Source organism: Sulfitobacter sp. SK025 (assembly GCF_003352105.1).
Taxonomy (GTDB): Bacteria; Pseudomonadota; Alphaproteobacteria; order Rhodobacterales; family Rhodobacteraceae; genus Sulfitobacter; species Sulfitobacter pontiacus.
Genome location: NZ_CP025808.1, coordinates 1279370 through 1336424 on the forward strand (window position 1 = coordinate 1279370; position 57055 = coordinate 1336424).

53 protein-coding genes (2 of these 53 cut by a window edge) are annotated in these 57055 nt (G+C 62.7%); 36 read left to right on the forward strand and 17 right to left on the reverse strand.

The window, feature by feature from the left end; translation table 11 throughout:
- The 5 genes in view from C1J04_RS06170 to C1J04_RS06190 are tightly spaced (at most 11 nt apart) and all read left to right on the forward strand, a layout consistent with a single transcriptional unit that may run on beyond the window.
- Positions 1–151, forward strand: partial view of an SDR family NAD(P)-dependent oxidoreductase gene (locus tag C1J04_RS06170; RefSeq protein WP_009826393.1) — the final stretch only. It extends 620 nt beyond the left edge of the window; 151 of the gene's 771 nt are visible here — the last part of the coding sequence; its start codon lies beyond the left edge, outside the window; the stop codon is at positions 149–151.
- 11 nt (positions 152–162) lie between these two features.
- A complete protein-coding gene (locus C1J04_RS06175) occupies positions 163–1077 on the forward strand; it encodes a 2-dehydro-3-deoxygalactonokinase (protein ID WP_009826394.1) in 915 nt (304 codons plus the stop codon).
- Complete coding sequence (locus tag C1J04_RS06180) at positions 1074–1682, forward strand: 2-dehydro-3-deoxy-6-phosphogalactonate aldolase (RefSeq protein WP_009826395.1); 609 nt, start codon at positions 1074–1076, stop codon at positions 1680–1682. The genes C1J04_RS06175 and C1J04_RS06180 overlap by 4 nt, the downstream gene beginning before the upstream one ends.
- The gene (locus C1J04_RS06185; protein ID WP_037954254.1) at positions 1679–2524 is read left to right on the forward strand and encodes an SMP-30/gluconolactonase/LRE family protein; all 846 of its coding nucleotides are present in this window, start codon (positions 1679–1681) and stop codon (positions 2522–2524) included. Before C1J04_RS06180 ends, C1J04_RS06185 begins: the two co-directional genes overlap by 4 nt.
- Positions 2525–2530: 6 nt before the next feature.
- Entirely contained in the window at positions 2531–4432 is a 1902-nt protein-coding gene (locus C1J04_RS06190) for a beta-galactosidase (protein ID WP_037954256.1), read from the forward strand.
- 64 nt (positions 4433–4496) lie between these two features.
- On the opposite strand, the gene C1J04_RS06195 is transcribed toward C1J04_RS06190, so the two are convergent.
- From C1J04_RS06195 to C1J04_RS06210, 4 genes are all read right to left on the reverse strand, one after another.
- Positions 4497–5273, reverse strand: coding sequence for a MetQ/NlpA family ABC transporter substrate-binding protein (locus C1J04_RS06195; protein WP_009826398.1), 777 nt, complete (start codon positions 5271–5273; stop codon positions 4497–4499).
- 49 nt (positions 5274–5322) lie between these two features.
- Positions 5323–5997 carry a methionine ABC transporter permease gene (locus C1J04_RS06200; RefSeq protein ID WP_009826399.1) on the reverse strand — a complete coding sequence of 225 codons (675 nt, stop codon included), beginning with the start codon at positions 5995–5997 and terminating at the stop codon, positions 5323–5325.
- The gene (locus tag C1J04_RS06205) at positions 5987–7042 is read right to left on the reverse strand and encodes a methionine ABC transporter ATP-binding protein (RefSeq protein ID WP_009826400.1); all 1056 of its coding nucleotides are present in this window, start codon (positions 7040–7042) and stop codon (positions 5987–5989) included. Before C1J04_RS06205 ends, C1J04_RS06200 begins: the two co-directional genes overlap by 11 nt.
- 118 nt (positions 7043–7160) lie before the next feature.
- On the reverse strand, positions 7161–10304 hold the full coding sequence (locus C1J04_RS06210) for a 4Fe-4S double cluster binding domain-containing protein (RefSeq protein ID WP_009826401.1): 3144 nt from the start codon (positions 10302–10304) through the stop codon (positions 7161–7163).
- 96 nt (positions 10305–10400) lie between these two features.
- Between C1J04_RS06210 and C1J04_RS06215 the strand changes: the two genes are divergently transcribed.
- A complete protein-coding gene (locus tag C1J04_RS06215) occupies positions 10401–10874 on the forward strand; it encodes a MarR family winged helix-turn-helix transcriptional regulator (RefSeq protein ID WP_009826402.1) in 474 nt (157 codons plus the stop codon).
- Positions 10875–10880: 6 nt separating this feature from the next.
- Here the strand turns inward: C1J04_RS06215 and C1J04_RS06220 are convergent, their stop codons facing one another.
- Positions 10881–11339, reverse strand: coding sequence for an Lrp/AsnC family transcriptional regulator (locus C1J04_RS06220; protein ID WP_009826403.1), 459 nt, complete (start codon positions 11337–11339; stop codon positions 10881–10883).
- Between the two features lie 114 nt (positions 11340–11453).
- Here C1J04_RS06220 and C1J04_RS06225 point away from each other — a divergent pair, with 114 nt between their 5' ends.
- Both C1J04_RS06225 and C1J04_RS06230 read left to right on the forward strand, forming a co-directional pair.
- Positions 11454–12374: a DMT family transporter gene (locus tag C1J04_RS06225; RefSeq protein WP_244268888.1), complete on the forward strand. Its 921-nt coding sequence runs from the start codon at positions 11454–11456 to the stop codon at positions 12372–12374.
- A 5-nt stretch (positions 12375–12379) separates the two neighbouring features.
- Complete coding sequence (locus C1J04_RS06230; protein ID WP_009826405.1) at positions 12380–13558, forward strand: amino acid aminotransferase; 1179 nt, start codon at positions 12380–12382, stop codon at positions 13556–13558.
- A gap of 35 nt (positions 13559–13593) precedes the next feature.
- Here C1J04_RS06230 and C1J04_RS06235 read toward each other — a convergent pair whose 3' ends face one another.
- From C1J04_RS06235 to C1J04_RS06255, 4 genes are all read right to left on the reverse strand, one after another.
- Positions 13594–14676 (reverse strand): SMP-30/gluconolactonase/LRE family protein, encoded by a 1083-nt coding sequence (locus tag C1J04_RS06235; RefSeq protein ID WP_009826406.1) that lies wholly within the window; start codon positions 14674–14676, stop codon positions 13594–13596.
- Positions 14677–14842: 166 nt separating this feature from the next.
- Positions 14843–16000 (reverse strand): saccharopine dehydrogenase family protein, encoded by a 1158-nt coding sequence (locus tag C1J04_RS06245; RefSeq protein WP_009826407.1) that lies wholly within the window; start codon positions 15998–16000, stop codon positions 14843–14845.
- A gap of 163 nt (positions 16001–16163) precedes the next feature.
- Positions 16164–17591, reverse strand: coding sequence for an alanine/glycine:cation symporter family protein (locus C1J04_RS06250; protein ID WP_009826408.1), 1428 nt, complete (start codon positions 17589–17591; stop codon positions 16164–16166).
- 161 nt (positions 17592–17752) lie between these two features.
- The gene (locus C1J04_RS06255; protein WP_037954259.1) at positions 17753–18703 is read right to left on the reverse strand and encodes an asparaginase; all 951 of its coding nucleotides are present in this window, start codon (positions 18701–18703) and stop codon (positions 17753–17755) included.
- Between the two features lie 205 nt (positions 18704–18908).
- Here C1J04_RS06255 and C1J04_RS06260 point away from each other — a divergent pair, with 205 nt between their 5' ends.
- Positions 18909–19985, forward strand: coding sequence for an alpha/beta hydrolase (locus C1J04_RS06260; protein WP_009826410.1), 1077 nt, complete (start codon positions 18909–18911; stop codon positions 19983–19985).
- Here the strand turns inward: C1J04_RS06260 and C1J04_RS06265 are convergent.
- The 4 genes from C1J04_RS06265 to C1J04_RS06280 all read right to left on the reverse strand — a co-directional run bounded on the left by C1J04_RS06265 (position 19969) and on the right by C1J04_RS06280 (position 22711).
- Positions 19969–20577, reverse strand: coding sequence for a poly-gamma-glutamate hydrolase family protein (locus tag C1J04_RS06265; protein ID WP_009826411.1), 609 nt, complete (start codon positions 20575–20577; stop codon positions 19969–19971). The genes C1J04_RS06260 and C1J04_RS06265 overlap by 17 nt on opposite strands.
- 3 nt (positions 20578–20580) lie before the next feature.
- A complete protein-coding gene (locus tag C1J04_RS06270) occupies positions 20581–21531 on the reverse strand; it encodes a class II glutamine amidotransferase (protein ID WP_009826412.1) in 951 nt (316 codons plus the stop codon).
- A 110-nt stretch (positions 21532–21641) separates the two neighbouring features.
- Positions 21642–21947, reverse strand: a complete 306-nt coding sequence (locus C1J04_RS06275; protein WP_009826413.1) for a DUF6525 family protein — start codon at positions 21945–21947, stop codon at positions 21642–21644.
- Between the two features lie 65 nt (positions 21948–22012).
- Positions 22013–22711 carry a ZinT family metal-binding protein gene (locus tag C1J04_RS06280; RefSeq protein WP_037954262.1) on the reverse strand — a complete coding sequence of 233 codons (699 nt, stop codon included), beginning with the start codon at positions 22709–22711 and terminating at the stop codon, positions 22013–22015.
- A 192-nt stretch (positions 22712–22903) separates the two neighbouring features.
- Between C1J04_RS06280 and C1J04_RS06285 the strand changes: the two genes are divergently transcribed.
- The 11 genes from C1J04_RS06285 to C1J04_RS06330 all read left to right on the forward strand — a co-directional run bounded on the left by C1J04_RS06285 (position 22904) and on the right by C1J04_RS06330 (position 32783).
- A complete protein-coding gene (locus C1J04_RS06285) occupies positions 22904–24034 on the forward strand; it encodes a TRAP transporter substrate-binding protein (protein ID WP_037954264.1) in 1131 nt (376 codons plus the stop codon).
- Positions 24035–24107: 73 nt separating this feature from the next.
- The gene (locus C1J04_RS06290) at positions 24108–24692 is read left to right on the forward strand and encodes a TRAP transporter small permease subunit (protein ID WP_005852157.1); all 585 of its coding nucleotides are present in this window, start codon (positions 24108–24110) and stop codon (positions 24690–24692) included.
- Positions 24689–26107, forward strand: coding sequence for a TRAP transporter large permease (locus tag C1J04_RS06295; RefSeq protein ID WP_009826416.1), 1419 nt, complete (start codon positions 24689–24691; stop codon positions 26105–26107). Before C1J04_RS06290 ends, C1J04_RS06295 begins: the two co-directional genes overlap by 4 nt.
- 4 nt (positions 26108–26111) lie before the next feature.
- Positions 26112–27458, forward strand: a complete 1347-nt coding sequence (locus C1J04_RS06300; RefSeq protein WP_009826417.1) for an amidase — start codon at positions 26112–26114, stop codon at positions 27456–27458.
- A 12-nt stretch (positions 27459–27470) separates the two neighbouring features.
- The gene (locus tag C1J04_RS19430; RefSeq protein ID WP_009826418.1) at positions 27471–27632 is read left to right on the forward strand and encodes a hypothetical protein; all 162 of its coding nucleotides are present in this window, start codon (positions 27471–27473) and stop codon (positions 27630–27632) included.
- Between the two features lie 3 nt (positions 27633–27635).
- A complete protein-coding gene (locus C1J04_RS06305) occupies positions 27636–28595 on the forward strand; it encodes a 2-hydroxyacid dehydrogenase (protein WP_009826419.1) in 960 nt (319 codons plus the stop codon).
- 107 nt (positions 28596–28702) lie between these two features.
- The gene (locus C1J04_RS06310) at positions 28703–29473 is read left to right on the forward strand and encodes a GntR family transcriptional regulator (protein WP_009826420.1); all 771 of its coding nucleotides are present in this window, start codon (positions 28703–28705) and stop codon (positions 29471–29473) included.
- On the forward strand, positions 29470–30300 hold the full coding sequence (locus C1J04_RS06315; protein WP_009826421.1) for a tryptophan 2,3-dioxygenase: 831 nt from the start codon (positions 29470–29472) through the stop codon (positions 30298–30300). Before C1J04_RS06310 ends, C1J04_RS06315 begins: the two co-directional genes overlap by 4 nt.
- An 11-nt stretch (positions 30301–30311) precedes the next feature.
- Positions 30312–31487, forward strand: coding sequence for a kynureninase (gene kynU, locus C1J04_RS06320; protein ID WP_009826422.1), 1176 nt, complete (start codon positions 30312–30314; stop codon positions 31485–31487).
- Positions 31488–31535: 48 nt separating this feature from the next.
- A complete protein-coding gene (gene fnrL / locus C1J04_RS06325) occupies positions 31536–32288 on the forward strand; it encodes a transcriptional regulator FnrL (RefSeq protein ID WP_009826423.1) in 753 nt (250 codons plus the stop codon).
- 87 nt (positions 32289–32375) lie between these two features.
- The gene (locus tag C1J04_RS06330) at positions 32376–32783 is read left to right on the forward strand and encodes a universal stress protein (protein WP_009826424.1); all 408 of its coding nucleotides are present in this window, start codon (positions 32376–32378) and stop codon (positions 32781–32783) included.
- Between the two features lie 20 nt (positions 32784–32803).
- On the opposite strand, the gene C1J04_RS06335 is transcribed toward C1J04_RS06330, so the two are convergent.
- Positions 32804–33688 (reverse strand): LysR family transcriptional regulator, encoded by an 885-nt coding sequence (locus C1J04_RS06335; protein ID WP_009826425.1) that lies wholly within the window; start codon positions 33686–33688, stop codon positions 32804–32806.
- 93 nt (positions 33689–33781) lie between these two features.
- Here C1J04_RS06335 and C1J04_RS06340 point away from each other — a divergent pair, with 93 nt between their 5' ends.
- The 3 genes from C1J04_RS06340 (at position 33782) to C1J04_RS06350 (ending at position 35665) form a co-directional block, all read left to right on the forward strand.
- Positions 33782–34279: a lactoylglutathione lyase family protein gene (locus tag C1J04_RS06340; RefSeq protein ID WP_037954266.1), complete on the forward strand. Its 498-nt coding sequence runs from the start codon at positions 33782–33784 to the stop codon at positions 34277–34279.
- A gap of 143 nt (positions 34280–34422) precedes the next feature.
- The gene (locus C1J04_RS06345) at positions 34423–34899 is read left to right on the forward strand and encodes a DUF305 domain-containing protein (protein WP_009826428.1); all 477 of its coding nucleotides are present in this window, start codon (positions 34423–34425) and stop codon (positions 34897–34899) included.
- 7 nt (positions 34900–34906) lie between these two features.
- Positions 34907–35665, forward strand: a complete 759-nt coding sequence (locus C1J04_RS06350; protein WP_037954267.1) for a glutaredoxin family protein — start codon at positions 34907–34909, stop codon at positions 35663–35665.
- A gap of 137 nt (positions 35666–35802) precedes the next feature.
- Here C1J04_RS06350 and C1J04_RS06355 read toward each other — a convergent pair whose 3' ends face one another.
- Entirely contained in the window at positions 35803–41628 is a 5826-nt protein-coding gene (locus C1J04_RS06355; protein ID WP_254655157.1) for a GEVED domain-containing protein, read from the reverse strand.
- 267 nt (positions 41629–41895) lie between these two features.
- Between C1J04_RS06355 and C1J04_RS06360 the strand changes: the two genes are divergently transcribed.
- The 11 genes from C1J04_RS06360 to C1J04_RS06410 all read left to right on the forward strand — a co-directional run bounded on the left by C1J04_RS06360 (position 41896) and on the right by C1J04_RS06410 (position 51882).
- Complete coding sequence (locus C1J04_RS06360) at positions 41896–42777, forward strand: hypothetical protein (protein WP_254655158.1); 882 nt, start codon at positions 41896–41898, stop codon at positions 42775–42777.
- Complete coding sequence (gene cbiB, locus C1J04_RS06365) at positions 42774–43715, forward strand: adenosylcobinamide-phosphate synthase CbiB (protein ID WP_009826432.1); 942 nt, start codon at positions 42774–42776, stop codon at positions 43713–43715. Before C1J04_RS06360 ends, cbiB begins: the two co-directional genes overlap by 4 nt.
- Positions 43716–43727: 12 nt before the next feature.
- Positions 43728–44705, forward strand: coding sequence for a threonine-phosphate decarboxylase CobD (gene cobD / locus C1J04_RS06370; protein WP_009826433.1), 978 nt, complete (start codon positions 43728–43730; stop codon positions 44703–44705).
- Positions 44702–45556, forward strand: coding sequence for an ABC transporter substrate-binding protein (locus C1J04_RS06375; RefSeq protein WP_254655159.1), 855 nt, complete (start codon positions 44702–44704; stop codon positions 45554–45556). Before cobD ends, C1J04_RS06375 begins: the two co-directional genes overlap by 4 nt.
- A 3-nt stretch (positions 45557–45559) precedes the next feature.
- On the forward strand, positions 45560–46183 hold the full coding sequence (cobO, locus tag C1J04_RS06380; RefSeq protein WP_009826435.1) for a cob(I)yrinic acid a,c-diamide adenosyltransferase: 624 nt from the start codon (positions 45560–45562) through the stop codon (positions 46181–46183).
- 54 nt (positions 46184–46237) lie between these two features.
- Complete coding sequence (gene cobU, locus C1J04_RS06385; protein ID WP_009826436.1) at positions 46238–46774, forward strand: bifunctional adenosylcobinamide kinase/adenosylcobinamide-phosphate guanylyltransferase; 537 nt, start codon at positions 46238–46240, stop codon at positions 46772–46774.
- Positions 46775–46824: 50 nt separating this feature from the next.
- Complete coding sequence (gene cobT, locus C1J04_RS06390; RefSeq protein WP_009826437.1) at positions 46825–47850, forward strand: nicotinate-nucleotide--dimethylbenzimidazole phosphoribosyltransferase; 1026 nt, start codon at positions 46825–46827, stop codon at positions 47848–47850.
- Positions 47850–48602, forward strand: a complete 753-nt coding sequence (locus C1J04_RS06395) for an adenosylcobinamide-GDP ribazoletransferase (protein ID WP_009826438.1) — start codon at positions 47850–47852, stop codon at positions 48600–48602. Before cobT ends, C1J04_RS06395 begins: the two co-directional genes overlap by 1 nt.
- 57 nt (positions 48603–48659) lie before the next feature.
- Positions 48660–50087 carry a DUF6880 family protein gene (locus C1J04_RS06400; RefSeq protein WP_009826439.1) on the forward strand — a complete coding sequence of 476 codons (1428 nt, stop codon included), beginning with the start codon at positions 48660–48662 and terminating at the stop codon, positions 50085–50087.
- Between the two features lie 67 nt (positions 50088–50154).
- On the forward strand, positions 50155–50628 hold the full coding sequence (locus tag C1J04_RS06405) for a CreA family protein (protein ID WP_005852196.1): 474 nt from the start codon (positions 50155–50157) through the stop codon (positions 50626–50628).
- A gap of 93 nt (positions 50629–50721) precedes the next feature.
- Complete coding sequence (locus C1J04_RS06410) at positions 50722–51882, forward strand: lytic murein transglycosylase (protein WP_037954268.1); 1161 nt, start codon at positions 50722–50724, stop codon at positions 51880–51882.
- 28 nt (positions 51883–51910) lie between these two features.
- On the opposite strand, the gene C1J04_RS06415 is transcribed toward C1J04_RS06410, so the two are convergent.
- On the reverse strand, positions 51911–52792 hold the full coding sequence (locus tag C1J04_RS06415; protein ID WP_009826441.1) for a hydrogen peroxide-inducible genes activator: 882 nt from the start codon (positions 52790–52792) through the stop codon (positions 51911–51913).
- 164 nt (positions 52793–52956) lie between these two features.
- Between C1J04_RS06415 and katG the strand changes: the two genes are divergently transcribed.
- Positions 52957–55173, forward strand: coding sequence for a catalase/peroxidase HPI (gene katG / locus C1J04_RS06420; RefSeq protein ID WP_009826442.1), 2217 nt, complete (start codon positions 52957–52959; stop codon positions 55171–55173).
- 80 nt (positions 55174–55253) lie between these two features.
- Here katG and C1J04_RS06425 read toward each other — a convergent pair whose 3' ends face one another.
- Positions 55254–56270 (reverse strand): glycosyltransferase family 2 protein, encoded by a 1017-nt coding sequence (locus C1J04_RS06425; RefSeq protein WP_009826443.1) that lies wholly within the window; start codon positions 56268–56270, stop codon positions 55254–55256.
- 166 nt (positions 56271–56436) lie between these two features.
- Between C1J04_RS06425 and C1J04_RS06430 the strand changes: the two genes are divergently transcribed.
- A protein-coding gene (locus C1J04_RS06430) for a hypothetical protein (RefSeq protein ID WP_254693855.1) crosses the window boundary here: on the forward strand, positions 56437–57055 show its 5' portion. Its footprint extends 236 nt past the window's final position; only the first 619 of its 855 coding nucleotides appear in the window; the start codon lies at positions 56437–56439; its stop codon lies beyond the right edge, outside the window.

Here is a 57055-nt window from a genome sequence, read left to right on the forward strand (position 1 = left end):
GCTGGCGGCGCATATTGACCGGCAATGCCTTAAGGATACGTTGAAGCCGCAAGACATCGTGGATGCGGTGCTGTTTTTATCCTCTGCCTCCAGCCGCATGATGACGGGGCAGTTGATGGCCGTCGATGGCGGCGTTGTGGTCACCGGATAGGAAGGGATACCGTGCAACACTACGCTGAATGGATCGCTGTCGATTGGGGCACGTCAAACCTGCGGGTCTGGATGATGGGGGCCGATGGCAAGCCTTTTGCCTCTGACAGGTCTGACAAGGGGATGGCGGGGCTGACGCAGGACGGGTTCGAACCTGCCTTGCTTTCGTTGATAGACCCCTACCTAGATCCGGACCATGTGACCCCTGTGATCTGCGCGGGTATGGTGGGCGCCCGCGAAGGCTGGCGCGAGGCCGCCTACGTCGCCACGCCCTGCGCGCCCCCGGATGCGCGGGCGGCAGTTGCGGTACAATCCCATGACCCGCGGATCGCGGTCCACATCTTGCCCGGCGTGAAACAGATGGCTGCTCCTGACGTGATGCGCGGCGAGGAAACCCAGATCGCAGGGGTGCTGCACAGTCAGCCGGCGTTTGACGGCATCCTCTGTCTGCCCGGCACCCACACCAAATGGGTCCATATCAGTGCGGGCGAGATCGTGAGCTTCCAGACCTGCATGACCGGCGAGATCTTCGCGCTGCTGGCCAACCAATCGGTCCTGCGCCATTCGGTCACCACGGCAGAGTGGGACGAGGACAGCTTTATCGACGGAGTCAAGCAGGCGATGGACAGCCCGCAAAGCTTCGCCTCCAGACTGTTCGGTTTGCGTGCAGCGGGGCTGTTGCAGGGCACATCTGCAGGAGCGGCGCGGGCGCGTCTGTCAGGGCTGCTTGTGGGGCTAGAGCTGGCCGGCACGCGCCCCTATTGGCTGGGCCGCCATGTCGCCATTCTGGGCGCAGACAGCGTCGCCGCGCATTACCGGTGCGCATTGGCCGCACAGAGTGTGCAGGCCGAAACACTGGATAACACGGGCCTGACGCTGGCGGGCCTGACCTCTGCCTATCGTTCATTGAAAGGGGCCCTTGTATGAGCCGCAATATCATCGCTATTCTGCGTGGCATCCAGCCGCATGAGGCCGCCGACATCTGCGCCGCCTTGATCGACGCAGGCATCACCCGCGTCGAGGTGCCGCTGAACTCGCCAGAACCGCTGAAATCCATCGAGACGATGGCCCAAACCTATGGGGCTGACGCGTTGATCGGCGCGGGCACGGTGTTGGACGTTGAAAACGTTGCAGCGGTGGCGGCTGTGGGAGGGCGGATGATTGTCTCTCCGAATGCGGATGCTGCTGTTATCACGGCAAGCAAGGCGGCGGGCATGATGTCCTATCCCGGTGTGATGACGCCCACGGAATGTTTTGCCGCGCTTAAGGCGGGGGCCGATGGGCTCAAGCTGTTTCCGTCGTTCCTGCTGGGGGTTGAAGGGCTCAAGGCGATCAGGGCGGTGCTTCCGGCGCAGACCGAAACCTATGCGGTTGGCGGCGTCGGCCCGTCGAATTTCGCGGAATGGCTTGCGGCAGGGGTGACGGGCTTTGGCCTTGGGTCCAGCCTGTATAAACCGGGGCAAAGCGCGGCTGATGTGGCACAAAGCGCGCGCGCGGCGGTAAGCGCTTATGACAAGGCGGCTCTCTCTTGAGCGCCACACTCTTTGATGCGCGGACGTGCGCGTTGGGCGAAGGGCCGCTGTGGCATCCCGAACGTGGCCAGTTGTTCTGGTTCGACATCCTCGGCAAAACCCTGATGTCGCGGCAGGGCGACAAAACGCTGTCGTGGGAGTTTGACGAATGCGTCTCTGCCGCCGGGTGGATCGATAGGGATACCCTGCTTGTCGCGTCCGAAACCGCGCTGTGGCGGTTCGACCTAAACGGAGAGGAGCGTTCCCTCGTCGTGCCACTTGAGGCGGATCAGCCCCTGACCCGATCCAACGACGGGCGCGCCGACCCGTGGGGCGGTTTCTGGATCGGGACAATGGGCTTCAACGCAGAGCGAGGGGCGGGGGCGATCTACCGCTACTATAAAGGCGCGCTGCGACAGCTTTTCGCGAAGATTACCATTTCGAACGCGATCTGCTTTTCGCCCGACCGACGATTTGCCTATTTCACTGACACGCCCACGCGCCAGATCATGCGCGTGCCCCTTGATGCCGCAGACGGCTGGCCCTCGGCCCCGCCAGAGGTGTTTGTCGATCTCAAGAAAGACAAGCGTAATCCCGACGGCGCGGTTGTCGACAGCGACGGCTGCTTGTGGAACGCGCAATGGGGGGCCGGTCAGGTCGCCCGCTACAGCCCCGATGGCACCTTGTTGCAGACCGTTGATATTCCCGCAGCGCAGGCCACCTGTCCGGCCTTTGGCGGTGCGGATCTGCGGACGCTCTTTGTCACCTCAGCCGCGCAGGGCCGCGACGGGGCGGAGGATGGCCAGACCTTCCAGCTTGCATCGGACGTGCGAGGCCAGCGGGAACACCGGATAATTTTGTGAGGCGTGATGAAACGAACCCTAGGGACTTGCTATTACCCTGAACAATGGCCCGAAGAGATGTGGGAAGCCGACGCCCGCCGCATGGTCGAAGCGGGCCTGACATGGGTGCGCATCGGCGAGTTTTCATGGAGCAAACTAGAACCGCAACCCGGCCAGTATGACTGGGCGTGGCTGGACCGCGCGATCGAGGTTTTAGGGGCTGCCGGTCTGCGGGTTGTGCTGGGCACCCCCACTGCCACCCCGCCCCGCTGGATGCTGAAACGCCACCCCGACATGCTTGCCGTGGATATTGAAGGGCGTCCGCGCAAGTTCGGGTCGCGCAGGCACTACTGTTTCAGCCACGAGGGTTATCAGCAGGAATGCGTCACGATTGCCACGTTGATGGCCAAACGCTATGGCGCGAACCCCCATGTGGCCGCGTGGCAGATCGACAATGAATACGGCTGCCACGACACGGTGATCTCGTATAGTGATGCGGCAGCCCATGCCTTTCGGGGCTGGCTGGCACAACGCTACGGTACCCCCGCCGCGCTGAATGCCGCGTGGGGGAATACTTTCTGGTCGATGGACTACGACAGTTTCGACGACATCGACCCGCCCAACCTGACCGTGACCGAAGCCAACCCTGCGCATCGTCTGGCGTTCCGGCGGTTCAGCTCGGATCAGGTGGTGGCATTCAACCGGCGTCAGCTTGACGTGATCCGCCAGCACAGCGCCGCCCCCGTGAGCCATAACTACATGGGCCGGATCACCGACTTTGACCATTTCGCGGTGGGTGAAAATCTTGATATCGCCACATGGGACAGCTACCCGCTGGGCTTTCTCGAGGATCGGGTGGGCGCGGATGCGGCGCAGCAGCACCGCTATGCGCGGCAGGGCGACCCTGACTTTCAGGCGTTCCACCACGATCTTTACCGCGCCGTGGGCAAGGGGCGCTGGTGGGTGATGGAACAGCAGCCGGGGCCGGTGAACTGGGCCCCGCACAACCCTGTGCCACTGGCCGGTATGGTGCGTCTGTGGACATGGGAGGCCTTCGCACACGGGGCCGAAGCGGTGTGCTATTTCCGCTGGCGACAGGCCCCTTTCGCCCAAGAGCAACTGCACGCCGGCTTGCTGCGCCCCGACAGTGCTGACGCCTTCGCGATGGCGGAGGTCCGGCAGGTCGGCGCAGAGATGGCCAAGGCTCCGGACGTGCAGCCCGCGCAGGCACCGGTCGCACTGCTGTTCGACTATGACGCGGATTTCGCATGGGCAACCCAGCCCCATGGCGCGGATCTAAGCTATTTCGGGTTGGTCTTTCACACCTACAAGGCGCTGCGGCGTCAGGGGCTGTCGGTTGATATCCTGCCCGCCACCTGCCGCGATTTTGACGGCTACGGGCTGGTGATGGCGCCGGGGGTGATGCACATGCCGGACGGTCTGAAGCAGGCGCTGGCGCGCAGCGCGGCGACGGTCGTCTATGGCCCTCGCAGCGGCGCGCGCACGTCCGAGATGGCAATCCCTGTGCCGCTGCCCCCCGCAATCGACGGGTTGGACGTGACGGTCACGCAGGTCGAAAGCCTGCGGCATGACATCTCCGTACCGCTGGAGGGCGGTGGGAAAGTGATCCGCTACCGTGATGTGCTGGACGGCACGGCAAAGGTGATCTTGCAGACCACAGACGCAGAGCCGGTCGCCATGCGCGACGGGCAGCAGATCTATCTGGGGGGCTGGCTGGATGAGGACACGCTCGACCGATTTGTCAGCGGTCTGTGCGGCGAGGCAGGGATCGACGTGCTGCCGATGCCCGAAGGGGTACGTACCCGCACGACGGGGGGCGAACGGTTCTGGTTCAATTATTCAGATGCAGACGTTGCCTGCCACGGTGTCGAACTGCCCGCCGCGGGCGTTCTGCGTGTGCCGGTCTGACCAAAGGGGCGCGGCCCAAAAGACCGGATACCGCCCTGTCATTGGCGGTATCCGGCGCGTCATTTTACCACGAAGTGATGACGGTCCCGTGGTAGCTTTCGTCGATGAAGGCTTTGATCTCGTCCGAGTGATACGCCTCTAGCAGGGTCTGGACCCAAGGCGCGTCTTCCTTGCCCTCTTGCACAACGATCACGTTCACATAGGGGTTGTCGGCGCTTTCCATCGCGATGGAATCTTCCTTGGGGCTAAGACCCGAGGCGATGGCGTAGTTGGTGTTGATCAGCGCCGCATCCAGATCGGCCAGCGAGCGGGGCAGCTGCGCCGCGTCGAGTTCCTTGAACGACAGGTCTTTGGGGTTCTCGGTGATGTCCAGAACGGTGGGCACCAGACCCGCAGCGGGATCGACCTTGATCATGCCAAGCTGTTGCAGCACCAGCAACGCGCGCCCGCCATTGGTGGGGTCGTTCGGGATGCCAAAGGTCGCGCCTTCTTCAAGCGCGGCGATATCGGTGATCTTGTCCGAATAGATGCCCATCGGCGTGGTGATCGTGTTGCCCACAACCGCCAGCGCAAAGCCGCGGTCTTTCATCTGTGCTTCAAGGTAAGGCACGTGCTGGAAGGAGTTCGCCTCGATGTCGCCATCGGCCAGCGCCTGGTTCGGCACCACATAATCAGCGAATTCGACAACGTCGATCTCAAGGCCCATCGGTTCGGCCACACGGGCGACCTCTTCCATGATCTCGGCGTGCTCGCCGGGGGAAACGCCGACTTTGATCTGCTCGGCCATCAGCGATGTCGCCATAAGCGCGAGGGTAGAGGTCAGGGTCGCAATGCGTAGCATGTATATGCTCCTTTAACTGGGAAACGAAATTGGGAGGAGGAGACGGGCGCTATTGCCCGCCGCTTTTGGTGGCGCGTTTGTCGACAGCGGCTGCGATGCGTTCGCCGATCGATTGCACAAGCTGCACCAAGACGATGAGGATGATCACGACAACCGCCATAACGTCGGGCATAAACCGTTGATACCCATAACGAATGCCCAGATCGCCCAGGCCTTCGCCGCCCACGGCGCCAACCATGGCGGAATAGCCGATCAGGCTCACGATGGCGAGTGTAAGGCCAAGCGTGATACCGGGCAGCGCTTCGGGCAGCAGCACCTTGCGGATGATCTGCAACGGGGTCGCGCCCATTGCGCGCGCCGCCTCGATCAGGCCGGAGTCAACCTCGCGGATCGCGTTTTCCACCAGTCGCGCGATGAAGGGCACGGTGGCAATCGTCAATGGCACAATCGCGGCTGTCGTGCCGATCGACGTGCCGGCAACCATCCGCGTGAAGGGGATGATCGCGACCACCAGAATTATGAACGGTACCGACCGCGTGGCATTGACCACCAGCCCGAGCACCTTGTTGACCCACGGGGCCGACAGCAGCTCGCCGCGTTGCGAGGTCGCCAGAAACAGCCCCAAGGGCAGGCCAAGCAGCGTCCCCAGCAGCGCCGAGATGGCGACCATATAAAGCGTCTGGCCCGTGGCCTCGATCAATAGGTTGATAAGGTTAGCCGACATAGCCAAGCACCTCCGTCATAAGCCCGTGGCTTTCCAAAAATGAACGCGCCTCTGCGGCCTTGACCACAGGCAGCGATACCAGCAGATTGCCGAAGGGGCGGGTGCCGATTTCCTCGACCGCGCCGGCAAGGATATTGACCGGAATGCCCATGTCCTGCGTCAGCCGGGCCAGCATCGGGTCGGTGGCGTGCTGGCCCGCAAAGGTCACGCGGATCACCTCTTCGCCGCCCTGCGTGGGGGCGTTTGGGACCAGACGATCCTTGACAAAAGCGGGCAGGGTGACGCCGGTCACCCCCGACAGGAAAGACCGCGTGGTCGCATGCCGAGGCGCGGTGAAGATATCGTAGGTCTCGCCATGTTCGACGATGCGGCCCCCGTCGATCACGGCGACGTGGCTCGCGATGTCACGGACCACGGCCATCTCGTGGGTGATCAGCAGGATGGTCAGCCCCAGCTCTCGGTTGATGTCCTTGAGCAGCGACAGCACCGTTTGCGTCGTTTCAGGGTCCAGCGCGGATGTCGCCTCGTCCGACAGCAGCACTTTGGGGCCGGTGGCCAGTGCCCGCGCGATGCCGACGCGCTGCTTTTGCCCGCCCGACAGCTCTGCCGGATAGCGTGTGGCGTGCGCGCTAAGTCCGACCCGTTCGATCAGGTCGGCCACGCGGGGTTTGATTTGCGATGACGGCACACCGGCGATTTCCAGCGGTAGGGCGATGTTGCCCGCCACTGTGCGCGAGGCGAGCAGGTTAAAGTGCTGAAAGATCATCCCCACATCGCGGCGGATCGCACGCAGCTTGGACCCTTTTGCAGCCCCCACATTCTGTCCGCCCACCAGAACCGCGCCCGTTGTAGGCCGTTCAATCCCGTTGACCATGCGCAGCAGCGTCGATTTGCCAGCCCCCGACCGTCCGATGATGCCGGTGATTGAACCCGGCTCCATCGCCAAAGAGACGCCTTCAAGCGCCGTGACAGTCGTGCCGCCGGATTTGGAATAGGCTTTGCCCACGTTCTCGAACGTGATCGAAGCGCCATTTGGTTCTGTCATGATCGGTCCAGCCTGCGGTCGGTTGCGGTGGCGCCCGTAGACAGAAAGGCAGGGGGCATTGCAAGCGCAGTTTTCGCATACCCGCCCTGACTTTACCGATGCAGTGAACGCTAGGTTTTCACAGGTCCAGCACCAGATGCCCACCCGCTGCCGCCGCCCGTGACTGGCAGGTGATCAACGTGGTTTCACGCTGTGCCTGTGACAGCACATAATCGCGGTGATCGGCGTCACCCTCGACCAGCCCGCAAGCGCAAACCCCGCAGATCCCGTCGGCGCATTTCACATCCACGGGCACGCCTGCCTCTGTCAGCATATCAGACAGGTTACGGTCGGCGGGCACGTGGATGTCTTTGCCGGTCTTGGCCAGATGGACCGTAAAGCTGTGGTTCTCTCGCGGGGGGGCTTCGGGGACGGCGAAATATTCGATGTGACACTGATCCTCGGCAAAGCCCGCGCGGGCGGCGGCGGTCATTGCGGCCTCCATATAGGCGGGGGTGCCGCAGGCGTAGGCGTGACTGCCCGCAGGATGGCCTGACAGGATCGTGTCAAACTCTGCCCGACTGCCCTGATCGCTGACGTGCAGCACGGCATGGGCGGCCCAAGGGGCGGCAGCGATCTCTGCCGCAAAGGCCAGATCAGCGGCGGTGCGGGCAGAATAATGCAGCGCGAAGTCACGGCCCAAATGGTGCAGGCGGTGCGCCATGGCGATCATCGGGGTGATACCGATGCCACCGCCCATCAACACGCTGAAGGGGGCGTCTTCGGTCAGGGGGAAATGGTTGATCGGGCGGGCGGCGAAAATCTTGCGCCCCCGCGTGAAGATACGGTGCATCAGGGCGCTGCCGCCGCGGCCCTGATCCTCGCGCTGGACGGCAATCACATAGCGCGACCGGTCTGTGGGATCGCCGCACATGGAATACTGGCGCAGGTATTCGGGCGCGATCACCACATCCAGATGCGCTCCTGCCTGCCACGCGGGCAAATCCGCTCCGTCAGGGTCGCGCAGTTCATAGCGCGTGATGCCATCGCTTAACACATCCGCGCGGGTGACGGTCAGCGGCAATACCGGACTATCCGCCAAGGGCTTGAGCGCAGGGACCAGCCCTTGCGTGTCTCCGCGTGCGACCCGCGCGCGGTGTGTGGCGGCGGGGATCATCGCGCCATAGGCGCGGATGCCGGCCTCGCGGTCCATCGGGTCGGGGTAGGGGTAGGGATGCGGGGCGAGCGGCGCAGGGTAGACGGCCAGCGTCTGGTCCGTCGCGTGCAGCTTCAGGTCTTTTTGCAGACCGCGGGTGTTCACCGGCTTGTCCGTGGGGCGGTAGCCGCCGTCGTCCTGCACCTCCAGATCCCACCACCATTTCTTGACGGGGTTGATGTCGCCACGGTCCAGCAGATCGTCGAGCTTGGCCAGCGCTGGCGCGGTGGCGGGCAGCTTCATCGCGGTCCAGCGCCACACGCTGTCGGCCAAGATCCCCTCAAAGTTCCAGGGGCAGGTCTTCATGCAGCGCCCGCACATGGCGCCGCCCTCGGTCGTGATCCGGTAGGTGGCGCATTTCTGGCTGTCGGATTTCCAGATCTCATAGCCGTTGAACATCAGCTTCGGCCCCGCCGTGATCGCCCCCGAGGGACATTCCCGCGCGCATTTCTGGCAGCTTTCGCAGAATTTCTGCAGGCCGAAGTCGATCGGCTTGTCATGGGTCATCGGCAAGGTGGTCGTCACCGCGCCCGATTTCAGACGCGGGCCAAGATAGGGGTTCAGGATGACTTCGCCGATGCGGCTGACCTCGCCCAAGCCCGACAGCAGCAGCAGCGGGGGTTGCAGCACATCGCCATCCATCACCGTATGCGCCTTGGCCGGATATCCCAGATCGCGGATCAACCGCGCCAGCACGCCGCCCACAAGGCTAAACCGCAGATAGGCGCGCATGGATTGCGCCACGCTGATCCAGTCATCGCCCGAGGCCCCCTCCATCGTGTCGAAACCCTGATCGATCACGAGGCTGATCGCCTGATCATGGGGCGGGTCGATCGCGGTGCCGGTGGCGTCATGGCTGTACCACGCCCAATCGGGACAACGGCTGACGCCCACGGCATCGGCCCCCAGGAAATAGGCAACCGCCTTGACCATCTCTGCCGCCTGTTGTGGGGCGAGGGCGGTTCGCGTCTCGGCGGCTTTCCCGTCTTGCAGCAGGCCAAAGGCCCCAAGCGCGCGCCGCTGCGCCATGGAGGTCGGCGTTTTGCGGATGTAGCGCCCGCCGGTGGCCCCGTCTTGCAGCTTTTTGCCCATGTCCCCGAACAGCGCTCGGCTGAACATATCGGTGCGTTTGGGCAGACGCGGGATGCGCGGTTCGTCCATATAGGTCGTGGGGCTGTCCACGCGTTTAAGCTTTTCGAAAGGCTGCGCGCCATCGACAAAGCGTCGCGTTGCATAGGCGGGCGGCGTGCGGGGCAGGGCGGCGGCGGCCAGAGGGCGGTCACAGGCCAGATCCATCGCCATGGTGACGGCAGCCAGCGAAAAGCGCGTGCCAACGAAAGGGGCGGTCAGCTGACCGTCTTGCGGCAGCGCCAGCCCCGCCGCGACCGCCAGCTGGTTCAGGTCCACATCGCTTGCCGTCATCGTGTGACCGCGCGCCGGACGCCCCAGCAGGCGGATGTAATTCGACAATACCGCCGCCGATTCCGCGGCCAAAAGGGACGACCGATGATCCTCCATCCCCGCGATCCATGGCGCACCGGGTTCATCCTGCTCGGCCGCGCGAGGATGCGCGAAAAGCAGTACCAGCGCATGGGTATGGCCTGCGATATCCGTCTCGGGTGCGGTGACGGAGTCGCGCAGGTCGGCCATGATCGCATCCACACCAGAGGCGAGCGTCTTGACCTGACGCGTCTGCAAATCCTGCGCCAGCCGCGCCACATCCGCGTTGCGCAGAGGCTGTGCCAGATGGTGGTCGGGGGCAAGTTTGCAAATCCCCACCATCGTCGCATCGTTGAAATGGGCAAACGCCTTGAGATGTTGCGCCCGCTCGGTCAGATCGGCGGGGATCTCGGCCAAAGCCTTGTTCACCAGACCCTCGCGGATCGCATCCAGCATGGCGCGGTGATCCCGCGTCGCTTGGGCCAGCGGACGCGCGTCCTCCGTCACCCCCAAGGGGGTGAAGACCGGCGCCGGCCCTGCAACACCCTCCGCCCGCCGCAGCTTTTCAGTCGGGTAGGCACCCATATGGATGGGGCGGTTTTTGCGTGAACGCAGCCGTGGTGTCATAGATATTGCCTCTTAATTCGGCGCTATAGTTGTCCTGGATCAACTATTTTGCAAGCAAACAGTAGCGGTGCGGCAAAAATGAAGTATTCATGCCTTATGACCGGACCCGAGAACACCTCTGCCCCTGCCTCCTATCGTCTGCACGACAGGCTGGGCTTTCGCGTGTCGCGGCTGGCCGCGGTTATGCGTGCCAGTCTGGATGCAGAGCTTTCGCAGCTTGGGCTGACACGGTTGGAATGGTGCGTTTTGGCCAGTATCGCGCTGGAAGGCATCACCGCGCCCTCCGGTATCGCCGAGAATATCGGCATCACCCGCCCCACGGCATCGCGGACGTTCAAGCAGATGCGCGACAAAGGCTGGCTGGTGCAGAACCTGACGGAAGGCGACGGGCGCGCCCGTGCGATCACGCTGACCGGGGCGGGGCAAGACCTGTTGGCGCGGGCGCGGGTGCTGGTCGACGCGCATCAGGCGCGGTTTCTGGACAAGCTCGACCCCCAAGCGGCGGCGCATTTCCTATCCGCGCTGGATAGGCTGCTTGAAGGGGTTCACGACCGGTTCGACGATCCGTAGGGTGGCTTAGGTCACCACGGGAAAGACGTTCGACTGCTTCAGCACGCCATAGGCAAAGCTGGAATCAATCGACGCGATGCCGGGGATGTTGTGCAGCTTGTGGCGCACGAATTCCTCGTAGCTTTTCAGGTCCTCGACCAGCACGCGCAACAGATAGTCCTCGCTGCCGGTGATAACATAGCAATCGAGGATCTGTTCGGTCTCGTGCACCTTCTTCTCGAACAGTTTCACCACGTCTCCCGTGTGGCTGCTCAGCCGGATGCGCACCAGCGCGGTCACGGGCAGCCCGTAGGCGCGTTCATCCACAATCGCGGTATAGCCCTTGATCACGCCCTTTTCCTCAAGCGCGCGGGTGCGCCGCAAGCAGGGCGAGGGCGACAGATTCACCTGAGCTGCCAGATCCTGATTGGTCAGACGCCCGTTACGCTGCAGGGCTTTGATGATCTCGCGATCTTTGCCGTCCATCTTGGCCCTCTAAGGGCAGGATATGCCCAAAATTGATACTATTGAGCAATCATTAGCAAGCATCTGCCCGTGGATACAGCGTAAAACAGCGCAAATACTACGCGCAGGACGAATATGCTCAGTTCCCCCTCACTGCCCGCCGCACATGGACTTGGTCCGCGGCAGATCCCCCTTCGGCCCCTGGTTGGCTATCTCGCGATTGCGGTGACCGTGCTGGTCTGGGCGGGGTTCGCGCTGTCCACCCGTGCCGCCAGCGGGGCGCAGTTGACGTTTGGCGATGTGGCGCTGATCCGGTCGGGTATTCCGGCGCTGTTCTTTTTACCCTTCCTGCCAAAACGTATCGCCGTGTTAAGGCAGTTGCCCGCGCATCGCTGGCTGATGATCGCGGCGGGGGCGGGGCTGCCGTTCTTCTGGCTCGCGGCTATGGGCGGGGCGCAGACCTCGGCCACGCATGTGGGGGCGTTGATTGCCGGGACGACACCGGTATCGGTGGCGGTTCTGACGTGGGTGATCTACCGCCAGCGCCCCGCGGTGTTGCTGCCGCTGGGGATCATCCTTGTGGGGGTGGCGGCGCTGATCGGTGCCTCGGGCAATTTGGCCGCAGGCAGTTTGACCGGCGTGGCGCTGCTGCTATCGGCCAGCCTGCTCTGGGGGTGCTATACGCTGGGGCTGCGGGGCAGCGGGTTGGACCCGATTGGCTGCGCGCTGGTGCTGGCGCTGCCGTCCACGCTGGTGCTGCTGCCGCTGCTCGCCACGGGGGTGCTGCCCAGCAACCTGACGCAGGTGCGACTGGCCGAGGCGATGCCGTTCATCCTTGCCCAAGGGGTCGGTGTCGGCCTTGTCTCGAGCCTGACCTATGCCATCGCCATCGCCCGTCTTGGTGTCGCGAAATGTGCCGCGATCGGGTCGCTCGCCCCTGCGATTGCGGCGGTGCTTGCCGTGCCGCTGCTGCACGAGGCCCTGACGCTTGGCACGATTTTGGCCGTTCTCATCATTTGCGCTGGCGTCATGCTGGCCAACCGCCCCAAGGAGTAACCCCGATGCTCGACGCGCTTGCCGCCCTTCCCGAAGACCCGATCTGGGGTCTGACCTCTGCCTTTCGCGCCGATCCGCGCGCCCACAAGATCGACATGGTCATCGGCGTGTACCGCGATGACAACGGGGCCACGCCGAATATGAAGGCGGTGCGCATGGCCGAGCGCGCCTTGGCGCAGGACAGTGCGCCGAAAACCTACCGCGCTTTGGCGGGCAATGCAGTGTTCAACGCGGGCATGGCGCGGCTGGTCTTGGGCGATGCGCCCGCGCGGATCGCGCGCAGCCATGTGATCCAGACGGTCGGCGGGACAGGAGCCTTGCGCGTGCTGGGGGATATGCTGGCGAGCCTGCGCCCCGACACCACGGTCTGGAGCACGGACCCCGGCTATGTGAACCACCGTCCGATATTCGAGGGGGCCGGGCTGAAGCTGCAACTGTATCGCTGGCAGGCCAAGGGCGACGCGCTGGATCTTGACCGCGTGCTCGCGGATCTGGCGGCGGCGAAGCCGGGGGATGTGGTGCTGCTGCACGGCTGCTGCCACAACCCCACGGGCATCGATCCCGATGCGGATATGTGGCATGCGCTGGCCCGATTTTGCGCGGCGCGGGGGCTGATCCCGTTGATCGACATTGCCTATCAGGGCTTTGGCCGCGGGCTCGACGCAGATGCGGCGGGGCTGCGGGTGATGGTCGATGCGGTGCCCGTGGCGATGGTTGCGGCAAGCGGGTCCAAAAACATGGGTCTATATTGCGAACGTATCGGGGCGGCGATGGTGCTGGGGCCGGATGCGGCGTCCATCGCCCATGTGGGCCGCCACCTAGAGACATTGACCCGCGCGAATTATTCGATGCCCCCCGAACATGGTGCCGCTGTCGCCTGCCACGTCTTTGACACCCGCACCATCTGGGAGGAAGAGCTCGACAGCATGCGCGCCCGTGTCCAATCGCTGCGGCAGCAATTGGCAGATGCGCTGGCCGCGATTGATGCGGACCCCGCGTTTCAGGCGTTGCGGCACCATCAGGGGATGTTTTCCCTGCTGCCCCTCGCGCCCGACCAGATGGACAGCTTGCGCCGTGACCACGCGATCTATGGCACGGCCACCGGTCGGATCAATATCGCCGGTCTGCGCAGCACGCAGATCGAACAGGTCGCGGCGGCGCTTCGGGAGGTGTCACAGGCGTGACACTGGCCCGCCCCTTGGGCCAGCGCCTGTAGGTCTTAGCGCGGAGCGGCGTCGAGCATCCCCAGACGCGGCTCTGTCAGCGAGGTCACGGCAATGCGCCCGTCGGGCAGGGTCACGGCACCCGTGGTCAATGCATAGTCCCCTGCCGGATCCTGAAGCGTTTCCAGCACTTTGCCCGAGGCATCCATTCGCAGGACAAAGCCATAGCGCAGCGGCGCGGGTTTCATCGCTTCGGGCAGGCGCATGATCACGCGGCGCAGGAAGGGGCTGTTTGCCAGTTGATCCATGACGGGGTTGCGCGGGCTGACCAGACCGACCCAGAATGTCCCATCGGGGGCGTTGTTGATATTGTCTGGAAATCCCGGCAGGTTCTCCAGCACCACCGTGCCTGCGCTGCCGTCCATGGGGAAGCGCCAGACGCGGTAGCTGCCGGTTTCGACCACAAATACCGCGCTGTTCGCGTCATCCACCGCCACCCCGTTGGCAAAGTTCAGATCGTCGGCAAAGACAGTCGTTTCGCCCGATGCGGGGTCGTATTTCAGGATGCGGCCGTTCGACGAATGCTCCACCAGATCCAACACCGACGCCGCCAGCGTGCCGCCGTTATCCTGCGCACCAAAGCGGGTCGAGGCATCTGAGAAATAGACGCTCCCATCGGCGGCGATATCCACATCATCGGCGTAAAGGATCGGGCTGCCGTCCTTGGTCGTCTCGGCCAGCAGGGTCACCTTGCCGCCGCGGTCCACCGACAGCAGGCCACGATAGGCGTCGGCGACGTAAAGCGTGCCGCTGTCGTCAAATTCGATCCCAAGGGGGCGGCCCTCGGTCTGCGCAAAGACGGTGATGGCCCCGTTCTCTTCGATCCGCAGGATTTCACCATCATGGGTGGCGACATGTACCAGCCCGTCCGGGCCGATATCGGCATCCTCCGGCCCGCTGCGGCCCTCAAGCTCGACGATCTTCAATGCGGTCAAACGGTCGTTGACCGCGAAATCACCGGTGTAGCCCTGATCGGGCGGGGCCTCCCACGCGACGGGGGCGACGGATACGGGCCAGAACGCGAGGTAGGCAAGCAAGGCCAGCAGGGCGATGCCCAGTAGTGTAAATAGTTTTTTCATCGGTGATCTCCTCCCCAGAGTTCGCGTCGAAGTAGTGGTGCACAGCGTAGGGTTGCCGATCCCTCTGGCAGGTGCAAGAGGCTACGCCGCGCGATTTATGTCAGCCGCTCTGGCCCGCGCCGAGGTCGCATCCCCCGCAGTGGTGACCACCGCGAGGGGGTGCTCCTTAGCTCTCTACCTCGAAGGTCAGCCCTGCATTGGCTGTGAGCCGGTCAATGATCGCACCACCAAAGGCAGGGGCCGCCGTCAGCACGCCGCCGGGGGTGTCGGCGGCTTCCTCGATCAGACAAAGCGCCGCTTCGGTCAGCATTTTGGAGGTGGAGCCATAGCCCGGATCGCGGTCGCCCTTGACGCCAACGGTCAGCCGCTCTTTGTCAGCGGAGGTGCCGGTGAACATCAGGTCATAGCTGCCGTTGTCGCGTTCTTCTTTCGACGGGCCTTCGCCGGGTTTGATATCATCGTCGCCCATCGGGTTGGACTTGGCGATGCTCTTGGCGATCGCCTCGCCTTTTTCGCCCTTGCCGGTGAACATCATTTCTTCATAGGTGAAATCCGTGCCATAGGGGTGGCCCATCAGCATGTTGGACCGGTGCACGTTCTTGGTATTGATCGACGCCATCACGAAAGGGGCGACCCAGATGCCGAAATCAGGGTCTTCGTAGGGCTTGTTGCCGTAAGGCTGTGTCGGCCCCTCGAACCCCGGTGTCAGCGCGAAGGACGAGACCAGACGTTTCATCACATCAGGATCCCCCATGGCCAGCTTCATCGTCTCTTTGCCCGACGCCGCCGTCCCGCCAGAAAACGTGCGCTTCATCCCGCGCACGCGTCCTTTGACGTCTTTCAGCGGCGCGCCAAAGCGTTTTTGTGCCTCTTGCTGCAGGAAATAGACGCCCATATCGAAGGGGATGCTGTCAAAGCCGCAGGAATGTACGATCCGGGCCCCGCTGGCCTTGGCGGCATCGTTGTACTTTTCGATCATGTCCCACATGAAGGGCGGCTCGCCCGACAGATCGACGTAATCGGTGCCCGCCTTGACACAGGCTGCGACCAGCGGCTCGCCATACAGCAGATAGGGGCCGACCGTGGTGATGATAACCCGCGCCCGCGCGACCATCGCGTCAAGCGAGGCAGGGTCAGAGGCATCGGCCTCGATCAGGGGGGTATCGGCGGGTAGGCCCATCTCGTCGCGCACCTGCGCCAGCTTGGACGCGCTGCGCCCTGCCATCGCCCAAGGACGGTCCGGATAGGTCGCGTGGATGTATTCCGCGACCAGCCGTCCCGTAAACCCCGTTGCGCCGTAGATGATGATATCGAATTCTGCCATGTGCCGTTCCTCCCCGATTGGTTGCATGTCTTTGCGCCGACTATGGGACAGCGCAGAGGGTATTGACCATTGCCGAGTTTCAGAACGCTGCGTCGGGGGGCAAAAGAAACGGGCCGCAGCAGATGCTACGGCCCGTCTCGAATTCAGGTAAGATGCGTCCGGATCACTCTGCCGGGAGCTTCCATGCGTCGCGGTCGATATCCAGATCGGCATAATCGTCCGGGTTCAGCACGGGGCGCTCGACGCCTGCCTTCAACTGACGACGGAAGTCGCGCAGCAGGCGCATGGCCACGGGGAAGAGCATCATGATCGCCAGCAAGTTGACCAACGCCAGGATACCCATCATCGGATCCGAGAAGAAGAACACCGCAGTCGCCGCCGGTGCTGTCGCACCCAGGAAGACAATCGCGATGATCGCGATCCGCAGACCGAGGATGCCCAAGGGGCTCTTGGTCAGTACCGTCATCGCGTTTTCACCCAGATAGTAGTTGTAGATGATCGACGAGAACGAGAAGAGCAGGATCGCGCCGCTCAGGAAATACTGCACCCATGTGCCCAGATGTGACACCATGCTTTGCTGTGTCAGCGCCACGCCGTCGATGCCTTCGGCACCGGGGACATAGACATCCCCCAGCAGGATCACGAAAGCCGTGCACGAGCAGATGATGATCGTGTCGATAAAGACTGAAAACGACTGCGTGATGCCTTGGCTGATGGGGTGACGTACCTCGGCGGTGGCCGCGACGTTCGGGGCAGAGCCCAGACCCGCCTCGTTCGAGAACAGACCGCGCCGCAGGCCTTGCGCAACCGCAGCACCCATACCGCCACCAACGGCTTCTTGCAGGCCGAAGGCATTGGTCACGATGTCATAGATCACGCCGGGCAGGCTGGTGATGTTGAGCAGGATCACGATCAGCGCCATTGCCAGATAGCCGATGGCCATGATCGGCACGACAACGTCCGACACTTTGGCAATGCGGTGGATGCCACCAAAGATGATAAAGCCCGAGATGGCCGCCAGCGCGATACCGGTCCACAGACGGTCAATGCCAAAGCTGTCCTGCATCGACCCCGCAACCGTGTTGCCCTGGAACGCGTTGAAGCCCAGACCGAAGGCCGCAATCAGGCAGATCGCATAGACCACCGCCAGCCAGCGGTATTCCTTGCCCAACCCGTGGATGATGGCCGCTGCAGGGCCGCCGCGGTAGCTGTGCTCTCCGACTTTGCGCTTGAACAGCTGTGCCAGTGAACATTCGACAAGGCTCGTGGCCATACCGACCAACGCGATGGCCCACATCCAGAAGACCGCACCCGGGCCGCCAAGGGTGATCGCAACCGCGACGCCCGCGATGTTGCCGCCGCCGACACGTCCACCGACCGACACCAGCAAGGCTTCGCGCGCTGAAATCTGGTTGGAATCATCCGCGTTGTTCTTGTTCGACAGCACGCGGAACATGCGCCCAAAGTATTCGATCTGCACAAAACCGGTCGCGATTGTGATGAAGATACCGAAAATGACGAGGATCGGGATCAGCGACCATCCCCAAGTGAAGTCTCCGATCCAGCCGAAGAGCGTTTGTAGAAATTCCATATAAATGTCCCTTTGTTTTGCCGCGTTTTACGGTGTTCTTGGCCAAAGCGTAAAGCCGAATGACGCAGCGCGAAGCACGCAGCCCCGGTGCGACGTCTAGTGCGTTGATCCTTATACAGGTTATTTCGCAATTCAACTCTAGCGGGTTGGCTCTTCGCGCGTTATTCGGCCATTTCTCCGCATTGATCCGCAGCCAGATAGGCGTGTTGCGCGTCAAACTGCGCAAAGCAGCTCAGCGCGAGGTGGATTTTGACGAAGGCCGCCTCGGCTGTCATCTGGCCGCCGTCGACCACCCCGCTGTCGCGCAGCGCCTTGCCCGCGGCGTAGGTGCCGATCTGCATGCCGCCCTCGGCGCATTGGCTGACGGCCACCACGGGAACGCCCTTGCCTTGCGCTTTGCGCAAGGCGGCACGCAGGGCGGGGCTGTCGGGAACCGTGCCCGCGCCAAAGCAGCGCAGAACGATCCCGTCGCAGGTGGTCGCCGCATGATCCAGCAGGGCGGCGCTGAAACCGGGGGTGACGGTCAGAAGGGCAACCTCGTGGGCACGCAGGGGGCTGAGCTGCGGGTCGGGGGCGGTGGCACGCGGTGCCCTGTCGGTTGGCGCGGCGGTAAAGGCGTCCAGCGCCTGCGAATGGGCCTTGCGCACCCGCCCGCCATGCAGCCGTTTGCCGCCGAATTGCACCCAGACCCCCGCCGGTGCGGTACGCGCTGCGGCAAGCGCATCGATCAGATTGGCCGTGCCGTCCGTGTCAGCCACAGTCAGTGGTTGCATCGCGCCGGTCACGATCACAGGCTGCGCCAGACCGGGCAGCGCAAGGCACAGGGCGGCGGCCGTATAGGCCAGCGTATCCGTCCCGTGGGTCACGACGAAGCCGTCAAAGCGGCCTCGATGCTGATGGATGGTCTGCGCGATGCGCGCCCAATCCTGCGCCGTGGCGAGCGCGGAATCGATCAGCGGATCAAGGCGCAGCACCTCGACCTCTCCGGTGATCTTGCCGCTGGCCACCAGCGCCGCGACCGCATCTTCGACCACCCCGTCGCGAGGGGCAAAACCGTCAGGGGTCTGGGCCATGCCAATCGTGCCGCCCGTGTGGATCAAGAGTGTCGCCATGCTGCGCCCTTTGTGTTGATTGCCGCCCAATATGCCCCGTCCGGAGCCCTTCTAAAACTGCCGCAGGCGGACCAGAAGCGCCCGTCGCTGTCAAGCCTGCTGACCGTCGGCGCATGGGGCCAAAGCCGCCAAGACGTGACATCCGGCTTGACGGGCAGGGTGCGGCGGCGCGTATATACGCCCGACACGACCGGAAGGCCCCCTGATGCGCACACCGACCCGCCGCCACTTTATCGCCCTTGCCAGTGCGGGTGCCGTCGCCGGATGTGGCGGGCAGGGCGGGTTCTCTGTCGTTGATCCGGACCACGCCAGCGCAGGTGCAGGGGCGGATGTGGGCGCGGGCGTGCAGCAGCTGCTCGTTGCGACCACACGCACCGCCGATCCCGCGCCGATCGCCTATGGGGCGGGGCGGGCCAAAACGCTGGATTTCGCGCGGCTTGCCATCTCGATCCCGCCGAACCACAAGGTCGGGCAGATCGAACGCAGCCGCGGATCGCGGGCCGACCCCGCACGCCATTTCGCCCTCACCGGGGCAGAGACCTTGCCGGATCTGGAGGCGCTGGTCTTTGCCGCCCGCGCCGCATCGACACCGGGGCAAGAGGCGGTGGTCTTTGTGCATGGCTATAACAACGGCTTTGCCAAAGCCGCGTACCGTCATGCGCAGGTGGCCTGGGACTATGAATTGAAGGGGCCGCAGATCCACTTTTCGTGGTCGTCAGCAGCCAACCCGTTCGAATATACCTATGACCGCGACAGCGTGCTGATCGCCCGCGATGCGCTGGCGACATTGCTGCGGCGCCTGCTGCGCGAGGACGGGCTGCGCGTGTCGCTGGTGGGGCATTCGATGGGCGGGCTGCTGATCATGGAGACGTTGCGCCAGATCGCGCTGAGCGGGGACCGCGCCTTGCTGGACCGTTTGTCTGCGACGACGCTGATCTCGCCCGATATCGATATGGATCTGTTCCGCGCGCAGGCCCATGCGCTTGGCCATTTGCCGCAGCCCTTTACCGTGGCGATTGCACAGAACGACCGGCTGCTGCGCCTGTCGTCGGGCTTGTCAGGGGGGGCTGCCCGTCTGGGATCGGTAGAGGATCTGGACCAGCTTGAAGGGCTTGGCGTCTTCGTGGTGGATATGACGGGCATCGCCGACACGGGCAGCAATCACTTCCTGCCGGGCACCTCTGCCTCTGCCATCGCGCTGATAAAGGGGTTGCGAGACGCCGATGCGCTGGCCCCGCAATCTCTGTCGGTCGGTCCGGTGAGCATCAAACTCGGCGGGTAGCCGCGTCGCCGTCCAGGCCCGCCGCTGAAATTGCCGCCCGAAGCGCTGTGCTAAAGCGCGCCATCATCCTGCCATCCTCTGCCAAGTTGCGGCGCAGGGATCGGGGCAGTTCCAACTGCACGCCCGCGCCGCTGCGGGTGCGGTTGCAGATGTTGCTGGGATGCACGCCGGGCAGGGCCGTATTCAGCGCGGCCCCGAACCCCGCCGCGCGCAATGCGTCGCCTACAGCATCCCGCAGGGTTTCGTCACGCCCGCCCAGCCAGACCGTGTCGGTGCCATCATCCTTGCGCCCGTGAATGGCGATCGACGTGTCCGCCCCTGCCACCAGTGCCAGCGCCCGAGGATCATCAAACCGATGCGAGGTGATGTGGTAATCGCCATGCGCCCCGGCGCGCAGCGCTTCGAACAGATAGAACGACAGATCATCCCCGGCGACAGCCCGTGCGATGCTTGCCGTTTCCGGTTCGATCGTCCCCCCGTGGGGCGCAAGGATCGCGACGCGCGTGCCGCGATCCTGCACGGTGATACGGTAGTCCTTGTCGTGATCATGCGCCGCGGCGAGCGTGGCGAAATCGGGGTAGCGGTCGGCCATAGTTTAGACGTCCAGCTTGGTGATCGTTTTGCTGATCTTGCCGCCGACGCGACGCAGGCTCACCATCTCTCCGAAGCGGATGTGCAGCCAGTCTGACCCATCCTCGGTCAACGGTTCAGACGCGAAAATGGCCGAAGTCGCTTCGCCCTCGGGGCTGGCATCAACCTTGTAGCTGTCGGCGTAGTCCTCGAAATTCTCGCCCATCAACAGGTACATCGGTTCAAGCAGCATCGACAGGGCGTAGTCATCGGTGCCGGGGCCGGCTTTGCGCAGTTCTTTCCAGTCGCCTTCGGGCGCGGTTTCGCCCTTGTGCCCGGCCCCATAGTTCACGCCGATGATCCGGTCGGTGGACACCAGCGCGATCTTCAACTTGGTCAGGGCGACCAGATCCAGTTTGCGCATCGCCTGCAATACGGCATCAAGCAGCTTCTCGAACGCTGCCTGCACGTCGTCATCGCTATCGCCCTCCAGCAGGGACAGCAGCAGCACGTAGAAGAATTCCGTGTCTGTCGTGCCTTTCATCTGCCGTAGGAAATCGTCTTTGCACAGGGGCAGCAATTCGCGCTGCAGCAGCCGCCAATGGGGCAGGGCTCCGTTTTGCGCGATGATCCATGGGGTGCCCTTGAACGAGAACGGGTGGCAGTTCTCGTCCGCCAGCACGTTGCGGGCGTCATAGGCCGCAGCGCGGACATGGGCGAGCATGGTGCTGGCCTGCAAGCTGGGGATGATGCCGGGGGCGTTGTCATCGTGGAACGCGGCCATGGGGCGGTGATACAGCAGCGGTTCCTCGGGCTTCAGCAAATGCGCGCTCCATAATCCGAAGCCCCAACCAGCCAGCTGCAGGCTCGGGTGCAGTTCGGGGTCAAGGCTTTGGTTGATCAGACTGTTTTCCGGCTTGATCAGCAGGCTTTCAAGCGGGATTTCAGGCCCGATATAGGCGAGAACGCGGCACATAGCTTTCCTATCACATCAAGGGTCGATCACGGGCACCACCTAGCGGCGGCATCCCGTATCATTCTGTCAGCTCAGGTAGGGCGGCGCGGGCCAAAGGCCAGATCAGCGGATCAGAGGGGGCGGACACCTGCGCATGTGGCAGGGGCGTCCGGCATATGCAGACGGTCGCGGGTCAGCGTGTTGCGCTCACAGCGCGATAGGTGCTGTTTTGCGGCATCCGTATCGCCACTGAACCGCTGCAAGGCGCGCTGCCACGCCCGCAGGGCAGAGCGTGCGGACCAAGGCAATGCCGCTTGGGCCAGCCAGCCGCGCAGTTCCGGCGGCAAGCGGTCATAGGCGGCCATCGGGTCTTGTGTGCGGCGGCGTGCGGCAAGGCTGCTGCGGCAGTTGGGCTGGCGAGGGGTGGTTTTCGGCATGGTAAGTCTGTCGCTGGAAGCAAGGGGTGCGCCGCCACCGTCAAGGCAGGCAGCGGCGCAGGATGTCAGTGCGCCTGCATCTCGGCAGAGATGTCGGCGGGGCTTAGGGCCGCGGGGTAATATGTCGGCCAGTTGGTGACCTCTTTCAGCAGGGCCGCGCGATCATCCCCCCAATAAAGGTGATAGTGGTCTGCCTTAGCGGGCGCGATCTTGTGGTCACTGAACTGGAAGAACATCGGAGCCTCGGCGTCACCGCTGACCTTTTCAAAGATATAGCGCACACCGCGATTGCCCTTTTCATAGGTCAACACCTCGAAGCCGTCGCTTTCATACCGCCCCTGCACCGATGTCTCGCCCGTGTAGAAGGTTGCGGTATCGCCCGAGAATACGATCCGGTCGACATCGGTGGCATAGCCGGTGGCGTAATAGGCTTTGTATGCCTCGGCGGTTTTGTCACCCTTGGCCGCCTTATGCGCCATCACCGCGTCCAGATCACCGCTTTGCAACAGCGGGTAGACGGACTGCCAGTCGCCCTCCCAGTCGGCCAGAGGGCGCGGTTTGATCTGCGCATCGTCGAAGTAGCCTTTGTAGATGTCGTCGTCGCCGTGGTCGTGCTTGTGATCATGGTCGTGATCGTGGCTGTGATCATGGGCTTCGTGGTCATGCGCCTTGTCTTTGGCGTGATCCGCAAGGGCGGGCAGAGCTGTGGCGGCAAGAGAGGTCGCGGCCAGAGCGGAAAGAAATGCGGTGTGGATGCGGGTCATCATGGGCTCCATTCAGGATCGGTAGAGAAGTGATTCGTTATGTTATAACGTAACCATTTCTCTACAAGCAAGCCACGCGGAGAGCAATGATCAGAATTCTTGATTAAATCAGTCAAGGCGGTAAGGTCGGGACACGATTGCCGGTAGGGAACTCGAAAAAGGGCCGCGCAGTCGCTCTGGGAGGAGAACAAAATGAAGACTAATAATACTATTAATCGACGTTCGTTTTTGACCAAATCGGCCGTCGCTGGCGGGGCTGCGGCTGGCAGCATGCTGGCGGCTCCGGCGGTTCTGGCGCAAGCGCCATTGGTGATCAAAATGCAAACGTCATGGAATGACGCAAACATCTGGCAGGACTTCGCACGCGACTATGCCACCCGCGTCGAAGAAATGTCGGGCGGGCGCGTCAAGGTCGATGTGCTGCCTGCGGGCGCGGTTGTTGCGGCGTTCCAGGTGCTGGACGCTGTGAACGACGGCTTGATCGATGCTGCGCATTCGGTGCCTGTCTATTGGTACGGCAAGAACAAGGCCGCGTCGCTGTTCGGCACAGGTCCGGTTTTCGGCGGCTCCGCAACGACGATGCTGTCGTGGTTCTACGAAGGCGGCGGGCAAGAGCTGTATAACGAGCTGACACAGGACATCATGGGCCTCGACGTGGTCGGCTATATGGGCTTTCCGATGTTTGCGCAGCCCTTTGGCTGGTTCAAGGAAGAGGTGAATTCGGTCGAGGATCTGCAAGGGTTCAAGTATCGCACCGTGGGTCTGGCGGCCGATCTGATGGCCAAGCTGGGCATGTCCGTCGCTCAGCTGCCGGGCGGCGAAATCGTGCCCGCGATGGAGCGTGGCGTGATCGACGCTTTCGAGTTCAACAACCCCTCGTCGGACAAGGACTTTGGCGCGCAGGACGTGGCCAAGAACTACTATCTGTCGTCCTATCACCAGGCGTCGGAAAGCTTCGAGTTCCTGTTCTCGCGGACCTTCCTTGAGGATTTGGACCCGGACCTGCAGGCGATCCTGAAATATGCTGTCGAAGCGGCCTCTACCGCGAACACAGCCAAGGCGATGAACCGCTATTCCGCGGATCTTCAGTTCTTGCAGAATGAAGCAGGGGTTACCGTGCGTCGCACCTCGAAAGAGATTCTAGACGCACAGCTGAAGGCATGGGACGAACTGATCCCCGAGCTGGAAGCCGATCCGTTCATGAAAAAGACCCTCGACAGCCAGCGCGAGTGGGTCAGCCGTGTGTCGTATTACGAGCTGATGAACTCGCCCGACTACGGTCTGGCCTACGAGCATTACTTCCCTGGCAAGATCAAGCTCTGATCCCGCTGACAGGTAAAGTACAGAACCCCGGCACCTTTGTGTGCCGGGGTTTCAGACGAGGCATGGGGACATCATGATTTCATTTATACGGTTCGCCGACAGCCTGTCGGCATGGTTTGGCAAGTCATTCGCGTGGCTGATCCTGCTGATGTCCATCGGCACGGGCTACGAGGTTTTCGTACGCTATGTGCTTAACAGCCCGACGGCCTGGGCGCTGGACGTTTCCTTTATCATGTACGGCACGCTGTTCATGATGGGCGGGGCCTATACGCTGTCGCGTGGCGGGCATGTGCGGGGCGATTTCCTGTACCGGCTGCTGCAACCCAAGACCCAGGGCAAGATCGATATCGTGCTGTATATCGTCTTCTTTTTCCCCGGTGTGCTGGCCCTGATCCTGTCCGGCTGGAAATACGCTGCGCGGTCCTGGCAATACGGAGAGGTCTCCGTCAACAGTCCCGCGGGTGTGCCGATCTATCAGTTCAAAGCGGTGATCGTGGCGGCGGGCATATTGCTGTTTATCCAGGGGATCGCGCAGGTATGCCGCTGCATTATCGCGATCCGGGACAATTACTGGCTTGAAGCGGACGAAGACGTTTTCGAGACCGAAGACCTTTTGATCCAGAAGGCCAACATGGCCGAGAAAGACCATATCACATGACCGATCCGCAAATCGCCCTGATGATGCTTGGGCTGTTCATCATCTTTGTCTTCCTGGGCTTCCCGATCGCCTTTACCCTGATGGCCATGGGCATCGGCTTTGGCTACTACGCCTATTTCGACGCGCGCCGCATGTGGCGCGGTTTTGACCGGCTGGATGAAACCGCCGGACAATGGGAGCAATGGTCGAGTTGGATAGAGGGATTCTATAACAACCGAATATTTGACCTCTTCGTGAACCAGACCTTTACCGTGATGTCGAACGAGGTGCTGACGGCTGTGCCCTTGTTCCTGTTCATGGGCTATATCGTCGAACGCTCCAACATCGTGGACCGTTTGTTCACCACGCTGAACATCGCGTCCAAGAATGTCCCCGGATCGATGGGGGTGGCGGCGCTGATCACCTGCGCGCTGTTTGCCACGGCGACAGGGATCGTGGGCGCGGTTGTGACCTTGATGGGCCTGCTGGCGCTGCCGGCGATGTTGAAAGCGCGCTATGACCCGTCCTTCGCGGCGGGCATCATCTGTGCGGGCGGCACCCTGGGGATCCTGATCCCGCCGTCGATCATGCTGATCGTCTATGCGGCGGCGACCAACGTGTCGATCGTGCGTCTCTATGCGGCTGCGCTGCTGCCGGGGCTGACGCTGGTGGGGCTGTATCTGGTCTATATCGTCGGGCGGTCTTTGCTGCAGCCATCGTCGGCACCAAAGCCTACGGCGGATGAGGTGCCGGACATGCCGATGGGCAAGCTGGTGATGATGATCATCACCTCTTTCGTGCCGCTGGCTTTCCTGATCTTTGCGGTGCTCGGGTCGATCCTTTTCGGTCTCGCCACCCCGACAGAGGCGGCGTCCATCGGTGCATTGGGCGGTATCTTCCTTGCCTTTATCTACCGCGCGATGACATGGCAGCGTTTGCGTGAAAGCGTCTATCTCACCGTGCGCACCACGGCGATGGTCTGCTGGCTGTTCGTCGGCTCCTACACCTTCTCTGCCGTGTTCTCCTATCTCGGGGGGGAGCATGTGATCTCGGAGTTCGTGCAATCCATGAACCTGTCGCCGATCCAGTTCCTGATCATGGCGCAGCTCATCATCTTCCTGCTGGGCTGGCCGCTGGAATGGTCCGAGATCATCATCATCTTCGTGCCGATCTTCCTGCCGCTGCTCGCGGTGTTCGAGATTGATCCGCTGTTCTTCGGTATCCTCGTGGCGCTGAACCTGCAGACCAGTTTCCTGACCCCGCCGATGGCGATGTCGGCCTATTACCTCAAAGGCATCGCGCCGCCGTCGCTCCTGCTGACGCAGATCTTCAAGGGGGTCATGCCGTTCCTCTTCTGCGTGATCCTGTCGATGGTGCTGATGTATGTCTTCCCGCAGATCGTCTTCTATTTGCCGGATCTGTTTTATGGACGGTAATCGGATGACGGGTCACGGGGTGGACGGCACCCCCAGCGTGACGCTGCTGCGCGACAGGCTGGCGTCCGGCGCGCTGGATGCGCTGGCGCTGGTCGACAGCTATATCAAGCGGATCGAGGCGCGCGAGCCGCAGGTGGGTGCTTGGGCGTGGTTCGATCCCGAATTCGCGCGTGCACAGGCCCGCACGCTGGATGCGCATCGCCGGGCAGGGCGTCCCTTGGGGCGGCTTCACGGGTTGCCGGTCGCGCTGAAGGACGTGATCGACACACAACGTATCCCCACGGAAAACGGCTGCGTTCAGGATGCGGGGCGCGTGCCCCTGCGCGACGCCTTTGTGGTAGAGAGGCTGCGCAAGGAAGGAGCGATCCTGATGGGCAAGACGGTCACGACCGAGCTTGCCTTCATGCAGCCCGGCAAGACCGCGAACCCGCATAATCTGGCGCATACGCCCGGCGGATCGTCGCAAGGCTCTGCCGCGGCGGTGGCGGACGGGATGGTGCCGCTTGCCATCGGCACCCAGACCGGCGGGTCGGTGATCCGACCGGCGTCCTTCTGCGGGGTGACCGGATATAAACCCACCTTCGGCGCGATCCCGCGGCGGGGGGTGCTGACGCAATCGCCCTCGCTTGATACGATCGGGGTCTTTGCCAGCGATCCCGCAGGGGCAGCACTTCTGGCCGAGGTGCTTTTCGGGCAGGATGACGAAGACAACGCGACCACGCTTTGTGCTGCGCCCGCCTTGCATGCGGCGGCGACTTCGGCCCCGCCGCTGCCGCTCGTGTTCGGTTTCATCCGCCCGCCGGGATGGGAGGATGCGGAGCCGCAACTGCATGACGCCTTTGCCGAGCTGCTGGACGCGCTTGGCGATCAGGCGTTCGAGCTTCCGTTGCCCGCGGTGTTCGACACGGCAGCAGACCAGCGCAAGCTGATCAATCTGGCCGAGATGTCCTATCACTACTACCCCTATTGGCACCGGGGCGCGGACACGCTGGGGCCGATCACCCGCGACGCGATAGAGCAAGGCAACGCCGTGCCCGCCCGCGATTACCTGTCTGCCCGCGACATGCCCAAGGTGCTGAACGCCGCGCTGGACGAGATGTTCACCCGCTGCGATGTGATCCTGTGCCCCTCGGCCCCCGGTCCGGCACCCAAAGGGTTGGAAACCACGGGCGATCCGGTGTTCAACGGGCTGTGGACCTTCTGCGGCACGCCCTGCATCAACCTGCCGCTTTTCACCTCGACGGAAGGGCTGCCCATGGGCGTCCAACTGGTCGGCGCACGCCACAATGACGCGCGGTTGCTGCGCACGGCACAATGGCTGACCGACTGGGCCGCCGGTGCCTCTGCATAAAGGATATCTGATATGAACCGACTTCTCGCATTTTTGGCGTTTGCGACCATCACCACCTTTTTGCTGATACTGGCTGTCAAGGTGCCCAGCCCCGATCTTGTGATCATCGTGGCGATCACGCTGGCGTTCATCGCCTTTGATCTGTTCACCTCCAGTCGCAACAAGAAAGACTAGCCGATGTCCAAGCCCGTGATCTGGATCACCCGCACCCTGTCGAATGCCACGCTGGAACGCGCCCGCCGCGACTACGAGGTGATCTGGGATGCCGCCGACACCCCCGGCAGCGCCGAGGATATCATCAAGATGAGCGCATCCGTCGACGGGATCATCCCGTGCCACTCCGAACATTTCAGCGCAGATGTGGTGGCGCAGCTCGACCCGCGGCTGAAAATCGTCGCGAACCATTCGGTCGGGGTGGATCATTGCGATCTGGACGCGCTGCGCGGCAAGGGGATCGTCGTGACCAATACGCCCGATGTGCTGTCGGATGCCACGGCAGAGCTGGCGATGATGCTGATGCTGGGGGCTGCGCGCAATGCGGTCGCGGGGGACCGGACTGTGCGGTCCGGCACATGGGATTTCTGGTCGCCGGCCTTTCTGGTGGGCAAACAGCTGACCGGTGCGCGGCTGGGGATCGTGGGGATGGGCGGTGTGGGCCGTGCCTTTGCCCGCAAGGCGCGCGGCTTCGATATGGAGATCCACTATCACAACCGCAGCCGTCTTTCGCCCGAGGATGAAGCGGGCGCGATCTATCACGAGACACTGGAAAGCCTGCTGGCCGTGTCCGACTTCCTGTCGCTCCATTGCCCCGCGACGCCCGATACGGTCGGGCTCATGAACGCCGACCGTTTGGCGAAGCTGCCCAAAGGGGCAGTGCTGGTCAACACGGCCCGCGGCAATCTGATCGACGAGGCCGCTTTGGTCGACGCTCTGGATGCGGGGCATATCGGGGCGGCGGGGCTGGATTGCTTTGTCACCGAACCCGGGGACAATCCGGCCTTCGCGTCCTATGACAACGTGATGATGATGCCCCATGTGGGCAGCGCCACGGTGCAGACACGCGATGCGATGGGGTTCAAGGCGCTGGACAATCTTGACGCGTTCTTCCGTGGAGAGTCCCCGCCGAACGCGCTCTAGTCTAGAAAGGGTCCGAAGAACTCAATGCGGACCTACGCTGAAAAATATCGTATACGATTTACAAGATCGTATGTATTTGACATGATGTGTTTCGAAAGGGGCGCATCATGACACTTCGGCAATCGAAATCGGACATTCTATTCGACCGGCTTCGCCACGATATCCTGACGCTGGATCTGCCACCGGGCATGGCGCTGCGCCTACCGGCCCTGTCGGAACGCTATGCCATTGGCCTGACGCCGCTGCGTGAATGTCTGAACCGGCTGGCGGCTGAACAGCTTGTCGTGCCCGAGCATAACAAGGGTTTTTGCGTCACCCCGTTGACCCGTGCCGATCTTCTGGACCTGGAACGCAGCCGCGATGCCATCGAAGGCGCGATGCTGGCCCATTCCGTCAGCCACGCCGATGACGCGTGGGAGGCAGGGGTGATCGGTGCCTATCACCACCTGTCGCAAACGCCCGTGCCCTCGGTGATCCATAATGACGAGGCACTGGCCCAATGGACACGGCGGCATCTGGCCTTTCATCAGGCATTGGTGGCGGGGGCGCGGTCTGATTGGATGGCGCGGTTTGCAGGGCAGTTGCAGGACCAGTTGGGGCGCTACCACCGTTTTATTCAGGCGGGCCTGCGCGATCTGACCCAAAGCGCGCGCCCGCTTGCGGCCAAAGCGGCAGAGGTATTCTCTGCCGGTATGGCGCTAGAGCCGCATCGCGCGCTCTATCAGGCGGCACTTGATCATGATCCGGCGGCGGCGCTTGCGGCCTTTCGCCATCACACCGGCCTGAGCATCGCCGCGTTCGAGGAGCTTTCGACGCTGATGCCGGCCCATTCGCCCTTTGCAAGAACCCTCGGCCCCCAATCGGAGACCCCCGCATGACCGGCTACAACCCCGCTGACGAAGGGGCGCAAATGTCCTTCGCCAAGGATATGTCCTATACCGATTACCTGTCGCTCGACCCGATCCTCGGGGCGCAGAATTGCAAATCCGACGCGCATGACGAGATGCTGTTCATCATCCAGCATCAAACGTCAGAGCTATGGATGCGCCTGTGCCTGCACGAACTGTCGTCGGCGCGCACCCATCTCGCGGCGGGTGATTTTGCGCCGGCGATGAAGATGCTGACCCGTGTGGCGCGCATTTTTGAACAGCTCAACAGCGCGTGGGATGTGCTGCGCACGATGACTCCCAGTGAATACAGCGATTTCCGCGACGACCTTGGCGCGTCCTCGGGGTTTCAGTCGCATCAATACCGGCTGATCGAGTTCATCCTCGGCAACCGCAACCGCGCGATGATGAAAGTGCATGAACACCGCCCCGAACTGCACCAGATGCTGACGCAGGAACTGGGTACAAAATCGCTCTACCATGTGGCGCTTGATCTGCTGGCAGAGGCAACGGGGCAAACCTTTGACCCGCAAGCCTATGCGATGGACACGCCTCATGCGGCGGATGACACGGTGATGCAGGCATGGGTGCGCGTCTATCAAGACCCGCGCGCCCATTGGCAGCTGTACGAGCTGGCCGAAAAGCTCGTCGATCTCGAAGATTATTTCCGCCGCTGGCGTTTCAACCATGTGACCACGGTGGAACGCATTATCGGCTTCAAACGCGGCACGGGCGGCACGTCGGGGGTGAAATACCTGCGCCGGATGCTCGAGGTCGAACTTTTCCCCGAACTCTGGAACGTACGAGGTGCCCTGTGACCCGATTGCCGATGAAAGACCGCTTTTCCCTGCCCGAGGGCATGATCTACCTTGATGGAAACTCGCTTGGGCCGCTGCCTGTGGGGACGGCCGAAAAGGTGCAGGACGTGGTGCAGGCGCAATGGGGCGCGCATCTGATCAAGGGCTGGAACCTTGACGGCTGGATGGCGCAGCCCACACGGGTCGGCAACCGTATTGCCCGCCTGATCGGCGCGCCCGAGGGCACGATCACCATGGGCGACACGCTGTCGGTCAAAGTGTTTCAGGCCCTGTCTGCCGCTCTCAAGATGCGCCCCGACCGGCGGGTGATCCTGTCGGACAGCGGCAACTTCCCGTCGGACCTGTATATGGCCGAGGGGCTGATCCAGCAGTTGGGGCAAGGCTACGAGCTGCGCATTGTCGCCCCCGAGGATGTCGCCAGCGCCATGACCGATGACGTGGCTGTCGCGATGATCACCCAAGTCGACTACCGCACGGGCCGCATGCATGACATGGCGCAAGTGACCGCGGCGGCCCATGGGGCAGGGGCGGTGATGCTGTGGGATCTGGCCCATAGCGCAGGCGCGGTGCCCGTCGATGTGGCTGGCTGCAACGCGGAATTCGCCGTCGGCTGCACCTATAAATACCTCAACGGCGGGCCGGGGGCCCCTGCGTTCATCTATGCGCGCCCCGATATCGTCGCGGACATCCAGCCCGCTTTGGCCGGATGGCTGGGGCATGATGCGCCCTTCGCCTTCGAGGCCGGATACCGCCCCGCTGCGGGCATCGAGCGCATGCGCGTCGGCACGCCCCCCGTGATCCAGATGACCGCGCTGGAGCATGCGCTTGGGCTTTGGGACGAGGTGGATATGGCCGAGCTGCGCGAGAGGTCTGTCGCGCTCAGTGAGCTGTTCATCGCGCTGGTCGCAGAAAAATGCCCCGAGCTTGTGCTGGCCAGCCCACGGGATGCAAACCAGCGCGGCAGTCAGGTGTCTTTCGCGTCAAAGAACGGGTATGCGGTGATGCAGGCGTTGATCGCACGGGACGTGATCGGCGATTTCCGCGCGCCTGACATCATGCGCTTTGGCTTCACGCCCTTGTATATCGACGAAGGTGACGTACGTGGCGCGGTCGATATCCTTGCCGACATCCTTGCGACCCGCAGTTGGGACCGGCCCGAGTATCACCAGAAGCGCGACGTGACCTGAAGGGGCAAGCGACATCGGGACACAGCGCGGTGGCGGTGCGTCTTGGTGATGGTGGTCCGCGCGAATGGACGCTATGATCGCGCCATGCTTGATCTTCAGTCGCGCCCGAAATGCAGTGAATGCCCAATCCGCCACCGCGCCGTTTGCGCGCGCTGTGACGATGATGAACTGCTGATGCTGGAGCAGATCAAGACCTATCGGTCGTTCAAGGCGGGTGATCCGATGCTCTGGCGGGGCGACGGGCTGACCTATGTCGCGTCGGTCGTGTCGGGCGTCGCGAGCCTTGGCAAAACGATGGAGGACGGGCGCACCCAGATGGTCGGGCTGCTTTTCCCGTCGGATTTCATCGGCCGTCCGGGCCGCGCGGCGATTGATTTCGACGTGGTCGCCGTTACCGATGTGACGCTGTGCTGCTTCCAGCGCAAACCCTTCGAGGCGCTGATTGAAACCACGCCGCATATCGCCCAACGGTTGATGGAGATGGCCCTCGATGAACTGGACGCGGCGCGTGACTGGATGCTGTTGCTGGGCCGCAAAACCGCACGCGAAAAGATCGCGACCTTCATTGAAATGCTGGCGCGGCGGCAGCAATTGGCCAATGCGGATACCCCTGGGCAAGAGCTGGTCCTGCCTCTCACACGGTACGAGATCGCCAACTATCTGGGGCTCACGCTTGAAACGGTCAGCCGCCAGCTTGGCGCGATGAAGAAAGAGGGTATCTTGAGCTTTGTCGACCGTCGCCGTTTTCGCGTGGCCGATGTGGACGCGCTGCACGCGGCCTCGGGCGACGACTGCGACTAGGGAAATATTCCCTTTGATTTGATCTGTATCAACGACGCAGGGCGCCCCAAGGCGTTCACTGTCTGCACCTTCATAGGAGAGTGCAGAATGTACAAGAATATCCTGATCCCCGTTGTTTTCGAAACCCCCGAGATCACCCAGACCGCTTTTGATGCGGCGCAGGCGCTGGCGGCACCGGATGCCAGATTGACCCTGCTGCATGTGATAGAGGCAGTGCCGGTCTATGTCGCAGAATACATCCCCACCGACATCGTGACCTCCACGCGCGAGGCGGTACAGGCGCAGCTGGATGCGCTGGCGCTAAGCGTGCCGGGGGCCGCGACAGCGATTGCGGACGGGCGCGCCGGGCCACGGGCGACACGCTGGGCCGAGGAAAACGGGACCGACTGTATCGTGATCGCGTCGCATCAGCCCGCGTTTTCCGACATCCTGCTGGGGTCGGTCGCGCAATATGTGGTGCGTCACGCCAAATGCGCGGTGCATGTGGTCAGATAGGTCGGGGCACCGCCAACGGGCTATTGCAGCCCAAGTATGCCGTCAGCGGTGGCGGCAACGCGAGCGAATGCGGCGCGGTCTTTACGTGCGATCAGCCAGAGGTCGTGAAACCGTCGTTGGGGCAGGGTATGCACCGCCAGCGCGTCGCGGTGCGCAAACCCCTCCACCCCCGACCGCGGCAGGATGGTATAGCCCAGTCCTTGGGCCACGGGCAGGGGGATTTGCCCGATCTGGTTGATAAAACTGCGCAGCCGCAAATGCTCTGCCCCGCGGTAGTCATCAAAGTTGCGCCCGAGAAGATCATCGGCATAGGCATTGCCATCGGGATGCGCGATGAACCCCAAGTCATCAAGCCTCTGCAGGGTCAGATCCGCCGCGTTAAAGGTGGCGGGCAGCACGAGGCAAAGTTCCTCTTGCGACAGGGGCGTGGCCTGAACGCGGGGCATATCGGGCACCGCGGTCACCACGCCCAGATCAAGCGTCCCTGCCAGTATATCCGCCAGAATACGCGTCTGCGGCGCGGCGCTGAGGTGCATTTCCAGCTTCGGGGCCTGCTGCATCCGCGCGATCAGATGCGGATACAGCCGTAACGCAAAGCTGCCAGAACACCCTATCCTGACCGTGCCTGACAACGGATCATCGCGCTGCATCCTTTCGCGCAAGGCGCGCTCCTCTGTCCGGCGGGCACGGCCGATCAACAGCAGCTCTTCTCCGGCGGGGGTGAGGGTAAAGGACTTTCCCTCGCGCAGGATCAACGGCTGGCCGACCTGTTGTTCCAGCTTGCGGATATGCTGCGATACCCCCGGCTGGGTCATGGCCAGCCGGTCTGCGGTGCGGGTGAAATGCCCGATGTCACATAGGGTGGTGAAGGTTTCGAGCCATGAGGCGTTTAGCACGCGGATCATTCCACAAAGTTATCATTTCAATTCCATATGATAATTTTATGTTTGCGCGCGGTCCACCTAAATCACGGGGTATCACAGAACAAAGGATAGACCATGACACCGACACCACGCAGTTTCTCTCATATCGGGCTTTCCGTGCCGGATCTGGACCAAGCCGTAAAATTCTACGTCGACGTGCTGGGGTTCTACGTCATCATGCAACCGACAGAGATTGTCGAAGACGGCAGCGATATCGGGCAGATGTGTACCGATGTCTTTGGCGAAGGCTGGGGCCGCCTGCGTATCGCGCATCTTGCCACGGCAGACCGTATCGGGATCGAGTTGTTTGAATTTGACGGCAACCACGCGCCCGCAGACCCGCTGAATTTCCGCCAGCACGGCACGTTCCATTTCGCCATTCAGGATCCCAACCTCGAAGACCTGCTGGCCAAGATTGTCGCGGCAGGTGGCAAGCAGCGGATGCCGGTGCGCGAATACTTCCCCGATGATAAACCCTATCGCATGGTCTATGTCGAAGACCCCTTTGGCATCGTGTTCGAGCTGTACAGCCACAGCTACGAGCTGACCTATTCCGCCGGTGCCTATAGCTAATCTCAAGTCAGTTCTGCGGGCGAGGGCAGGGCTTTCGCCCGCAGTCATTAGCGCAAGATATGTCAAATAATGCAGGTCGGCGGGAACCCTCCTGCGTGGGAAGGCGGTTTTGTTGTCATAGCAACATCACGAAAGGTCTTCTCATGTCATACTGGCGCTTCTTTGCAATGATCATCACTTCTACCGTGGTGATGTTCGGCTTAATGTATCTGAACACCTACGCAATCGATCACGTGTTCTTTAGCGAAACCCGCAGCTATATGGCGCTGTATATGGGCGCGGTGATGGCGGTCATCATGCTGGCGTTCATGCTGGGGATGTACAGCAACCGTGGGGTGAATATCGCGATTTTTGCAGGCAGCGCGCTGGTTTTTGCGGTGTCGCTGTTTCTGGTGCGCAGCCAGTCCACGGTCGATGATACAGCGTGGATGCGTGCGATGATCCCGCACCATTCCATTGCGATCCTGACGAGCGAGCGTGCCAATATCTCGGACCCGCGGGTGCGCAAGCTGGCGGATGATATCATCGAAGCGCAACGGCTTGAGATCGACGAGATGAAGGCCCTGATCGCGGATCTTGAAGGCGGGCCGGCCGCCACACCGGAAATCGACGGGAAGTGAGGACATAATGACGCAACAGCAGACACAACCGGCACAACTCTACCGTATGGTGATGCCCGACCACACCTGTCCCTACGGTCTGAAATCGAAAGACCTGCTGGAGCGTCAGGGCTTCGAGGTCGAGGATCACCACCTGACAACGCGCGAAGAGACAGACGCGTTCAAGGCGAAACATGATGTCGAAACGACGCCGCAGAGCTTTATCGGCGGGGAACGCATCGGCGGCTATGACGATCTGCGGGTCTATTTTGGCTTGGACAAACCCAAGGATCAGCAATCTGACACGTCGTACCAGCCGGTGATCGCCATCTTCTCGGTCGCCTTTCTGATGGCGCTTGGCCTGTCGTGGTTTGCCTTCGAAAGCATCTTTACCGTGCAGGCGTTCCAGTGGTTTATCTCGATCTCCATGTGTTTCCTCGCCGTGCAGAAATTGCAGGACATCGAGAGTTTCTCGACCATGTTCCTGAACTATGACCTGCTGGCGAAACGCTGGGTGCCCTACGGTAAGATCTACCCGTTCGGAGAGGCCTTTGCAGGCATCGCCATGACCGCAGGGGCGCTGCTGTGGCTGGCAGCACCGATCGCGATCGTGATCGGCGGTATCGGGGCGATCTCGGTGATCAAGGCGGTCTATATCGACAAACGCGAGCTGAAATGCGCCTGCGTGGGCGGCAGTAGCAATGTGCCGCTTGGCTTTGTGTCGCTGACCGAGAACGTGATGATGCTGGGCATGGGGCTTTGGATGCTGGTACGGCTCTTCGGGTAATATTCTGGCACCTGCTCAGCGGGCTTGGTGCCTATTCCTATTGCAAATCCCCCCGCGCCGCATCCGCGGTACGGGGGGATTTTTGTTCGTTTGGGGCGCGGAAAAACCCCCATCCGTGCCTGACCAAAAGGGCCGCCTTAGGGGGCGATCCGCACCTCAAAGGACACAGACCCCGTTGCACCCGGTTCATGTGATCCGGTGCAGTCCCATTGCAGCGCCCCCGCATAGCCCGCCGTATCTGCCCCGGGCGTGGTCATCGTGCAGACCACATCGCCGCCGATGGATACGGGGCTTGGGATGGCGGATGCCAGCTCTGTGTAGGGCGGCGTGCGGTCGTGGATCACGATGTTGGTCGCGGGCAGTTCGCCAGGGTTATCGAGGAAGATGCGATATTCAAGCACATCCCCCGCAGCGGCACCGTTGCTGACGCCTTCGGGCGTGCCTTGGGTCACATTGCGGACCGTCTTGCGCAGTTTCAGCACCCCTTCGGAGGATTCTACCCGCACCAGATCGGTGTTGCGGTCCTGCTCGGTCGCGCCGGTCGCGCCATAGGTCGTGTCGGCGACCACATCAAAGGCGATGGTCGACCCCGGTGCCGCCGCACCCGAGGCGGCGACACGAGCCACCAGACAGATACGCGTGTCAGGGGTCACGGGCAGGGCGGTGGTGATGGGGCTGGTGGCCGTCCCGTCGCAGGCGGCATCCTCGAACAGGGCTACGGAAAAGAGCCCCGGCGCGGTGATCGACTGGATATCGGTGTCAAACACCACAGAGCCTTCTGCATCGGCAAGATACTCATGCCGCAGGGTCACCACCTGTGCCGGACGGATCGCGCTTTGCTGGCTTTCGCTCAGCCGAGCGTCCTCGATCAGGCCGACATCCAGATCAGGATAGGATGTCCCCGCCGCAGGCGTGAAGGTAAAGGTACCATCGCCGCTGGCCGGGTTGACCAGGCTGGGCAGGGCACCGGGGTTTTCGGACACGGTGAGCAAGCCGTTGTCCGGGACCACGGTGATGGTGACGTCATCGGCAAAGCCTTCGGGCAGGGTCAGGCTCCAGCTGCCATCGCTGGCAACCTGCGGCGACCCGATCAACGTGCCGCTGCTATCGGTGATCCGGACTTCCGCCGCACCGGTGTCGGCTTCCGAGGCCCCTTGCAGCGCGTCATAGGCTGTATCGGAACCTGCACCATTGTCGATAAAGACCTTACCAGACAAGCTTGGGCCGGACCCGGCAAAACTCACGCTCACGGCGGCTTCGTCGTCATCGGCAACGCCGTCGCCCAGATCGTCCGTCAGCGGGCCCACCAGCGGATCACTATCGGGATCCGGCAGGTCAGAGCCGATGATCTCGGCCACGTTGGTATGCTCGCCTGTGGCGTTCATCGTCACGCGCACGGTCAGGGTCTCGCTCGCGCCATTGGCCACCTCGCCGACGTCCCATGTACCGGTGTCGGCGTCATAGGTATCGGTGCCATCCGCGGGTGTGGCAGAGACAAGGGTGAACCCGTCGGGGATCAGATCACGGACCCGCACACCGGTGGTACCGTCAGGGCCGTCGTTTGTCACGGTGAGCACGAAATCAAGCTCTGTGCCCGGGCCCGCTTGGGTCACCGGCTGGCCGCTGGTGTCGAACACGCCCTTGGTCAGGGACAGATCCGCCGTCGCCCCGCCGTTCACAAACCCGAAATCAAGGGTGCGCACGCTGCCGGCGGTGATTGATACGCCCGTCTGCGGGTTCACGGTACCGGCCACAAGCCCGGGGGGCATATCGGGATCGGCTGCGTCGACCTCTACGCGGTAGGTCGCTGTGGCAGACAGGTCAGAGAAGAGATAGGTGCCGTTGCTGGCTGTCTCTACGCTGGTCAGGAACGTGTCATCCGCGGTGTCGGCTGTGCCATTGTCGTCGTAAAGGGACACGGTCACGGCGCTGAGCACGGTTTCACCGGGCTGGTAGCTGTCCGAGTAGTTGGTGTCGCGGTAGACGACGCCGGACAGGTCACCTTCGGGCGGCAGCGGGCCAAAGCGCGACGGGCAGGCGGCACCGTCGTTCAGGCCACCCTCGCCGACAGGCACCGTATTGATCAACTGACCCCCGCCAGAGCCGGAGCCCTGAAGTCCCACGTCGGCCTCGTATACCTCGTTTGTGACGTTCTGGTTGATGTACATGCGGCCGTAGAAATCGAACCACACCGCGCCATAGGAACCTGTCCAGGCGGTCGGGCCGAATTCAACCGGCGCGCGGGTGCCTGACGTACCATCCGCAGGGTCGATATAGAACAAACGGTCAGAGGCCTCGTTGACGCCGTACAGCATGCCGTCGTTCGGATTATAGGCGATGTCCGACGGTTCAACCGCAGCCGACAGCGTGATCAGGCCCAGATCAACGGGGGCGGACGGATCGGAAAGATCCAGCAGCTGCAACGCGTTGGCGCCGTTCACACGATAGACCATCACCCCGTTGGGCAGGATGTCGCCCGCGGTGGAGCCCACCGCCGCCGACGCGGGGAGGGTCGAGACGACCTCGTAGTTGCCGGTGGAGTCCAGGCGGATCAGCTCGCGCGTTGCAGCGCGCACCCCGTAGAACAACCCGTCGAGCGCATTATAGCCCCAACCGCCGTCATACTGCACGCCCGCAGGGGCACCGATGTCGGTCGCGGTGATGCTGTACACGCCAGCGCTTTCCGCGAAGCTGAGCCGCTGCAGCTGCGAATCCGTCTGCGTCACACGGTAGAGCGAGCCATCGCAGGTAAAGGGCACCGCCCCAGCCGAGAGGATTACTTTGTAGTCCTCGACCTCGCCGTCGAAATTCAGACCATCAAAGGGGTCCGCCGCGACGGCGCTAGAGGTCGACCAGCGGATACGTGCATGGGAAAAGCCGCTGGTGATATTCGCAGGGACAGGGATGTTCAGCGTGATCTGGTTGTTGAACACCCCGTCGGTATCGCCCGCGCCCCCATCACGGTAGTCGACCGCGATGTGTTCTGAGGGATCGAAGGTGCCGCTTTGGTCAAAATCGACCCAAAGCTGCAGGTTTGTGATCCCCGCGGTTACCGGAATGCCCAAGGCAAGTTGAGCGCTCAGGGTTTCATGGGTCACGATGGTCAGGGGCACGGTTGTGCCAGCCTCCAGGATGGGAAAGACGGCGATGGAATCCTCGTCGTCAAAGCCCGACAGGTCATCCGCATCGGAATCGGGGCTATGCTGTGGGGTCTGTTCGGTGTCAGGTTCGCCGGCACCCAGATAGATGTCCTGCGCCACGATGTGACGCGGATCGCCATAGGTTGCAGGCGCATCGCCGCGGTCGGACAGATCAGCAGCCGCGATGACCAGCGAATAATCCTCTACCTCGCCATCCACGGCAAAGTCCGATGTGTTCAACCCCGTCTCGGAGCCGTAGCGGAAGCGCGCGTAGGTGGTTGATGTGGTCGCATCCGACGGCACGGTCACGTCGATCTGGATCACGCCATCGCCCGCGACATTGTCGAATTGCGTACCGTCATCCTTGAGGTCAAGCGCGATACGCTCGCCCAAGGTCTCTTCGAACAGACCGTCGCCGTTGAAATCGATCCAGGCCTGCAGGTTACCATTGCCTGTTACGGTCACGTCGAGCGTGCTGATCGTGCCTTGGGTCAGGACGGGAAAGGTGATCCCGTCTTCGTCGTCGGTGCCGATCAGGTCATCCGCCGTTGCCGTCGCATCCGATTGTGCAACCAGTTCGATATCCGGCTCGATCAGGCCCAGATACACACCCGGAGAGGCATCAACGCCGTGGGTCGGTGTGAGGTAGCTAAGCGGTGCATCGCCAAAGTCCACACCCAGCCCGGCAAAGACCGCCACGGTGACCAACGCGCGGTCACAATCAGCGGGGTCCAGCGCATCGCAGAGCTGGTATTCGATGGTGTAGACGCCAGCGGGAACGCCCGCGGGCACAATAACGCGACCGGCTTCGGCACCGGCTGTTTCCAAAACCGGCACAGGATCGCCCGTGTTCTGCGGCACGGCTTCGGTCAATACAGTCAGCGTCGCGGTCGGGAAGGCGGCGGGCAGGCCGTTGATCGTGTCATTCGACATAACTTCGCCTGCGGTGCCGCCCAGCAAGGTGTTCACGGGCGACGCGGTGTAGTCGTCGTCTTGCGCCACAATATCGGGCGAGGTGTTCGAGATTGCGCACAGCTGGATGCCGGACCCGCGCGTCGCGCTACGGTCGGATGACCCTGTGTAGCCGTGGATAAATTCAGCTTCTACGAAGGTGTTGAATTCATAGGTGGCGTAGTTGTCAAAGCTCGATTCATTCGGCTCGTCTTCCCAATCAAACGGGTCGCCCACCTTTGCAGGATCCATCGCGATCGCGTTCGGTCCGGCGGGAAAGGAGGATAAGGGCGCGGTGTTGAAGAAAGAGGTCACCGTCGGATTGGTGAGCGAGCCCACCACATCCGAAGAGTCATCGCCCGCGCCGCGGCTGTCGACATCCGTTTGCTGTACAATGACCCCGTTGATGCGGCTTTGGTCAATGGCCAGACCTTGCGGGTTGGCCGCCGTGGCCGTGCCATCTTGTACCAGCCGCAGACGGTACGTGATGTATGCGTCGTCCTCTGGCGTCATGCGCGCCTCGAGGGATGTATCGAGGGTAAGCGCGGTCGCATTATTGATGCTGGTGACCTGCATGACGACATCGATCGGGTTGCCGTTGATATCGGTTGTCACGTCGTCGAACAGGAAGATGTCTGACGGGGTTACATTCGTCCGGCTGCCGGACCCTGCCAACTGGGTCGATGGCTGGCGGAAGACGGACTGAGGCGTGCAGCTTTGCGAACCGGTCTCGCCTGACAGCACGCTGCTGACGATGGACAGGGATTCAGAATTCGACTGCAACCGTGAAACAAAAGGCTGGCCGATACGGCCAATGCCCGCAACCGCGTTGCTGTCCACGGACCCCGTCAGCACATCGGCCGCCTGAATGGTGTAGTCCTCCTGACAGACGACCGTTCCACCCGGGGCGACAGGCGTGGTGATCGCGGGGCAGAGCACAGGCCCCAGCAGATCGTCGTCGATCACAATGTCCTGCCCGGTGTTGAACGGCAACGCGCCGGTGTTTGTGACCGTGTAAGTGTAGGTCACAGTCTCACCCTGCGTCCCTGTGCTGGGGCTGGCGGTACGTGTCAACGAAATGCTTTGATCCACATTGAACGTTGCCGCACCAAACATGCCGATGCCCCGCGGCGCGGGGTCATAATTGGTGAACTGGTTGTAATTGCGCACGTCGGCAATAGATTCATCATACCAGAAGGTGACCGTCGAGGTGCTGTCGGGGAACGTCGCGCGCACGGTGCCGGTGTCATCGTTGTTCGATGTGGGCGAGGCCCCGAACCCTTCGACATAGATACATTGGGCCTGGTTCGCGCCGATGGTGCCGGTGAAGCCAGACCCGGGACCGGGGCCAACCAGAAGTGCGGGTGCCGCGCTAACCGGTGCCAGCGCCGGATTGCCGTTATCGCCAAAGGCGGTCACAAAATCGCAACGGTCAGACCCGGCGTTGCTATCGCTGGCGTCAATATCCAAAATGTCGATCTGTAGATTGTCGATCGGAAAGGCGACCCCGCCCGAACTGGAGGAGATGGAGGACGTTGTCCGCGCATCCCCGATACGCCCGCGGTTTGGCGGCGCGTTCGAAATGACCACGAGCGATTCCACATTGCCGCCAAAGATGGTCGAATCGTTGGGTGTCCCTTCGCCGCTGAAGCCGGTGTAGTTGCCTGTATGTTCAAAGGTCAGGTCAACCTCGAACCCGTATTGGTCCCGCAAGGTGCGCGTCAGCGGGCCAAGATTGCCGCCGGGCCAGTCGTAGGTGCCCCAATCAAGTTCGAACTCGCCGGCATCAGCTTTGCCAGAACCTGTAACGACCAAAGCCGCCAAAGCGGCGGCACAATTCAGTGTTGTAAAGGTTAACTTTGAAATCGACATCAGACGGACCTCTTGTTGCGGTGTCCCAAACACCTTGTACATTGGCCGGAGACGACCTCGCCGTCTTTCCTGCCCCCCGGGATATGTCTAAAGTTCTCATACAAGGTTAACGCGAGCGACAATGCGCAGGTACAATCCCCCTGCCTTCCAGAATAGCGCCCTATACTTTCGAGAGCGTCCCACCCAGAATCGGTAGGCAGCGCGATGCGGAAAAGCCTTTAATCCATAGGCCCTTGCTCTGTTGCCGTTTGCCCGTGGATGGTGAATATGTCGGCACCAATTCTCTCGCGCCGCACGAAAGCCAGTATTTTGCAGACAATTTTCGACAAATCAGGAGCGTCTGCAGAAACTCCACCTGTTTTCGGTCACTTCGGTGAATGGGTGCAGGGGCGGTTGGGGCCGGAGGGCCCGGTGGTTCTGGTCACGATGCTGTGCCGTGCACATGGGGTGCGGGCGCGGTTTACCCGCGGGGGGGCATTGGACCTGACGCAGGGTGAACCCGCAGCGGTCAGCCTCGCGCAGCTTCGACACCTGCTAGAGGCCGCAGGGGAAGATGCGGGCAGTTTTACCTTGTCTGGTAACCTTCCTGTCGGGGTCGGGGCAGGTGCATCCACTGCGGCGCTGGTGGCTTTGGCGCGGGCTGCGGGTATTGCTGAAGACCGTTTGCCGTCGCTGTGTCTGGCGGTGGAAGGGGCCACCGATCCGTTAATGTTACCGCATCCGGACCGCGTGATCTGGGCCTCGCGGTTGGCGCAAAGTAAGGGCGCGCTGGGCGCGCCGCCACGGGCTGACATCATCGGCGGCTACTTTGGCGAGCCGATCCGGACCGATGCGGCGGACAGCGGTTTTGCGGATATTGCCGACCTGTTGCCCGCGTGGGAAAGCGCGGTGGCGCGGGGTGATTTGCCTCAGGTGGCGCGATTGGCGCGCATCAGCGCAGACCGCACCACCGCGTTGCGCGGCCCTCTGAACGACCCGAGCACGATACTGGCGCAGCGTCTCGGTGCTTTGGGCTATGCGCGTGCGCACACAGGGTCCGCGCGCGCGTTCATCTTTGCACCGGGCACTGCCCCCGAGGATGCTGAACAGCTGTTGGCCGACCACGGGCTGACCGGCGCGATGCGGTTCACAACCGGAGGGGACGCATGATCGGTGCGGCGGGCATCCTGCTGGGGTTTGTGATCGAGGCGGCTTTGTCCTGGCCTGCGCCGCTTTATGCGAAAATCGGCCATCCGGTGTCCTGGATCGGCCACGCCATTCGCACGATCGAGGCGCGGTTGAATAGCGCTGATACATCGCCCGCACGGTTGCGCCTGTTGGGCGGTGTCGGGGTCTGCCTCGTGCTTGCGCTTGCCGTCTTGCCTGCGATTGTGGTCGCCGCGTTGCTGCCCCCTGGCTGGGCGGGCTACGTTGTCGGCGGGCTGCTGGCGTGGCCCTTTCTGGCACCGCGGTCGCTGTTCGACCACGTTCAGGCCGTCGCCACGCCTTTGGTGCAGAGCGACATCGCTGGGGCACGCTATGCCGTATCGATGATCATCGGGCGCGATCCTGATCAGCTGGACGCTGCCGCGATTGCCCGTGCTTCTATTGAAAGCCTGGCCGAGAATGCCTCGGACGGGGTGGTGGCTCCGGTGTTTTGGGGCGTGCTGCTGGGGCTGCCGGGGCTGGTGGCCTATAAGGCAATCAACACGATGGATTCGATGATCGGGCACCGGTCCGTGCGCTACCGCCACTACGGGATGGTGGCTGCGCGGCTCGACGATCTGGTAAATCTGATCCCGGCGCGGGCTACGGGGCTGCTGTTCGTGATCGTCTCGGGCCAGCCACGTCGCGCCGCCGCCGTGATGTTGCGCGATGCGCGCCACCACCGGTCGCCCAATGCCGGTTGGCCCGAAGGGGCGATGGCCGGTGCGCTGAACGTGCGCCTGTCCGGCCCGCGTGTGTACGGCGCAGAGATCGCGGATGAACCCTGGCTCAATGCCGAAGGGACCGAGGCTGATGCGACCAGCCTGCGACGGGCGCTGACGCTTTACCTTCGCGCCATGTTCGTATTAGCAGTCGTGTTGGCGCTGGTGGCGCTGATCTGACAGGGGCAAGCGATGCGGGACCACGGCGGCAATCTGGATGGGGCGATCAAGGCGTTCGGCGGTGACCGCGCCGATTGGATCGATCTGTCCACCGGGATTAACACGGTGCCCTATCCGGTGGGGCCGATCTCGCCAGAGGCATGGACCCGTCTGCCCGAACGCAGTGCCCTTGGCGCGCTGGAAGACGCCGCGCGGTGGGCCTATGGCGCAAGCTGTGCTGTTGTGCCTGTGTCAGGGGCGCAGGCGGCGATCCAGTTGGTGCCGCGCCTGATCGCGCCGGGCCAAGCCGCGATCCTGTCGCCCACCTATAACGAACATGCCGCCGCACTACGGGCCGAAGGCTGGCAGGTCACCGAAGCCACCGATCTTGCCGCGCTTGAAGGCTACGCCCTTGCCGTGGTGGTCAACCCGAACAACCCCGACGGGCAGCGCCACGCCCCTGACGCCTTGCGCGCGCTTGCCGAAACCGTCGAATTGCTGATCGTGGATGAAAGCTTTGCCGACCCTGATCCAGAGGTGTCGCTGGTCCGCGGCGGGGCCGAACTGGCGAAGAATATCCTTGTGATGCGGTCCTTTGGCAAGTTCTACGGGCTGGCGGGGCTGCGCTTGGGTTTTGTGCTGGGGGCAGAGCCTTTGGCCGAAAGACTGCGCGCGATGACGGGGCCTTGGCCGGTTTCCGGCATGGCGATAGAGGTCGCCTTGCGCGCACTGAACGACACGAATTGGGCGGCGCAGACCACCGCGCGCCTGCAAGGCGAGGCGGCGCAATTGGATGCGATGGCGGCGCGGGCAGGGTGGGTGCTGGTAGGCGGCACCCCGCTGTTTCGCACCTACGCGACGCCGGATGCCGCGGCTGCGCAAAACGCCTTGGCCGCACATCACATCTGGTCGCGGATCTTCCCCTATTCCGACAGCTGGATCCGTCTGGGCCTGCCCGGTCCGGCCGGTGATTGGGCCCGGTTAGAGACCGCCTTGAAAGACGGCGCGTGATCCGGCGCATCACAATGAGAGGGCGGCGGGTGCTGCTGGGGCTGGTAGCCGCCCTGATAGCCGTCACTTCAGCCAGCGCCGCAGACCTGCCCCGTGTGGTGTCGATGAACCTGTGCACGGACCAGATGGTACTGCTGCTGGCGGATCCTGATCAAATCACCTCCCTTTCTCGTCTGGCGCGCGATCCGCGATCGTCGTCGCTGGCGCAGGAAGCCGCAGCACATCCGCAGAACGCGGGCGGTGCTGAAGAAATATACCTTTCCGCGCCGGATCTGGTGTTGGCGGGGCAATACTCCGACAAAGCGACCCTCGCGATGCTGCGCCACCTCGGCTTGCGGGTAGAGCAAATGCCGATCGCCAAGGCGCTTGACGATATTCCCGCGCAGATCCGGTGGATGGGCGACCTCTTGCAGCAGCCCGCGCGGGCAGAGGCGATGGCCCGCGACGTCGAACAGACATTGGCCGCGCAGCCCGCACTGGCCTCCGATGCCCCTGTTGCGGCGTTCTATTACCCGAACGGCTATTCGCTGGGGGTGGATACTTTGGGCCACGACATCGTGACCACCGGCGGACTGCGCAACCTCTCGCAGAAACTCGGACGCCGGAACAGTGGGCGTCTGGCGCTGGAAGAACTGGTGATGAACGCCCCCGATGTTCTGGTCACCACGACGCCCTATCCGGGAGGTTCCCGATCCGAAGAGATCATGCTACATCCTGCGCTCGCACAATACGCCAAGACCGGCCGGATGGTGTATAGCTCGCCCGATTGGGTCTGCGGCACGCCGCTGGCGTTGCGGGCGGTGCAAGACGTACGCAGGGCAGGCAACCAGATACGCCACGAGGAGAGATAACAGATGACCGACAGCACCCCAGACCAGAACAAGCGCCACGCCGAAAAGATGGCGAAGGTCCAGACTGCCCGCGCCAAGATGATGGCGGAAAAGACCGTGACCAAGGGGTTGATCATCGTCCACACCGGGACCGGCAAGGGTAAAAGCAGCTCTGCCTTCGGGATGATCATGCGCTGCATCGGGCACGGGTTCCCCTGCGCGCTGGTGCAGTTCATCAAGGGCGCACGGGTGTCGGCGGACCGTCAACTGCTTGAGGACCGCTTTAGCGACATCTGTCAGGTCTATGTGATGGGCGAGGGCTTTACCTGGGACACGCAAGACCGCGAACGCGACATCGCCGCCGCCGGACGCGCATGGGAAAAAGCCAAAGAGCTGATCCGCGACCCCAACAACCGCATGGTGCTGCTGGACGAGCTCAACATCGCACTGCGCTATGGCTATATCGAGGTGCAGGATGTGGTCGATTTCCTGCAGGCCGAGAAGCCGCATATGACCCATGTGGTGATCACCGGCCGCAACGCGCCCGACGCCTTGATCGAGATTGCGGATCTGGTGACCGAGATGAAGGAAATCAAACATCCTTTCCGCAAACAGGGTATCGCCGCACAGGCCGGTGTGGAATTCTGATCGCTACCGGGGCAGGGCGTTTGCCCGCGCCCCGCTTGGCAAAGGGCGGATATCATGGACAAGATCACGCTGGTCACCGGCGGTGCAAAATCGGGCAAGAGCCTTTTTGCCGAAAACCACCTGCGCGCCTACGGGCTGCCGCTGGTCTATATTGCCACCAGCCAGGCCTTCGACCCCGAGATGGAGGACCGCATCGCCGCACATAAGGTACAACGCGGTGACGGTTGGGACACGGTGGAGGAGCCGCTTGATCTATGCGGCGCGCTGATGCGCACCGATGGGGTGGGCGCGCGGCTGGTCGATTGTATGACGCTGTGGCTGTCCAACGTGATGCACGCCGAACGCGACTGGCAGGCGGAGCTTGAAAAAGTGCTGGACAGCTTGCGCACACAGTCCTCTCCGGTGGTGCTGGTCACGAATGAGGTGGGCGGGGGCATCGTGCCGATGTCTGCGCTGGCGCGGCGCTACCGCGATGCCTCGGGCCTGATGAACCAGCGCATTGCAGCGGTGGCGGGGCATGTGGTGTTGGTCAGCTGTGGTTTGCCCCTGACGCTGAAGGGCAGTGCGCAGGCTCCGGCCTCGCTTGCCTGACCCATGATCCCGACATACGATAGATTTCCAAACGAAAGAGACCCCTTTGCATGGCGCATGTGACTTTTCCCCTGACTTCCCTGTCCGACCTTGACGCGCTGACCCGCGATTTGTCTCAGGTTGATGCCGTCGCCCAAGACGCCGCGCGCGACCGGCAGAATGCGCTGACCAAACCGCCCGGATCACTGGGCCGGCTGGAGGAGCTGGCGGTGTTCATGGCGGGTTGGCAGCAACAGGTGGTGCCGCAGATCGACATGGCGCAGGCCCTCGTCTTTGCCGGTAACCACGGGATCTGCGCGCAGGGGGTGAACCCTTTCCCGCAAGAGGTGACGGCCCAGATGGTGCAGAACTTCAAGGCGGGGGGCGCTGCGATCAACCAGCTGTGCCGCACCAATGACGCGCAGCTGTCGGTGATTGACCTGGACCTTGACCGCCCCACTGCCGATTTCACGCAAGGCCCCGCGATGAGCGAGGCGGACTGTGTCGCGGCCCTTAACGCAGGGGCGGCGGCGCTGCATCCGGCGGCCAGTGTCTTGATCCTGGGCGAAATGGGGATCGGTAATTCCACCGTCGCGGCAGCGCTGACGGCGGCGGTCTTTGGTGGGGCAGTGCAAGATTGGGTCGGGCGTGGCACCGGTTCGGACGACGAAGGTCTGCGCCGCAAGGTCGACGCCATCACCCGCGGACTTGCCCGCCACGCCGCCACCCCGCAGGACGGGGCGTCTATCCTGATGACCTTGGGCGGGCGCGAGCAGGCGGCGATCTGCGGCGCGGTGCTGGCCGCGCGGCAACGGCGTATACCGGTGATCCTTGACGGGTTCATCTGCACCGCCTCTGTCGCACCGCTTTTCGCGCTGGCCCCTGCGGCGCTGGACCATTGTCTGATCGGGCACCTGAGCGTCGAGCCCGGGCATAAACGTCTGCTGGATGCGATCGGCAAGACGGCCGTGCTCGATTTCGACATGCGGTTGGGCGAAGGATCGGGCGCCGCGCTGGCGCTCGGTATCCTGCGCTCGGCGCTGGCGTGCCATAGCGGCATGGCGACATTTGCCGAAGCCGGCGTGGCGGACGGCTGATGCTGCGCGCCCGGGTGGCAGAGGCGCGGCTGGCGATGCTGCTGCTGACCCGTATCCCCGTGGGATATCTGCGCGATCCGATCCCCGCGACAGGAACCTCGGCCTGGGGCTGGCCTTTGGCGGGGGCGGTCGCGATGCTGCCTGCCGCTCTGATCTACTGGGCGCTGCACGCGGCAGACTTTGGCCCGACGGTTGCGGCCCTTGGTCTGATCTTTGCCACGACACTGCTGACCGGCGCGATGCACGAAGACGGGCTGGCGGATATGGCCGACGGGTTCGGCGGCGGGCAGACCCGCGCGCGCAAGCTCGAGATTATGCGCGACAGCCGCATTGGCAGCTACGGGGTGATGGCCCTGATCCTGACGGTGGCGCTGCAGGTGGCGCTGATCACACGGCTGGATCATCCTGCACTGGTCGTGCCTGCCGCGCTTGGTCTGTCGATGGCCAGCCGCGCGATGCTGCCGTTCTGGCTGGCGCGGATGCCCGCCGCGCGGGCCGACGGGCTGGGGCACGGCGCGGCGCAGGTGCCGGCGACTTGCGTCTATATCGCGGTCGCCTTTGGCTTGGTCGGGCTGCTGCCCCTGGGCTTTGGCGCGGCGGCGGTGATCTTTGCGGGGGTCGTTGTGGCCACCGCGCTGGTGGCCGCGCTGGCGCTGCGGCAAATCGGCGGGCAGACCGGCGACGTGATCGGCGCGATGCAGAAACTGGCCGAACTGGCGGGCTGGGGCGTCACCGTCTATCTCTTTGCCTGACACCTTCGAGCCGCGCGGCCCCTTTGACCGGCCGCAAATCCGATGTAGCAAGGCCCCATGTCGAAAAAGACCCTGAACACCGCAAATCTTGCCGCCCTCGGGGCGGAGCGGCTGGCCGAACTGTTGATCGAGGTCAGCACCGGCAGCGCCGATATGAAACGCCGTCTGCGGCTTGAGTTGAGCCACAACCTCGGCCCTGCTGAACTCGCGCGTGATGTGCGCAAGCGGCTGGTCACGATCCGGCGGGCCAAAAGCTATGTCGGGTGGCGCAAGCGGACGGCGCTGATCAAAGACCTGCGCACCCAATCCGCGATGATCATCGACAAGATCGCGCCAGACGCCCCCGCCGACGCTTTCGACCTGCTGTGGGAGTTTCTAGCGCTCGCCCCTTCGGTCATGGATCGGGTGGACGACAGCAAGGGGGACGTGGGGGCCGTCTTTGCCGATGCGCTTGCTGAGATCAGCCAGATTGCCGCCCGCGCCCCGCTGGACCCGATCGCGCTGGCGGAACGCACGTGGGAGGCGGTGCAGGGGAATACGGATGGCGCTTTTGACGAGATTATCACGCGCATGGCCCCGTCCTTGGGCGACAGCGGGCTCGCACATTTGAAGGGGCTGATCCAAAGCTTTGACGCGGCACCGCTGGACGCGACAGAGGATCACCCCGCCTTGCAATTCCTGCGCGAGCTGCGCGGGCGCAATGCAAACTACGCCGCGCAACGCAAAAAACGCTTTGTCCAGATGCACCTGCGCGAGGTGGCCTGGGCACAGGGCGATACGGAGACCTACATCTCGCTGTTCTCTCCCACCGATCTGGCGCGGCCCACCGTTGCGGTCGAGGTGGCGGCGCTCTGGTCGGCTGCTGGCAATCACGATGCCGCGCTTGATGTTCTTGAGGGTGCGCGCCCGAAGGGTAAAGAGGCGGGGCGGCAGGCGTGGGACGCGGCCTATCTCCACGCGCTGATCGCATCGGGGCGCGAAGACGAGGCCCAAGCCCACCGCTGGCGCTGTTTTACCGAAACGCTCGACCCCGAGATGCTGCGGGCGCACCTCAAACAGCTCCCGGATTTCGATGATCTTGAGGTAGAGGAGGCCGCCAAGGCCCATGCGGCCACGTTCAAGGATCTCAACGCGGCGATCGCCTTTTTCCTCGCGTGGCCCGACCTGCGCGGGCTCGCAGCGATGATCGAGGCGCGCGCCGAGACGTTGAATGGCACCCATGTCGTCCCGCTCTCTGATGCCGCCGATGCGCTGCGGGCGCGTCATCCTCTGGCGGCAGCGCTGTGTTGGCGCGCCATGATCGAAGCCGCGCTGTGGGAAAGCGCCAAGTCGCGGTACGCGCAGGCGGCCGATCATCTGATGGACTGCGCCGCCGCGGATATCGAGATCGAGGATTACGGAGCTTTCGAAAGCCACGACGCCTTTGTCCGGCGCTTGCGCAAACGTTATGCCCATAAAGCAGGGTTCTGGACGCGGGTGACCTGATCTGCGCGTGCTGGGTCTTTTCTTGCCACGACGTGGGAACCAACAGGCACGCCGCGCGTATGGATGCATGAGTATTTTCAAACGCGCCGCCTTCGCCCCCATTGCCGCCCTTGGCTTTGCCCTTCCTCTTGCAGCTACCGCTGATGTGGTGGGCAATGTCGATGTGGACTGGCTGGGCAATGACATCGTGGTAGAGGCGGTCCAAGACCCCGAGGTCAAGGGGGTCACCTGCCATCTGGCCTATTTTGAACGGGGCCTGATCGACCGTCTGCAAAAGGGTAATTGGTTCGAGGATCCGTCGAATTCCTCCATCTCTTGCCGCCAGACCGGCCCGATCGAGATTGGGGACATCTCGCGCGATGACGAGGGCGAGACGGTGTTCAGCGAACGCCGGTCCGTGATCTTCAAGACGCTGAAGGTCAAACGGATTTTCGACGAAGAAAACAACACCTTGGTCTATATCAGCCACGCGCGCGATGTGCAGAACGGGTCTGCTAAAATGTCGATGTCGACCGTGCCGCTCTATGTGCCGACCAAATAGGCAAAGCTTTGCCAAGGCGTATCATCCGCTTTGCCCGCCCCCGTGCTTCGGCTATTCTATGCCGAAGTCATAACAAACAAGGGCGCGGGCAGTATGAGCATTTCTCGAAGAAGTTTCACCGTCGGATTGGCAGCATTGGGCCTTGCGGCCTGTAGCACCGGCAACAGGGCAGGCAGCTTTGCGCCGCGCAGCGATGCGGCGCTGGCACCGGACCTGCAACCCCAACCGAATGCGGGCTATGACGCGTGGGTTTCGGCGTTCAAGTCACGCGCTGCGGCGCAGGGCATTTCCGACAGCACGCTGCGTCGCGGCTTTGCGGGGGCGGGCTATCTGCCGGGGGTGGTCAAACGGGACCGCAACCAGACGGAATTCAGCCGCTCGCTTGAAGATTACCTTGCCATTGCGGCATCGGACGAACGTGTCACCAAAGGGCGGGCAGCATTCGCGCGCCACCAAGGCGTGCTGCGCCAGATAGAGGCGCGCTACGGCGTGCCTGCCGAAGTCGTCACCGCCGTGTGGGGGCTGGAAAGCTTTTACGGGGAACGGCGCGGGAATGTGCCGGTCGTGTCGGCGACATCGACGCTGGCCTATGACGGGCGTCGCGGGGCCTTTTTCGAGAAACAACTGATTGCGGCGCTGCGTATCCTTGAGCGCGGCGATGTCTCGGCTGCCGGTCTGACCGGAAGCTGGGCCGGTGCCATGGGCCACACGCAGTTCATCCCCACATCCTATCAATCCTTCGCCGTAGATTTCACCGGCGACGGCAAACGCGACATCTGGTCTGACGACCCGTCGGATTCGCTGGCCTCCACGGCCGCCTATCTGGCGAAGTCGGGCTGGAAGTCCGGCCAGAAATGGGGCGCAGAGATGGGCACCGCGGCGGCAAGCTCTGCCACACCGGTGCAGATCCTCCAGCCGGATGCGGGCGGGCCGCGCTTTGCGATCTTTAACAACTTCAAGGCGATCAAGCGCTATAACAACTCGGACAATTACGCGATTGGCGTCGGGCATCTGTCGGACCGTATCGCAGGGGGCGGGCCTATTCAGGCCAGCTTTGGCCCCGATAAATACGGGTTGACCATTGATGATCGCAAGGCGTTGCAAGAACGGCTGACCGCCCGTGGCTTCGACACGGACGGCACCGATGGTGTGATCGGCCCGAACAGCCGCAAGGCGATCACCGCCTATCAGCAAAGCCAGGGGCTGCCCGCAACCGGCGACCCGTCGCGTGAGCTGCTGGCGCGGTTGGGCTGATACCACGATGAAACGATGATCCGCCCGCTTAGCTCGGGCGGATCAGATCGGCGATTTCGGACAGTTTGCTGGCCAGCGGGCTGGTCTTGCGCCAGATCATCCCCACACGGCGCGTCGGCTCGGGCGCGGGAAAGGCGTTGACCGCCACCTGCGCCGACCGCGTTTCCACGGCGACGGCCATTTCGGGGATCAGCGTCACGCCGATGCCCGCGCCGACCATCTGCACCAGCGTGGACAGGGAGCTCGCATCCAGCCCCTCGCGCGCGGTTTCCGACTGCATATCGCAAAACGACAGGGCCTGATCGCGAAAGCAATGCCCTTCCTCAAGCAGAAGTAACTTCATCTCGTTCAGATGTGCGCTGCTGGGGATCGGCTTGCCGCGATCAGCCTCGGGGCGCACCAGCATGAATTTCTCGTCAAACAGGGTGACTTCGGTCAGGGAGGGTTCTGACACGGGCAGGGCGACGATGGCAGTGTCGATGCGCCCCTCGGTCAGCTCGGTGATCAGCCGCGGGGTCATGGTTTCGCGCACATGGATATCCAGCGCGGGGTTCATCCGGGTCAGCTTGGTGATGATCGAGGGCAGCAGATAGGGGCCGATGGTGGGGATGATGCCGATTCTCAGCCGGCCCATCAGCCCGTCCTTGGAGGCGCGCGCCATATCCTGAAGCTCGTCCACCCCCTGCAGGATCGCCCGCGCGCGCGGCGCGAAATCGACGCCAAAGCTGGTCAACGTGATATTCCGCCCGCCGCGATCAAAGAGGGGCGTTTGCAAGTTCTGCTCCAACTCCTTGATTTGCACGGATAAGGCGGGCTGCGAGATCGCGCAGGCCTCGGCGGCGTGGCCAAAGTGACGGTGATGGGCAACGGCTTCAAAGTAGCGAAGCTGTTTAAGGGTGATGTTGGTCATAGTTTATTATTATCAAACTGATAGGAAATGCCAACTTAAACTAATCAATAACTGCTGTTAGAACAATTCCAGAAAGACGGGGCAGACCGTATCGCGCCCCCGACATCCATCCCCCGTGACGCGGTGCAAAACCGCGCACCAGACAGATAACATCGGAGACCACCATGGACGGAAATGACGTCGAAAACATCAGCAAATGCCCGGTCGTCGGCAGCCACGGCCGCAACTCAAAGCGCGGTGCGCGGTCGTTGAACGAATGGTGGCCGAACCAGCTGAACCTCAAGCTGCTGCACCAGAACACCATCGATTCGAACCCGCTTGGGCCAGACTTTGACTATGCCGAAGAGTTCAAGAAGCTCGACGTTGACGCGGTCAAGGCTGACCTGCATGCGCTGATGACGGATTCGCAAGACTGGTGGCCCGCGGACTATGGTCACTATGGCCCGTTCTTCATCCGTATGGCATGGCACGCGGCAGGCACCTACCGGACGGCGGATGGCCGTGGCGGGTCCAGCACGGGCACGCAGCGTTTCGCGCCTCTTAACAGCTGGCCGGATAACGCCAACCTCGACAAGGCGCGCCGCTTGCTGTGGCCGATCAAGCAAAAATACGGCAACCAGATTTCCTGGGGTGACCTGATCATCCTGTGCGGCAATATCGCGCTGGAATCGATGGGGCTGAAAACATTCGGCTTCGCCGGTGGCCGCGTGGACCGTTGGGAACCCGAAGAGGATGTCTATTGGGGCCCCGAGGACGAATGGCTGGACAACAAACGCTACAGCCAGGAACGCGCGTTGGAAGACCCGCTGGCCGCTGTGCAGATGGGCCTGATTTATGTGAACCCCGAAGGGCCGGACGGCAAACCCGATCTGCAAGGCTCTGCCAATGACATCCGCGACACCTTTGGCCGGATGGCAATGAACGACTATGAAACCGTCGCGCTGATCGCGGGTGGTCACACCTTTGGTAAGGCGCATGGTGCCGTGGGTGGCGAGAATGCCGGCCCCGATCCCGAAGCCTCGCCGCTGGAAGCTCAGGGCTTTGGCTGGACCAACAAGCACGAGACAGGCCACGGCATCCACGCCCTGACCAGCGGGCTTGAAGGCGCATGGTCGCAGAACCCGACAAGCTGGGACATGACCTATTTCGACAACCTGCTGGGGCTCGAGTGGGAAATGACCAAAAGCCCTGCCGGTGCCGTACAGTGGACCCCAAAGAACGGCGACGCCGCAGGCACCGTGCCGGATGCGCATGACCCGTCCAAACGTCACGCGCCTATCATGTTCACCTCTGACCTCGCGCTGCGCGAAGACCCCGAGTATTTCAAGATCGCCACGCGCTTTCACGAAAACCCCGAGGAATTCGCCGACGCCTTTGCCCGTGCATGGTTCAAGCTGACCCACCGCGACATGGGGCCGATTGCCCGCTATCTGGGCAAGGACGTCCCCAGCGAGGAGCTGATCTGGCAGGACCCGATCCCCGCCGTGACGCATACGCTGGTCGATGACGCGGACGTTGCATCGCTGAAAGCCAAAGTGCTGGAGTCGGGGCTGAGCGTTCAGGAACTGGTGGCCACCGCTTGGGGCTCTGCCGCGACCTTCCGCGGGTCTGACAAGCGCGGCGGTGCAAATGGCGCGCGTATCCGTCTGGCACCGCAGAAAGACTGGCCGGTGAACGAACCCGATCAGTTGGCCAAAGTGCTTGGCGTGCTGGAAACGATCCGCGCAGACTTCAACAACGCGCAGTCGGGGGACAAAGAAATCTCTGTCGCTGACCTGATCGTGCTGGCCGGTGCCGCCGGGATCGAGAAAGCCGCCAAGGACGCGGGCCACGACGTGACCGTGCCCTTCGCACCGGGCCGCGGCGATGCCTCGCTTGAACAGACCGAAGTTGACTCCGTCGCCTATCTTGAACCCGTCACCGACGGTTTCCGCAACTTTGCCAAGACCCGCTATTCGGTCACCACGGCAGAGCTGCTGGTCGACCGCGCCCAACTTCTGACGCTGACCGCGCCAGAGATGACGGTTCTGGTCGGGGGGATGCGTGCACTGGACGTGAACGTGGGCCGCGCCAAACACGGCGTGTTCACCGATGCGCCCGGCACGCTGAACAACGACTTCTTCACCACATTGCTGGATATGGGCACCGTGTGGTCGAAGGCGGAAGAGACCGCGACGGACGACATCTATGAAGGCCGCGAACGCGCCACGGGTGAGCTGAAGCACACCGGGACAGCTGTTGATCTGCTTTTCGGGTCGAACTCGCAGCTGCGCGCGATTGCAGAGGTCTATGCAGGTGATGTCGCGAAAGACAAATTCGTGACCGACTTCATCGCCGCCTGGACCAAGGTGATGAACCTCGACCGTTTTGACCTCGCCTAAGGGTAGGTAACGAGTGCCAAGGGCGCGGCCGGTATCCGGTCGCGCCCTTTTTGGTGTCGTGGTGTCAGATGAAACAGGGCTTAGCTGCCCGCGTGGCGCAGCAGGTGGGCCTGTGCCTGCTTTGCCGTGGGCGGGGTGCTGCTGCCCAGCAACAGCAGATGCCAGTAGAATTGCACTTCTGCCGGATCGGTCATCAATGCGGCAAAGCTGTCATGGTGCCACTGCACCGCCTGCGCGTGCGCGTTGGCGACACCGGGCAGGGCGCGCAGGCGGGTGACCTCTGCCATTGTGGCGTCCAGCATCGGGTCAATCATCGTGTCAGCCACGGTGTTGAAATTACGCTCCGCCCAGTAATGCAGATCCAGCCGCTTTGTCGTTCGGTTGGGAAGGCCGCGCCCGCGTTTGACCATAAACTCGCCCGCCGAGCGCAGGGAATAGTGGTTCAGCCGCGCCCGCGCTTGGCTCTGCATCACGCCGAACAAGTTGATCCGGTTATCATTTTCGGCAAAGCCCCCGGGGGCGGCCTGAACACCGCCGAGATTCCACAGCGGGCTGACACCGCGCTTTTTCTTGGGCCGATGCACGCCGAGCTTCTGAAAGGCAGCGGGCCGGTGCAGGGTCTTGAAGAAGCTGCCCGCAGGCAGAAAGAACGGATCAGGGGCCGCATGGCGAAACCGCAGCGGGGTGAGCGTATCTTGCAACGCCTCTTGCCCGTCCGCACCGAAAAACCGCCACGGCAGGGCAATCGCATCGGTATCCGCGGGGACAGAGGCGATCAGATCGGGCAGCCCACGCATCGGTGCTGCGAGGGTTAGAAACTCGTCAGCGTCGAAAAACAGCGCCCAATCGGCCTGTTTCATCAGCTCATGGCGGTCGGCCAGACGCATGGCCTGCCATTGCACCGATGTGTCGCCCTCGGGGGTGAAGGGCACATGGGTGACATCATCCAACAGGTCCAGCAGGGCCGGCGTGCCATCGGTGCAATCATGGGTAAAGATCAGAAAATCCGTCACCCCCGCCGCGCGGTGATGCGCGATCCATTCAAGGCAATAGGGCCCTTCGTTGCGCATGCAGGTTACGGCAAGGATACGTGTCACGGGCGGGCGGTCCCTTGGGTCAGGGTGGCAAAGGTTGGGTAAATGACTCTCATGCGGGTCAGGGCAAGTCAATCTTTGCCACGGGCGATGCTGCGCCGGCTTAGGATTGTTTACAAGCTGGGGTCGGCTAAGCTATCGTTCTGCCAATGTATTTGAAAACACCACGGTGCATTTCAGCCCCGCGTTTCGCGCCACCAGAGAGGCCCCTTATATCATGAACACCCGTCGCCCTGTCGCCTCCCTTTGGATCGGCGAAAAGCTTCATTATCTGAACCAGCTTTGCCTTAAGTCCCATGTCGTTGCGGGTCATAAAACGATCCTGTATTGCGCCGATAAAGTGGACAACGCTCCCGAAGGGGTCGAGGTGCGCCCCGCGTCCGAGATCATGGAGATTGACCGCGAACTGGTCGCCGCGACCAGCGCGTCTTTCCTGTCGAATGTGTTCCGCTACAAGATGATCCAGAAGACCGGCGCGATCTGGATCGACTGTGACGCTTTCTGCCACCAGCCTTTCCCCGAGGATCAGGAATATATCTTTGGCCGCCACGGCATGTCTGGCGCGCTCAACTGTGGTGTGGTGGGGTTGCCGCAGGAATGCGAGTTGATGGACCAACTTCTGGATTACTACGATAACCTACCGGACTATCCCGCATGGTGGAACAAGAACCAGCGCAAGAAATACGACCGTCAAGACCCCAAACTGACCCACGCGCACCGCATCTATAATGCCGAGCGTACGGCCTTTGGCCCGCAGGCGTTTACCTATTTCGCCAAGCAGACCGGCC

Excerpts from the sequence above, each read along its gene's own strand:
- C1J04_RS06180 (WP_009826395.1), top strand. The coding sequence starts at position 1,074 with ATGAGCCGCAATATCATCGCTATTCTGCGTGGCATCCAGCCGCATGAG.
- C1J04_RS06190 (WP_037954256.1), top strand. The coding sequence starts at position 2,531 with ATGAAACGAACCCTAGGGACTTGCTATTACCCTGAACAATGGCCCGAA.
- C1J04_RS06195 (WP_009826398.1), bottom strand. The coding sequence starts at position 5,273 with ATGCTACGCATTGCGACCCTGACCTCTACCCTCGCGCTTATGGCGACA.
- C1J04_RS06200 (WP_009826399.1), bottom strand. The coding sequence starts at position 5,997 with ATGTCGGCTAACCTTATCAACCTATTGATCGAGGCCACGGGCCAGACG.
- C1J04_RS06205 (WP_009826400.1), bottom strand. The coding sequence starts at position 7,042 with ATGACAGAACCAAATGGCGCTTCGATCACGTTCGAGAACGTGGGCAAA.
- C1J04_RS06210 (WP_009826401.1), bottom strand. The coding sequence starts at position 10,304 with ATGACACCACGGCTGCGTTCACGCAAAAACCGCCCCATCCATATGGGT.
- C1J04_RS06215 (WP_009826402.1), top strand. The coding sequence starts at position 10,401 with ATGACCGGACCCGAGAACACCTCTGCCCCTGCCTCCTATCGTCTGCAC.
- C1J04_RS06220 (WP_009826403.1), bottom strand. The coding sequence starts at position 11,339 with ATGGACGGCAAAGATCGCGAGATCATCAAAGCCCTGCAGCGTAACGGG.
- C1J04_RS06225 (WP_244268888.1), top strand. The coding sequence starts at position 11,454 with ATGCTCAGTTCCCCCTCACTGCCCGCCGCACATGGACTTGGTCCGCGG.
- C1J04_RS06230 (WP_009826405.1), top strand. The coding sequence starts at position 12,380 with ATGCTCGACGCGCTTGCCGCCCTTCCCGAAGACCCGATCTGGGGTCTG.
- C1J04_RS06235 (WP_009826406.1), bottom strand. The coding sequence starts at position 14,676 with ATGAAAAAACTATTTACACTACTGGGCATCGCCCTGCTGGCCTTGCTT.
- C1J04_RS06245 (WP_009826407.1), bottom strand. The coding sequence starts at position 16,000 with ATGGCAGAATTCGATATCATCATCTACGGCGCAACGGGGTTTACGGGA.
- C1J04_RS06250 (WP_009826408.1), bottom strand. The coding sequence starts at position 17,591 with ATGGAATTTCTACAAACGCTCTTCGGCTGGATCGGAGACTTCACTTGG.
- C1J04_RS06255 (WP_037954259.1), bottom strand. The coding sequence starts at position 18,703 with ATGGCGACACTCTTGATCCACACGGGCGGCACGATTGGCATGGCCCAG.
- C1J04_RS06260 (WP_009826410.1), top strand. The coding sequence starts at position 18,909 with ATGCGCACACCGACCCGCCGCCACTTTATCGCCCTTGCCAGTGCGGGT.
- C1J04_RS06265 (WP_009826411.1), bottom strand. The coding sequence starts at position 20,577 with ATGGCCGACCGCTACCCCGATTTCGCCACGCTCGCCGCGGCGCATGAT.
- C1J04_RS06270 (WP_009826412.1), bottom strand. The coding sequence starts at position 21,531 with ATGTGCCGCGTTCTCGCCTATATCGGGCCTGAAATCCCGCTTGAAAGC.
- C1J04_RS06275 (WP_009826413.1), bottom strand. The coding sequence starts at position 21,947 with ATGCCGAAAACCACCCCTCGCCAGCCCAACTGCCGCAGCAGCCTTGCC.
- C1J04_RS06280 (WP_037954262.1), bottom strand. The coding sequence starts at position 22,711 with ATGACCCGCATCCACACCGCATTTCTTTCCGCTCTGGCCGCGACCTCT.
- C1J04_RS06285 (WP_037954264.1), top strand. The coding sequence starts at position 22,904 with ATGAAGACTAATAATACTATTAATCGACGTTCGTTTTTGACCAAATCG.
- C1J04_RS06290 (WP_005852157.1), top strand. The coding sequence starts at position 24,108 with ATGATTTCATTTATACGGTTCGCCGACAGCCTGTCGGCATGGTTTGGC.
- C1J04_RS06295 (WP_009826416.1), top strand. The coding sequence starts at position 24,689 with ATGACCGATCCGCAAATCGCCCTGATGATGCTTGGGCTGTTCATCATC.
- C1J04_RS06300 (WP_009826417.1), top strand. The coding sequence starts at position 26,112 with ATGACGGGTCACGGGGTGGACGGCACCCCCAGCGTGACGCTGCTGCGC.
- C1J04_RS19430 (WP_009826418.1), top strand. The coding sequence starts at position 27,471 with ATGAACCGACTTCTCGCATTTTTGGCGTTTGCGACCATCACCACCTTT.
- C1J04_RS06305 (WP_009826419.1), top strand. The coding sequence starts at position 27,636 with ATGTCCAAGCCCGTGATCTGGATCACCCGCACCCTGTCGAATGCCACG.
- C1J04_RS06310 (WP_009826420.1), top strand. The coding sequence starts at position 28,703 with ATGACACTTCGGCAATCGAAATCGGACATTCTATTCGACCGGCTTCGC.
- C1J04_RS06315 (WP_009826421.1), top strand. The coding sequence starts at position 29,470 with ATGACCGGCTACAACCCCGCTGACGAAGGGGCGCAAATGTCCTTCGCC.
- kynU (WP_009826422.1), top strand. The coding sequence starts at position 30,312 with ATGAAAGACCGCTTTTCCCTGCCCGAGGGCATGATCTACCTTGATGGA.
- fnrL (WP_009826423.1), top strand. The coding sequence starts at position 31,536 with ATGGTGGTCCGCGCGAATGGACGCTATGATCGCGCCATGCTTGATCTT.
- C1J04_RS06330 (WP_009826424.1), top strand. The coding sequence starts at position 32,376 with ATGTACAAGAATATCCTGATCCCCGTTGTTTTCGAAACCCCCGAGATC.
- C1J04_RS06335 (WP_009826425.1), bottom strand. The coding sequence starts at position 33,688 with ATGATCCGCGTGCTAAACGCCTCATGGCTCGAAACCTTCACCACCCTA.
- C1J04_RS06340 (WP_037954266.1), top strand. The coding sequence starts at position 33,782 with ATGACACCGACACCACGCAGTTTCTCTCATATCGGGCTTTCCGTGCCG.
- C1J04_RS06345 (WP_009826428.1), top strand. The coding sequence starts at position 34,423 with ATGTCATACTGGCGCTTCTTTGCAATGATCATCACTTCTACCGTGGTG.
- C1J04_RS06350 (WP_037954267.1), top strand. The coding sequence starts at position 34,907 with ATGACGCAACAGCAGACACAACCGGCACAACTCTACCGTATGGTGATG.
- C1J04_RS06355 (WP_254655157.1), bottom strand. The coding sequence starts at position 41,628 with ATGTCGATTTCAAAGTTAACCTTTACAACACTGAATTGTGCCGCCGCT.
- C1J04_RS06360 (WP_254655158.1), top strand. The coding sequence starts at position 41,896 with ATGTCGGCACCAATTCTCTCGCGCCGCACGAAAGCCAGTATTTTGCAG.
- cbiB (WP_009826432.1), top strand. The coding sequence starts at position 42,774 with ATGATCGGTGCGGCGGGCATCCTGCTGGGGTTTGTGATCGAGGCGGCT.
- cobD (WP_009826433.1), top strand. The coding sequence starts at position 43,728 with ATGCGGGACCACGGCGGCAATCTGGATGGGGCGATCAAGGCGTTCGGC.
- cobO (WP_009826435.1), top strand. The coding sequence starts at position 45,560 with ATGACCGACAGCACCCCAGACCAGAACAAGCGCCACGCCGAAAAGATG.
- cobU (WP_009826436.1), top strand. The coding sequence starts at position 46,238 with ATGGACAAGATCACGCTGGTCACCGGCGGTGCAAAATCGGGCAAGAGC.
- cobT (WP_009826437.1), top strand. The coding sequence starts at position 46,825 with ATGGCGCATGTGACTTTTCCCCTGACTTCCCTGTCCGACCTTGACGCG.
- C1J04_RS06395 (WP_009826438.1), top strand. The coding sequence starts at position 47,850 with ATGCTGCGCGCCCGGGTGGCAGAGGCGCGGCTGGCGATGCTGCTGCTG.
- C1J04_RS06400 (WP_009826439.1), top strand. The coding sequence starts at position 48,660 with ATGTCGAAAAAGACCCTGAACACCGCAAATCTTGCCGCCCTCGGGGCG.
- C1J04_RS06405 (WP_005852196.1), top strand. The coding sequence starts at position 50,155 with ATGAGTATTTTCAAACGCGCCGCCTTCGCCCCCATTGCCGCCCTTGGC.
- C1J04_RS06410 (WP_037954268.1), top strand. The coding sequence starts at position 50,722 with ATGAGCATTTCTCGAAGAAGTTTCACCGTCGGATTGGCAGCATTGGGC.
- C1J04_RS06415 (WP_009826441.1), bottom strand. The coding sequence starts at position 52,792 with ATGACCAACATCACCCTTAAACAGCTTCGCTACTTTGAAGCCGTTGCC.
- katG (WP_009826442.1), top strand. The coding sequence starts at position 52,957 with ATGGACGGAAATGACGTCGAAAACATCAGCAAATGCCCGGTCGTCGGC.